At 46.0% G+C, this 57671-nt stretch carries 42 protein-coding genes; all 42 read right to left on the bottom strand.

Annotated features, from left to right (window positions below):
- Positions 1-261: 261 nt before the first annotated feature.
- The 42 genes from CVU62_14040 to CVU62_13835 all read right to left on the bottom strand — a co-directional run bounded on the left by CVU62_14040 (position 262) and on the right by CVU62_13835 (position 57292).
- Positions 262-462 (bottom strand): hypothetical protein, encoded by a 201-nt coding sequence (locus tag CVU62_14040; protein ID PKN36633.1) that lies wholly within the window; start codon positions 460-462, stop codon positions 262-264.
- Between the two features lie 147 nt (positions 463-609).
- Complete coding sequence (locus CVU62_14035; GenBank protein ID PKN36632.1) at positions 610-948, bottom strand: hypothetical protein; 339 nt, start codon at positions 946-948, stop codon at positions 610-612.
- 218 nt (positions 949-1166) lie between these two features.
- A complete protein-coding gene (locus CVU62_14030) occupies positions 1167-1349 on the bottom strand; it encodes a CsbD family protein (GenBank protein PKN36631.1) in 183 nt (60 codons plus the stop codon).
- A gap of 255 nt (positions 1350-1604) precedes the next feature.
- Positions 1605-3254, bottom strand: a complete 1650-nt coding sequence (locus CVU62_14025) for an NAD-dependent malic enzyme (protein ID PKN36630.1) — start codon at positions 3252-3254, stop codon at positions 1605-1607.
- A 35-nt stretch (positions 3255-3289) separates the two neighbouring features.
- Positions 3290-5644 (bottom strand): peptidylprolyl isomerase, encoded by a 2355-nt coding sequence (locus tag CVU62_14020; GenBank protein PKN36629.1) that lies wholly within the window; start codon positions 5642-5644, stop codon positions 3290-3292.
- Positions 5645-5797: 153 nt separating this feature from the next.
- A complete protein-coding gene (locus CVU62_14015) occupies positions 5798-6367 on the bottom strand; it encodes a hypothetical protein (GenBank protein PKN36628.1) in 570 nt (189 codons plus the stop codon).
- Positions 6368-6423: 56 nt separating this feature from the next.
- A complete protein-coding gene (locus CVU62_14010) occupies positions 6424-6762 on the bottom strand; it encodes a hypothetical protein (GenBank protein PKN36627.1) in 339 nt (112 codons plus the stop codon).
- A gap of 505 nt (positions 6763-7267) precedes the next feature.
- Entirely contained in the window at positions 7268-8353 is a 1086-nt protein-coding gene (locus CVU62_14005) for a hypothetical protein (GenBank protein ID PKN36626.1), read from the bottom strand.
- Positions 8354-8534: 181 nt separating this feature from the next.
- Positions 8535-10196 carry a hypothetical protein gene (locus CVU62_14000; GenBank protein ID PKN36625.1) on the bottom strand — a complete coding sequence of 554 codons (1662 nt, stop codon included), beginning with the start codon at positions 10194-10196 and terminating at the stop codon, positions 8535-8537.
- A 530-nt stretch (positions 10197-10726) separates the two neighbouring features.
- Positions 10727-11410: a hypothetical protein gene (locus tag CVU62_13995; protein ID PKN36624.1), complete on the bottom strand. Its 684-nt coding sequence runs from the start codon at positions 11408-11410 to the stop codon at positions 10727-10729.
- 192 nt (positions 11411-11602) lie between these two features.
- On the bottom strand, positions 11603-12175 hold the full coding sequence (locus CVU62_13990) for a hypothetical protein (protein ID PKN36623.1): 573 nt from the start codon (positions 12173-12175) through the stop codon (positions 11603-11605).
- A gap of 351 nt (positions 12176-12526) precedes the next feature.
- Positions 12527-13117 (bottom strand): hypothetical protein, encoded by a 591-nt coding sequence (locus tag CVU62_13985; protein PKN36622.1) that lies wholly within the window; start codon positions 13115-13117, stop codon positions 12527-12529.
- Between the two features lie 197 nt (positions 13118-13314).
- Positions 13315-14631 carry a hypothetical protein gene (locus tag CVU62_13980; GenBank protein PKN36621.1) on the bottom strand — a complete coding sequence of 439 codons (1317 nt, stop codon included), beginning with the start codon at positions 14629-14631 and terminating at the stop codon, positions 13315-13317.
- Between the two features lie 81 nt (positions 14632-14712).
- Positions 14713-14994: a hypothetical protein gene (locus tag CVU62_13975; protein ID PKN36620.1), complete on the bottom strand. Its 282-nt coding sequence runs from the start codon at positions 14992-14994 to the stop codon at positions 14713-14715.
- A gap of 275 nt (positions 14995-15269) precedes the next feature.
- Positions 15270-17264, bottom strand: coding sequence for a hypothetical protein (locus CVU62_13970; GenBank protein PKN36619.1), 1995 nt, complete (start codon positions 17262-17264; stop codon positions 15270-15272).
- Between the two features lie 180 nt (positions 17265-17444).
- Positions 17445-20186: a chemotaxis protein CheB gene (locus CVU62_13965; protein PKN36671.1), complete on the bottom strand. Its 2742-nt coding sequence runs from the start codon at positions 20184-20186 to the stop codon at positions 17445-17447.
- 45 nt (positions 20187-20231) lie between these two features.
- The gene (locus tag CVU62_13960; GenBank protein PKN36670.1) at positions 20232-21668 is read right to left on the bottom strand and encodes a Fis family transcriptional regulator; all 1437 of its coding nucleotides are present in this window, start codon (positions 21666-21668) and stop codon (positions 20232-20234) included.
- Positions 21669-21864: 196 nt separating this feature from the next.
- Entirely contained in the window at positions 21865-22209 is a 345-nt protein-coding gene (locus CVU62_13955) for a thiol-disulfide isomerase (protein PKN36618.1), read from the bottom strand.
- Positions 22210-22279: 70 nt separating this feature from the next.
- Positions 22280-22603, bottom strand: a complete 324-nt coding sequence (locus CVU62_13950) for a circadian clock protein KaiB (protein ID PKN36617.1) — start codon at positions 22601-22603, stop codon at positions 22280-22282.
- A gap of 2 nt (positions 22604-22605) precedes the next feature.
- A complete protein-coding gene (locus CVU62_13945; GenBank protein PKN36616.1) occupies positions 22606-24354 on the bottom strand; it encodes a KaiC 1 in 1749 nt (582 codons plus the stop codon).
- Between the two features lie 577 nt (positions 24355-24931).
- Positions 24932-25201 carry a hypothetical protein gene (locus CVU62_13940; protein ID PKN36615.1) on the bottom strand — a complete coding sequence of 90 codons (270 nt, stop codon included), beginning with the start codon at positions 25199-25201 and terminating at the stop codon, positions 24932-24934.
- A 13-nt stretch (positions 25202-25214) separates the two neighbouring features.
- A complete protein-coding gene (locus CVU62_13935; GenBank protein PKN36614.1) occupies positions 25215-25793 on the bottom strand; it encodes a hypothetical protein in 579 nt (192 codons plus the stop codon).
- Between the two features lie 9 nt (positions 25794-25802).
- On the bottom strand, positions 25803-26285 hold the full coding sequence (locus CVU62_13930) for a hypothetical protein (protein ID PKN36613.1): 483 nt from the start codon (positions 26283-26285) through the stop codon (positions 25803-25805).
- Positions 26282-26602, bottom strand: coding sequence for a hypothetical protein (locus CVU62_13925; GenBank protein PKN36612.1), 321 nt, complete (start codon positions 26600-26602; stop codon positions 26282-26284). The genes CVU62_13930 and CVU62_13925 overlap by 4 nt, the downstream gene beginning before the upstream one ends.
- 103 nt (positions 26603-26705) lie before the next feature.
- On the bottom strand, positions 26706-27770 hold the full coding sequence (locus CVU62_13920) for a hypothetical protein (protein ID PKN36611.1): 1065 nt from the start codon (positions 27768-27770) through the stop codon (positions 26706-26708).
- Positions 27771-27965: 195 nt separating this feature from the next.
- Entirely contained in the window at positions 27966-42821 is a 14856-nt protein-coding gene (locus CVU62_13915) for a hypothetical protein (GenBank protein PKN36610.1), read from the bottom strand.
- 16 nt (positions 42822-42837) lie between these two features.
- Positions 42838-44772, bottom strand: coding sequence for a hypothetical protein (locus CVU62_13910; protein ID PKN36609.1), 1935 nt, complete (start codon positions 44770-44772; stop codon positions 42838-42840).
- A 9-nt stretch (positions 44773-44781) separates the two neighbouring features.
- Positions 44782-44979, bottom strand: coding sequence for a hypothetical protein (locus CVU62_13905; GenBank protein PKN36608.1), 198 nt, complete (start codon positions 44977-44979; stop codon positions 44782-44784).
- 5 nt (positions 44980-44984) lie between these two features.
- Positions 44985-45518 carry a hypothetical protein gene (locus tag CVU62_13900; GenBank protein PKN36607.1) on the bottom strand — a complete coding sequence of 178 codons (534 nt, stop codon included), beginning with the start codon at positions 45516-45518 and terminating at the stop codon, positions 44985-44987.
- Between the two features lie 11 nt (positions 45519-45529).
- Positions 45530-46087: a hypothetical protein gene (locus tag CVU62_13895; GenBank protein ID PKN36606.1), complete on the bottom strand. Its 558-nt coding sequence runs from the start codon at positions 46085-46087 to the stop codon at positions 45530-45532.
- Positions 46088-46092: 5 nt separating this feature from the next.
- Positions 46093-46536 carry a hypothetical protein gene (locus CVU62_13890; protein ID PKN36605.1) on the bottom strand — a complete coding sequence of 148 codons (444 nt, stop codon included), beginning with the start codon at positions 46534-46536 and terminating at the stop codon, positions 46093-46095.
- Positions 46533-47222: a hypothetical protein gene (locus CVU62_13885; GenBank protein ID PKN36604.1), complete on the bottom strand. Its 690-nt coding sequence runs from the start codon at positions 47220-47222 to the stop codon at positions 46533-46535. Before CVU62_13885 ends, CVU62_13890 begins: the two co-directional genes overlap by 4 nt.
- An 8-nt stretch (positions 47223-47230) precedes the next feature.
- The gene (locus CVU62_13880) at positions 47231-47578 is read right to left on the bottom strand and encodes a hypothetical protein (protein PKN36603.1); all 348 of its coding nucleotides are present in this window, start codon (positions 47576-47578) and stop codon (positions 47231-47233) included.
- Positions 47575-47901: a hypothetical protein gene (locus CVU62_13875; protein ID PKN36602.1), complete on the bottom strand. Its 327-nt coding sequence runs from the start codon at positions 47899-47901 to the stop codon at positions 47575-47577. Before CVU62_13875 ends, CVU62_13880 begins: the two co-directional genes overlap by 4 nt.
- Positions 47898-48842, bottom strand: a complete 945-nt coding sequence (locus CVU62_13870; GenBank protein PKN36601.1) for a hypothetical protein — start codon at positions 48840-48842, stop codon at positions 47898-47900. The genes CVU62_13875 and CVU62_13870 overlap by 4 nt, the downstream gene beginning before the upstream one ends.
- Positions 48842-49813 (bottom strand): hypothetical protein, encoded by a 972-nt coding sequence (locus CVU62_13865; GenBank protein PKN36600.1) that lies wholly within the window; start codon positions 49811-49813, stop codon positions 48842-48844. The genes CVU62_13870 and CVU62_13865 overlap by 1 nt, the downstream gene beginning before the upstream one ends.
- A gap of 10 nt (positions 49814-49823) precedes the next feature.
- Entirely contained in the window at positions 49824-51362 is a 1539-nt protein-coding gene (locus tag CVU62_13860; protein ID PKN36599.1) for a hypothetical protein, read from the bottom strand.
- A complete protein-coding gene (locus CVU62_13855) occupies positions 51362-52117 on the bottom strand; it encodes a hypothetical protein (protein PKN36598.1) in 756 nt (251 codons plus the stop codon). Before CVU62_13855 ends, CVU62_13860 begins: the two co-directional genes overlap by 1 nt.
- Positions 52114-53424, bottom strand: coding sequence for a hypothetical protein (locus CVU62_13850; protein PKN36597.1), 1311 nt, complete (start codon positions 53422-53424; stop codon positions 52114-52116). Before CVU62_13850 ends, CVU62_13855 begins: the two co-directional genes overlap by 4 nt.
- A gap of 8 nt (positions 53425-53432) precedes the next feature.
- Entirely contained in the window at positions 53433-55832 is a 2400-nt protein-coding gene (locus CVU62_13845) for a hypothetical protein (protein ID PKN36596.1), read from the bottom strand.
- Between the two features lie 50 nt (positions 55833-55882).
- Positions 55883-56821 carry a hypothetical protein gene (locus CVU62_13840; GenBank protein PKN36595.1) on the bottom strand — a complete coding sequence of 313 codons (939 nt, stop codon included), beginning with the start codon at positions 56819-56821 and terminating at the stop codon, positions 55883-55885.
- Between the two features lie 3 nt (positions 56822-56824).
- Positions 56825-57292, bottom strand: coding sequence for a hypothetical protein (locus tag CVU62_13835; protein PKN36594.1), 468 nt, complete (start codon positions 57290-57292; stop codon positions 56825-56827).
- Positions 57293-57671 lie beyond the last annotated feature (379 nt).

The following is a 57671-nucleotide window of genomic DNA, read 5'->3' as shown; positions in this document are numbered from 1 at the left end:
TATCCCAGGAGCGAAGCGACGCGGGACTATTGTAGGAACCTCCGCAGCTTGCTTTGGGGTTTCCTACCCGTGATTTGATCTTTCATTTTGAATCAGACGACAATTACCGGGTCGATTAACAAAAAGTTCCCGAAGAATCTCTGTTTGTAAAAACAGCTCTGCACTACATACTACTTGTGCATCTTCTTTTTAAATTGTTCCGTCAATGCCGTGACAACATGGAACAAATTTGTCATGATGCCATCATTGGCTCTTATCGTCTTATCCCTGCCTCTGTAATTTTTTAAACGCGTTATCAGGGTAAAAGCAATATGGACACCCTTCCGATGTTTCATAACCATAATCTATATGTCCGCATGCCTCACAGCGCCATGCACCCGTGTCGAATATCTCTTCTTTAAAATTCTTTTCATTTTTTTCACTTACCTTGCCTTTTCTTACCGAAGAATCTCTATATTTCATTTTTGATCTCCTTTATATCCGTGATTTTAATTTTTGGCCGGCCGTGCCCGACTCATGTGCAAAGTTTTATGAGCGTCTTCTTCCCGAGGCCAGAATTTTTTGAATGCGCTGCCGGGGAAGAAGCAATACGGACACTCTTCCGGCGTTTCATTGCCATATGAATATGTCCGCATATCTTGCAGCGCCAGGCAGTTTTGCCGGACAGCTCCTTTTCAAAATCCTTCCCGCCAGTTTCACTCCGGAACGGACGGCAGCGATCTCTTCAGTAACGATAGCGCCTTCGATAGAACCATAACCCAGGCCGCCGTATTTTTTCGGCATGCCGCCGTTCATTAATCCCAGAGCGGAGGCTTTATTGATAATTTGCATCGGCATTTCATTTGCTTCATCATAAAACCATGCCAGCGGCAGTATTTCTTTCAAGGCGAATTCGCGTGCCTTTTTCTGCAATGAAAGCTGTTCCGTCGTTAATGTAAAATCTAACAGTAGTACTCATGGTAAATTCCTCCATTAACTTTGTTGAACATCTGTTTCATTTTCGAATTCTTCCTTTGACCGCTCCTTAGACTTTCTTGCGTTCATTCCTCTCGCTTGAACCTTTTGTTTCCGTCCATGTTGCCTACTGCTTGTTTGACCTTGCATTTGGTCTTGTCACTAATCTCGCGCATTGTTTTCCTTCATCGGTATAGGATACGTTTTTCTTACTACTGCCCCCAAACCTTCTTGACATGATCGACCTTTTCCTGAACCTGGCCGGTTATCTTTTCAACGGTCCCTTCATCTTCCAACTTTTGATTGTCGCTTATTTTCCCGGCGACTTCCTTGACCTTACCCTTCACTTCGTGAAACTTGCCTTCTGCATCGGCATGGAACGCACAGTGAAGCAATGATTTGTGACAATTCCATGCGCTTCTTAAGTAAGGACACTCATATTATGACCGACATCATATAGACAGTATTGCAACCAGCTTGCCAACAACTGGAAATAGTCAGAAATTTTAATTCATCTTTAATAGTATGTGGTTAGATCAATCACAGAAAATTATGGGAATTATGAAATGATTCTTTTGGCCTCAGTATTTGGCGGAGCCTCAGCATATTGAGGGATACTTTGAAGAATGGTGGATTAGATGCTGATCTCCTCAGATATAATCATGATAGGTCGGATCATACATCTTCGATTTGATAAGACCTGGCAGATCGGGAGGCTCCTGCATCGCAGTGAGTCCTCTCGCGAATGCGACCTTGGCGACTGCCAACGCTATATTGACCGACACCTCGCGAATGTTCGACAAGGAAGGATAAATCCCCCCCAGCCTAAAGTCCTCCTGAGAAACCTGTTCATCCAGAGCTTTGGCGGCTGCGGCGAACATTTCATCCGTAACGCGGGATGCCTCCGAGGAAAGAATGCCCAATCCGACGCCGGGGAAGATGTAGCTGTTATTCGCCTGACCCGGCACAAAGGTGTGACCGTCCATCACCACTGGCGCAAACGGGCTGCCGGAGGCGAAGATGGCGCGTTTATCCGTGAAGCGGTAGGCTTCTTCGGCGGTGCATTCCGATTGGGAAGTCGGGTTGGAAAGCGCAAATACTATTGGTCTTTCGTTGATCCGGGCCATCGCCTCCAACACTTGAGGGGTGAAGGTGCCCGGCCGGCCAGATGCCCCGATAATCGCCGTTGGTTTAACGGCTTCGATGACCGCAAGGAGATCCCGATGGAAAGGATAGTCCTGGGCAAAGCGGCGCTTGTGCTCAGACAGATCGGCTCGGCTGGTGACAACAAGTCCCTTGGAATCCACGAACCAGCAGCGGCGACGGGCGTCTTCAATGGAGAGACCTTCCCCGGCCATCGCGGAAATCATGAGGCTGCCGATACCGAGAGCGGCACCGCCTGCACCTAAAACCACAATCCGTTGTCCGGTAAGTTTGCCGCTGATCATACGCAGTGCTGAATGCAATCCGGCCAGCGTCATGCTGGCGGTTCCCTGAATGTCATCGTTGAACATGCAAAAGCGGTTCCGGTATCTTTCCAGCAGGCGGAAAGCATTTATGTTTCCAAAATCTTCGAACTGGATCATAGCGCGCGGAAATAGTTTACTGGTTGCCTCCATGAACTCATCGAGCAGAGCATCGTATTGATCGCCCCGCAAGCGCGCTTCCTGCAAGCCAATGTAACTCGGATCGTTCATGACTTCGTTGTTATTGGTTCCGACATCGATCATGATCGGCAGACATGTCTGCGGAGCAATGCCCGCGCAGGCCGTATAAAGCGATAATTTACCCACGGGAATTCCCATGCCATTCGCCCCGAGATCACCCAGGCCAAGAATTCTTTCACCGTCAGTGACAATGATTACACGAACATCCCGATGTGGCCAGTTTAGTAAAACCTCTTTAATATGGTTCCGATCGTACTTCGAGATGAACAGGCCATGCGGCCTGCGAAAAATCCTACTGTACTCCTGGCAGGCGAGCCCCACGGTCGGCGTATAAACGATAGGGCTGAGTTCCGCCATATTGTCGACAAGAACGCGATAGAAAAGCTTCTCGTTGCGATCCTGCAGACCGATCAGATAAAGATATTTTTCGAGGTTGCTTGTCTTGCGGCGGATATTGTTCATTACGTGTTGAGCGCGCTGGGCTTGCGAGAAGATGCGCGGTGGAAGCAATCCGTGCAACCCAAGCGCATCGCGTTCTGCCGCGGTAAAGGATGTTCCTTTATTTAGACTCGGATCGTGAAGTAGCTCAATGCCTTTTGGCAATTCTGTAATACTTGGCTCATGATTCGACATCTTTTCTCTCCACGATTATCTTAATAATTCTATGTTCATTTAGCGAGGTAGTAGTAACGATTCAAATCGAAAAGTCCCGAATTTACGGGCTCATCCTCATAAAATCGTTTTTGAAACCAGTCATACGTATCCCATAGCCGGTCTTCTGCGCGATTGACGCCGTATTTGGCCAGTCGATCAAAAGCTTTCGGGCTTTTATCAAAATGGGCCAGGATATCAAAAAAGTCGGGCAGGTCTTCTTCCCGGACGTCAAAAAAATAGTTGGGATAGGATCCGATGAGCCCGGAAATAAAATCGGCGCTGTCCTTTGATACATCGAGCTGGGCCTTTTCACCGAACAGATGGGTAACATTGCTGTGCCATTGATTGATCACGATGGAGATGGCCAGGTCTTTTCCATTTTTCAGGCGGATTCTCATATAGGCGATTTTGATATTGTAATCATTCATCAATAAGAAAAACGGCGTGCCGGGTTTGGATATGGCACGAAAAGCCTTGAGGTATTCATTGGTCGTTTCGTATTGATCAGGCAATCCGGGATAGGCAACATCGCCCCGCTCATAGTTCACGGCATCAAAGGCGATATTTGTTGCAGGCAAAATGTGCCGGTTCACAATGTATTCGATGAACTCACGGTTTGGTTCGTTCGTCACAAAGGAAATTTTTGCCGGCAGGGTGGAAGAATAGTAATCAATCTTTTTGAGATCAATGTCCTTATACCACGATTGCATGAATTCCTGCCGCCTGGACGCGGGCAGAAAATCCAGAAAGTAACTCTCGCCTTCAACGCGCAACTGATCCATGTAGAGCCGCAGTGCCAGTTGATGGCCGGCCGTGCCGTACACATCAAACCCGGCAACCAGTGCATAATAGATACGTTCCAGCAGAGGGTAGTCCACCACCCACATAGTTTGCGGCAGATTTCCCAGTACCCCTTTATGCACGGATGCGCTGTCAAAATGGCGATAGACCGTAAGCAGGGGCGCATCTGCGGCCATGTTTCCCTTCCATATAAATTCATAGCCAAGACCGGCGTAGTTATGCGTCGTGTAATAATCCTGCCTCGCTTTATAAAACTCAACGGCGTCCTTTTTATATTTGTCGGTCAACGCGTTAAAAACGCGCATGTCACTGCCGACTTCAATCGGCATGCGTAATTTGTCGCTGTGCATCTTCAGAAAGGCCGGATTCGCCGCGCTCAGATCGTGATCGGGATCAACGAACATGATCCAGAAATGATCATTGATCACATTGAGGGCAATCTGACCTTTACAGACCGGACCATGGATGAAAGTCATGATGATATAATGTACATTATCCAACAGGAACTGGTAGCGCGAACGCGGAGGAATCTGTTCAAACGCGACAAAAGGATTGGCGCTCATTTTCACGTCATATCCTATAGTATGCGGGGTTTGCAACCATTCAGGCTGGATAAAAAGCTCCTCGATGCGACGCATTTTGGCGTCATCAAGCTCAAATACCATATGGGTTTTTTCGACGATCGTGGAGTGAATCTTCCGGAAACGATAGTATATCCGCGGGACACCCGGGTCATCATAAGGGCGCACGGTGGCGACCAGATCAGCAGGCTCGCCGGGCGGAGTCTTCGAGCGGAAAAGCTCGTAGTATTCATTAGTCTGTGTTCCGAATTTAATGTGGGCCAGAAACAGATGCTCATAAAGATAGCGAGCGGTCATGGCATGCTTGGCGTCGTCGAGGTTAAGAAATGTTTCCCACTGTTTTATGGCCACAGCATCGCTTGCTTTCGGTGTGATTAACGCCTTCTGCTGGACGGCATCAGGACCCTTAGCGCCCTGCACCAGCCAGCCCGCAATGATAGCGAATTCTTCGGGCTTGAGCGCGGGAAATCCGAAGGGCATACCGTTGTTCGGATGTTTTTCCAGGTACCCTGCAAGTTCGTCGGTGTTTTCGGAACAGGTCAGATCGTTGGCTTCAGAGCGGTACTCTCCTACGCTTTTCGGGTTTTTTATCTTGTGGGAAAGGATCTCGATCATGATGGAATCATTCAACTCGCCTGATACTTTGCTATCGGTCACGCTGAAGAATTCTTTCTGACGCCACTCCTCAGTCGATTGAGCGTCCGTAAAAAGACGCGTTGGATCCATGGATCTCAGTCGTGAGCCATTGTAAACAGCTCTTTTCGATGCGCCGCGGTCGGTGCCTTCAAAAGAATCGAGCTTGAGCTGGCACGGGGAATTGTAACAGGAATGGCATACAGCACAGCGCTTGTCTAACAGCGGTTTTACCTCTGTCATATAATCTATATGTCTTGTCGGAATCTGGAAAACCACCGGCGGCAGTGTTTTCGTCGCACATGCGATAAAGATGCCTATCATCACTAAACTGAACGCTATTCTATATTTCATGGATTATTCTTCCTAAGTAAGCTAATAAGCCTGTCCACTTCCCGTGTTCTATTGCCGACATACCTTAGCCTTTTCCATACTATTTATTAAACGCAAGAGTCCGGATTGATGTAAAACATCTTTCCGGACTCTTAACCCGATAACCAGATGCTGCTATCGCACGACAATTTCAAAAAGAACTCTCATGTTTGACTTTGCTGCTTTCGAGTAAAGCTCTTTAGGCGCTGCTTCGTAACTTGCCGGATCTGACTCGCCATAGCCGATCATGGTAAGTCTGCCTTCTGAGATGAGGCCTTCGCTGACAAGATAATCCTCAACCGCTTTTGCTCTTCTTTCGCTTAACTTCTGGTTGTAGGCTTCAGTGCCGGAAGCAGAGGTATATCCTGCAATGCGGACATGAGCATTAGGATTATCTTTCAGAACCTGGATATTCCTTTTCAGGATCGTCCGCGCTTCCGGTTTAAGCGTCGACTTATCGAAATCGAAATGTATGTCCTCAAACGCAAGGACAATAACCTTCGGCTCGGCTGCGGCAGCCACAACCTTTTGCTCGACCCTTGGTTCAGAAGCAAGGATGACAACCTTTTCTGGCGCAGCCGCGGTAGAACATTTTACCGGACATCCATATTCATCCCGACACATATGGGCACACCCAAACATCAAACTCATGGAGAACACGGCAATTATGAACATGAGCACTCTCTTTGCTGTTATCACTTTCATTTTTAAACCTCCTGTTTAATTTTTTGTTTGCACATCCAGAATATTTCCTTAAGAAATCATGTTTCTCTACCTTCTTCCTCTTTCATGGTTTCCCTGTTGTTGTTGCTGTTGTGATCGCTTTCGGGCACCCCTCGAACTCTGGACACCCCAATTATTTTGTTTCTGCCAATGCCTATTTCGTTCCCATGTTCTCCAGTTCCGCTGAACTTGATCGTGGGGGACTCTTTGTTGATTCCATTCACGCCCTCTCCAGCGACTCTCTCTGTAGTCATTCCTCCAACCGGAGGGTACGCTGCGATGAAAAGATGGACGCCCACGATAATGGCGCCAGCCGGCGTCATAGCTCCGCGAACGATACCAGCGGCCTTCCCAAGGACGCCACCACCAACCACCATAGAAGAAGATGTCCGCGTCCACGTCAGGCACGGCATAAACATTCGTCTGAGGTATTACAACCAGATGGGGCGGCCCCGGAAATGCGATGGGCGGCAGAGAAATACCGACATTTACACGCACCTCTGCCATCGCCGGCGCAGGCAATACAATGACCAGCGCCAAAAATAATGTTCCAAAAAATAACTTTTTCATTTTTTTGTCTCCTTTACACATTAGAAGTTTTGTCTATCTTTAAGTCTTTTCTGCTTCTCGCAACCAGCAGCACAATGCCGTCCACCAGCGCGACTCCTTTCTTATAAAACATCTTTTTGGAACATTAACCCGCTACTCCTATTACACGAATATTTCAAAAAGAACTCTCATGTTTAACTTCGCGGCCCTTGAATAAAGCTTTTCAGGAGCTGCTTCGCATCACGCGTAATACTCTCTTTTTATTTCTCACTGAAGAACCCCGCAGTAAGCCTGGGGTTCTTCAGTATTGTTAAGTTATTAGAAAAAGAATATTTACTTCTTGATTGTATAATCAACAGCTGCTTCCACTCGACGGTTCTGAGCACGACCTTCTGCAGTGGCATTATCAGCAATAGGTTTTTCCTCTCCGAAACCTTCTGTTGCTATACGATTTGAATCAATACCGTTTTTCTCAACCATGTAATTCTTGACAGCGTCAGCTCGTTCCTGGGAAAGGTTTTTATTATAAGCCTTTGTACCGACACTATCCGTATGTCCTTCGATCACGACTTTAAGATCGGGATAATCTTTCATCACTCCAGACAGATTATCGATGTCGTTGTAATAACCCTCCTTAATGGTTGATTTATCAAAATTAAATTTTACATCCAGCGTCTGTCTGCCTTTTTCAATAATGACTGGCTTGGGAGGAGGAGGAGGAGGAGGAGGAGGAGGAGGAGGAGGAGGAGGAGGTTCAACCTTTTGTATGACTACGGGAGGAGGAGGTTCAGGTATGGGCTCGGGTACCGGTTCAGCCTTCGCCACAGGCTCAGGCTTTGCCGCGCCGCCGAACGCAAAAACTATTCCACCGGTAACTCCAATATTATGGTAGGTCTCCTGAAATATTTCGGTAACCATATAATCCTGAACATCGAATCTAAGAGCGATATTTTCCGTCAGCCAGATTTTCGCTCCTAAACCAACATTAAAGGCAGACATGTCTCCGCCATTTGATATCGATGGACTATAGTGGGCTCCTCCGAATCCGACAACGATAAAGGGATTGAATCTGCCATCGGGAATTAAGTGAAGGACGGCATTAATATTATACTTATAAAAATCCACTTTATCCATGGGATATCCGAACTGTCCTTCCGTGTTATCCAATTTTGCCTTATCATCAAGATTAGTTCGTATAAATTCCCCACCGACTTCAACACCAAAATACCTCGTGAAATTGTAGCCAAGCCGACCACCATATATTACCGCGTCTTTCAGATTCTGACTGTTTTGGAAGAAGTTGTATCCGATGAACGGATTCACTTCAAAACTTCCGGCCCTTATCTCGGAGCGAACAGATAAGGGTAATAAAAAAACAAAGACAGCTATTATCATTGCTGTACGATACATTGATTTCATTGTAGTCCTCCTTTATATTGTCGCGTTTAGCTGCTGCCCCTGCGGCTCTTCAAATAAGCCGCAGGAGACATCTTAGTGCTCAAAGAACGAAGCGTTGCAGCAAGGCAAAAGGAGAGCGGATGAATTATGATAAACAACCTGTCTTCCCTTTTGCCTGCTTTCATATCGAATACCTCATGCCTTACAGACCAGGTACGTTAACTGTACCGGCTCCGGCGCCCGAGAATGAAACCGCGGCACAGGTCGGCCCTGAAGTCAACAGTCTCCCATCTATGATTCCTGGGCCTGCGGAAGTCACCGAGATTGCTGTGGCAGCCAGTACGTTTCCGCTGAAGAGCGGTGCTCCAAGTGTGGCTGAACTGCCGACCACCCAAAAGACGTTTTTCGCCTGGGCATTGTTCAGGAGGATAATATTTCCAAGCGGCCCCGTGGTGGTCAAGGTGCTGCTAGGTGAATAGAAGATCCAGACCGCATTAGCGTCGCCCTGGGCATCGAGTGTAACAGGGGTACTGATCGCAATCGAAGACCCGGACGTATAGGCGCCGGCGTAGAAGACCCCGGGGTTACCGTCTCCGAACGCGGTTTCTGCGCCAAGATCGCTTGTTGGTATCACGGTACCCGATGCTCCCACGGTTTGTGCGGCCAGAAACGCGGTATACGCTTCGTTGACGGCAGTGGCCGATGTCGTATCGCCGGCAACCGGAAGGTCCGAAGCAAATATCGTCCCGTTCACGATTCCGGGTGTGGCAGGAGAGCCGCCGCCAACCCAATTGGTTACAGAAGTGCTCGTCAGTGTTGTCCCGATATTTCCGTTAACCGTGGTTCCGGTCCCCACTGTACTACCGCTGATCGCGGCGCAGGAAAGAGCTCCGAACGTCTCGACCGTCGCTCCAAGAGGTATCGTCGCTATACAAAGCCCTGTCGCTGGAGCTACGGTAAATGTCCATGTGTAGTCAGCTGCCAGTTGGTCGCCAGGAATAGCTGTGTCTTCAACCCCGGCAGGGGCGGCCCCGCTTTTAATTGTGACCGTATAAAGACCCGGAGTGAGAGGGGCGGCGGGCTTAAAGGTCGCAATGAGACCTGTGCTATCAACAGTCCGGCCATCGATTGCCGCTGCTGCGACGACTGGTCCACTCACCCCCGGTCCCGTCACGATGAAAGTTGCCGCAGTGACCGTTAGAGGGTTAATCTTTAGTAAAGGATCAGGCACGGTGAAGGTCGCGCTGATGCTCGAGCTGGGACATACAGACGGGGCAGTATCAACAGGGAAGACCGAAGCCACTGTTATATTTGCCGCCGGTATGGGAGCGTCTGCGGTGGTAAAGCTCCATATGTAGGCACTTGCCGCGGGCAAGGCGGCTTGATTGCCCGCAAGTTGATTGCCTATCACGTCGGTGGCCGCGGTGGTAATAGTGACAGTATAGGTCTTGCTGGCCTCAAGCAGTGTTGGTACCGGCGTTGGCGTGAAGACCATGGTTTTACTGCCTACTGCGTAGCTTACAGTGCCGGCGAGAGTGGCACCATTCACGCAAGACGGCGTACATGTCACCGTGACAGTACCGGCTGCCTGAATCGATGCCTGGTCCATTTCCTCAGTAAAAAGTGCCGTAATTAATGTGTTGGTCGGCACGCCAGTAGTTGGACCGGGAACTGTCGTGGCAGGAACGGTGGAAAACACTCTGGGTCTGGTGGTGTCTACCGGAATACCTGGTGTTGGTAACCAATGACCGGTTTGACCGTTACTTCCGCATCCTGTAATTAAAACACCCAGGATTAACATCATAAAGGCAAGACAAACTTGCAGAGCTTTAAATCTTTTCATATAACCCCCTTTCAAAGTCATTAATTTTACAATTGCTTTCTGTTAGCTTTCGAATACCTATCTCCTTCATTATTCCTCCCTCTGAAAATAATTTTGTATCTTTCGTTAAGTTATAATCTGCTTCCCCAAAAAATAAGAAGAACTCGCGCTTGGGGTAAAATTAAAAGTATAATGTGGTGAAAAGCAAATAGTCTGCCAATACATGCGAATGAATAATAATTATTGATTAATCATATAATACCAGTTGCTTAGATCAGTGGGACAGAACAGTGGAAAAGCATGATATGATTTGTTTGCCCTCAGTATTTGGTGGGACCTCAGTATATTGAGGGGTTCTTTGAAAGGAGGTAGACAGCCTGCTAATCTTGTTTGAATTGAGAAAATAAGAAAAACAATATAACAGAAATAAGTGCTTGTTGGGTTTGCTGCTACGCTTTAAAGAAGACAGCACAATAAATTAGCGATTACTGATGGAAATATGAGTAAAAAGAAGAACCCCGCAGTAAGCCACGGGGTTCTTTATTGTTGTTAATTCTTCAGAAGCGGAAAATTTACTTCTCGATTCTATAATCGACAGCCGCTTCTACGCGACGATTCTGAGCACGACCTTCACTGGTATCGTTTGAAGCAACAGGTTGTTTCTCACCAAAACCAATCGCCTTGATACGATTTGCATCAATACCGTTTTTCTCAACCATGTAATTCTTTACAGCGTCAGCTCTTTCCTGGGAAAGTTTTTCATTGTAAGCATCAGAACCAATGCTGTCGGTGTGTCCTTCGATTGCAACGTTAAGATCGGGATATTGTTTCATCACTCCAGCCAGATTATCGATGTCTTGATAGTAACCTTTCTTAATGGTTGATTTATCAAAATCGAATTCGACATTAAGTGTCTGCCTGCCTTTTTCAATAATAACTGGCTTGGGAGCTGGTGCCGGAGGAGGAACCACAACCGGAGCTGGTTCTGGAACTGGTTCCGGAACTGGTGCAGATGCGACTACTGGTTTAGCACAGTAGGAGGGATCTGTTTTACAGGTACAATTAGGGATCCTTTCATCCACAGTAATAGCGGGTAAAGCACCGGCTCTGGCTGGTGCCGTAGCTGGGGCGTTACCATCGCTAATCCTATCATCCACAACTAGAGCGGGCAACCCACCGGCCCTGACTTCTGCCTGCACGGCTGAGGTGAAAGTGATCAACATCATGACGACAACTAACATAAATATTTTTTTCATAAATTCCTCCTGTTTGTCTGGTTAATATTCTTTTATTTATGAGACTCAAATTTTAAAAGTGAAACGCATTAAAATTTGTAAGTCGAACAATCCCGCCAAAGGCGGGACAAATCTATTCAGGTTTATATTTAAACGATATTCTTAATTTCGCCCGATACTCCACAACTTTTCCTTTTTTCACGCCCTCATCCCTTAAATATCCGTCGTCTGAAATTCCCATCGATAGTTACAGCCAAGTGGGGTGTTATCTGATAATCTCTTGGCATACTTGGTAATAGTCACCGTAAACGTGGTACCTTTCGCGAGGACTGCTGTTGGCTTAAAGGTCGCTATTGTGTTTGTGACATCCATTTCGACGGTACCTTCTATGGGGATTCCGGGGTAGTCATTATCATAGAGGGTAAACGTCTCCACCTCTGGGCTTCCGGGAGTGGTCACTTCGATCGTCGTCGGATCCATCGCCTCACTGAAGGTAGCCGTAATCCATGTATCGATCGCCACATCCACGGCACCAGTAGCGGGATCTGCCGAATCCACCTTGGGTCCCGTTTCACCACATGTTCCGGGGAGGACCGAATCGAATGGGGCTGTTATCAGCGCGGCCTCATCACTACTTCCACATCCTGTAAATAAAAAAATACTCACTGCTAACATAATTAACGTAAAAAAAGCCTGCTGGGTCTTAAATCTTTTCATATTATCTCCTTTCAAAGTTATTAAATTGCAATTGCTGATTATTAATCTTCTGTTACTTATCTCCTTCATTATTTTGCTCCTAAAAAACTTTTAGTAGCCTTCGGTAATTTATAATCCTCTCCTAAAAAACAAACAGGAACTCGCTTGAAGGTTAAGATTAAAAAGTATCTTTATAGATGTATGAGCAAATAGCCTGCCAATGGCTCAAGAAGAATCATAATTTTGAATTAATCACTTAATAACAGGTGGATAGATTAACAAAGGAAAAGAGCGTGAAAGCATGAGATGATTCGTCTGGCCTCAGTATTTGGTAGAACCTCAGTATGCTGAGGGGAAAATTTAAGAAAGAATATAAAAGATAGAATACAGAATACAGGAGTCAGAATAAAAAATATTCTGCATTCTGACTTCTAGATCCCGCTACCAGATAAGCGGAACCGTAGCAATGATCGCACTTCCGGCTTCTTGAGCAGGCCCTAAAGGCTTAACGTCAATTTGATCCATGTTAATTAAGGGTCGTCCTCCCGGCGGGTCTCTGTAAGTGACAACATTATCAACAATTGTGATTAATCCCTTGAATTCCCATCCGCTATTTACGGTATGGCGCTTGAATGAAAACAGGTCCAACCAGAAATTACCTATTCGATTTACATATAATTTGCTGGGCGAAATCTGGTAGGCCGTACACCGGTCCTTACTCTCGATGCATTTTTGAATGCCAATATCCAAATCTTCCTTTTTAATAGAGGGATTGGGCAAGAATAGATTGATAACCTCCGTGACATTCATTATCTTGATATTTGGTGTTAAATAAGGATCGAACCCTAATCTTTTCAGATCACTCACCGTGGTTACTCCGGGATTAATTTTATCATAGGTCAATTTGGCACCATTGAAATCCTGCCAGGGTGATTCAGTCGTTATCGTGCTGTGCGGCAAAAGAGCGGCGCATCCGGTAAACATCAACAATAAAACGATCATGAATAGTGCATTGCAGTATGTTTTCATCATTTTCCACCTCCCTTCGCTTGCTCTTTATAATTGCAAATGGCTTGCCAATAGCAGAAGAAAAATAAAAATATTTAATTATTTATTTAATAACGGATGGTTAGATTAACAAAAGAGACCGGTTTAAAAGGATGGATTTATACGTTTGGCCTCATTATTTGGTGGAGCCTCAGCATGTTGAGGGATGCATTGAATTGTTCTTAACTCTGTAATTCAGAATAAATACTGTGGTTCCTTTTCTTCTTAGCCTGGTACATGAGTTGGTCTACGCGCTGAACGAACGCTTTCATCTCTTCATTCGGCATGTACTGAGCAAAACCGATACTCGCTGTTATATAAACATTTTGACCCGATATCGGGGAAAAGGCCTTTTCCATTAATTCCGTTTGTATTCTTTCCGCCATTATCGTTCCATCTTCGATTGTGGTCATCGGCAATATGATTGTAAATTCCTCGCCGCCATAACGATAGGCAGAATCGCTCTCGCGCAGGCATTTTTTCAACAGTTTGCCTATTTGAGACAACACACTGTCCCCTTCAATATGGCCGTATGAGTCGTTGAACTCCTTGAATTTGTCGATATCCATAAGTAGAATGGTCAGAGGATGTTTATAGCGGTTCGACCGCTCTGTTTCTATTTTGAGCTGAGCATAAAAATGCCTGGAATTATAAAGCTGCGTGAGGTCATCGATTATGCTCAGTTCCCTGTATCGTTTTTCGCTTTCCCGCAGCGCTTTCAACGCTTCTTTACGTTCGGTGATATCGCGAATATTGCACTGAATTACCCTGGTATTGCCCTCTGCATAGACATTACTGACGAATTCAACATTGGCAAGCCGTCCATCAATGGTTTCCAAAGGCAAATTATCATAACGGATATACTCCTGGCTCTGCAATTCCAGAAATTTGTTGCGATTGGGAATAATATCCTTAAATGGCCCCAGTTCCCACACAGCCTTCTCTATGAATTGCTCACGCGAATAACCCAGCAGCTCAATCAGAAATGGATTAACGTCAACAATTTTTCCCGTTTCGCAATCAAGGATAAGAATCCCATCTTTTGCTGACTCAAAAAGCCGCCTGTACCGGACTTCCGAAGCGTTCAGTAACTCTTGGGCCTGCTTATGCTTATTTTTAATTTCTGCCTCTTCCAGTGCTCTGGATATGGCCGGGCAAAGACGGACCAGATTGGATTTCATGATATAATCTTTGGCGCCGAAACGCATACACTCTATGGCCGTTTCTTCACCGATCGTTCCGGATACAACGATGAGAGGAATGTCAACATTTGCTTCCTTCAATACATGAATGGCTGAAGGAGCATTAAATCCGGGCATTATATAATCGCAAAGAATAATGTCCCATTTCTTCTCTTGAATGGCTTTTTTCATTGCGACAGCGTTGGCCACCCGGTCATACACCGGATTGTATCCGCCCTTTTTAAGTTCACGGATTAAAAGCAGCGCATCATCTTCCGAGTCTTCAACGATTAATACCCGGAGTTCTTTACCCTTCATTGGATTGCCCTCTTTGTGTTGGTATTGAAATGCTTTTTAAATTAATTGCTCCGGCCACCCTTTCTCTTCAACCTTCCCGTTCTATTTTTTTGCCAGTTGTCTTGCCCAAAATGTCAGCCAGATGACGACAAATATCATCATGACGACGCCAAGCTTATAGGCTACCATCGCCCACAACCAGATACTGCGGATTTCCTGCCAGGTAACACCTTCACCCCAAAAGCAAAGCATTCCTGCCGGCTGCCTGGGTATAATTAACAAATAAGCACCCCATTGAATCAGCAGGAGACAGTAGGCGATTAAAACAGTCCACCATCCAGCCAACGCGGCCGTCCGCACTTTTTTTATAAATATTTCATCCATGATTTGCTCCTGTGTTTTATTCTAATTGGTTCAGACATTTCATTAAAAGGACTAAATGAATATTAACAGCAAATAGTAGGCCAATGGCTTAAAGTGAATTAGAAATTTTATTCATCTATTAATAATACGTGGTTAGATTAATAACAGGGAATTATAGGGACGTATGAAATGATTTGTTCGGCCTCAATATGCGGTGGCGCCTCAATATTTTGAGGGGTGAATTTAAGAAAGAATGTAAAAGATAGAATTCAGAATTCTGTCTCCTGTATTTTCGATTATTTTGAATTTTTTGTTTTCGGCCGCACGATATCCAGCTTATGCAGTCTCGCTCTTAACGTACTCGGATGGATGCCCAGTATAGCTGCGGCCCCATCCTTTCCCTCGATGCGCCATTTTGTTTCCGTAAGAATTTTTAGAATTTGTCCTCGCTCCATATCTTCCAGAGTTCTTATAGCGGATGAAAGTGTTGGAGATGAAATCTCCAGTTTATCCGCCAGCTGCAGAACCGGCCCGGGACACAATATTACGGCCCGTTCAATGACGCTTTCCAGTTCCCGAACGTTACCGGGCCACGGGTAATTCTGCAATTCCTCTATTGTCTCCCGCTTGATCGTCTTAATCTCTTTGCCCATTTTTCTGGAATACCGTTCTACAAAGGCCTGAACCATCAGTGGAATGTCATCTTTGCGCAGCCTGAGTGGCGGAACAGTGATGGGGAAGACATTGAGCCGATAGTAAAGGTCCTGCCGAAACCGGCCATTGCGTACCTCTTCCTCAAGATTTCGATTGGTCGTCGCGATGATCCGCACATCTACTTTAACGGTCTGGGACGAGCCGAGGCGCTCAAACTCGCTATGCTGAATCACCCGGAGAAGCTTTGACTGCAAGTCCAGAGGCAGTTCTCCGATCTCGTCCAGGCAAATAGTGGAACCATTGGCAATCTCAAATCTACCAACCCGCCGGGAATCCGCCCCTGTAAAGGCTCCCTTCTCCCGACCGAACAATTCGCTCTCAATTAAATTACCCGGCAGAGCGGCGCAATTAACCGTGAATAAAGGCCTTTCCTTGCGGGGGCTCATATTATGGACGGCGGCAGCGATCAGTTCTTTTCCCGTGCCGGTTTCCCCGAGAATGAGGATGGTTGTGTTCGTCGGAGCAACTTGCTCGGCCCGATAGAGAACATACTTAAGACCATCACTTTGCCCGATAATATCCTCGAATTTATGTCTCATTTTATTTTCTTGACGGAAGTAGATATTCTCGGCCTCGAGCTGTTCCTTCATTGTTTTAATTTTAGACAGCGCTGATTGAAGATCGACGGTCCGTGCTTCCACCTTCTCTTCAAGCCCGTCATGGGCTTCTTTAAGAGCCTGTTCCGCTTTTTTGCGCTTGGTGATATCCCACGCATAGATACGCACGACTTTCAGCCGAGCAGGCGCAATGATGCTTTCGATAAACACTCTGCCGTTTATTTCCACCTCCACAAGTTCATATCGCCCCTCTTTTTCCTGTCCCAGCTTTTTTATGATGTCGGGCAGATTCCGCGGGAGAAGCAGGCGGCCATCTTCCGGGATGTTTAACTGCTTCGATACTTTAGCGGCTGCCGCGTTGCAGTAAATTATTTCTCCTTTCATATCTGTCTCAATGACCGGATTGGGATTGAGTTCGGGAAAGGAAGAAAGATGCTCTATCTTCTCGGCCGCCTTCTTGTGGCCGGTAATATCCATGATCATCGTCCGGATATCACCGGCTTTCTTTTCGGTATTTTCCTGCGCTATACTTTGAAGCTGCGCCCAGAAATTTGTGCCGTCTTTTTTCTTCAGCCGGATTTCACAGGTCTGTTCCCCCTCTTTTTGAAATACCGTTTGGCAATGTTTCAAAAAGTTTTCTTTGGAGTCTGCATCGGCAATAAAACCGGCAAAGGATTTATTTACCAGTCCCTGCCTCTCGACACCCATGAGTTTGGCGCCGGTAAGATTGACCTCCTTTATCCGTCCCTGGGCATCAAAGGTGAAATAACCGATAGGCGCAAAGTCATAGAGTTCAACATATTTATTGCGCGATAATTCGAGTTCCTCGCGGGCCTGCCTGAGCTCCGCATTCTGCATTTCCAACTCGATCTGGTGAACCTCAAGCTCGTGGACCAGTCTCTGGACATTTTCTTTGCTCTGAGGCAGCGGCAGTTGCGCCTTCTTCGCGCGCAACCGCTCTTCGGCCTGACGGCGAAGTCCGTCTACTGTTGACTTGCTTTTATCTTTGGTGGCGCCCATGACTGCTCCTTTTTTATCCTCCGCCGGCGGAGGTGTCCCGATGTGTCATCGGGACGGAGGTGGATAAAGGACTTTCAAGCTGTAACCGATAAACATTACAGCCACGTTAAAAAGTCCACCCCCTTAATCCCCCGCCAGCGGGGGACAGCTTTCTTTATTCTATTTCCTGTATTATGCATTCTATCTGCTATCTTCATTTTTTAACTTGCCAATCTCTTCCCTCAGTTCGGCTTCCAGCGACTTGGTCGCGGTAATATTCGAAAAGGTGATCACCACGCCGCCGATGACGTCATCCATGGTACGGTAGGGCATAATGCGCACTGAAAACCAGCGCCCGTCGGCCGTGGCAACCTGCTTTTCCGAAAAGACCAGCGTGCGCAGCACTTCCCGTGCTTCCTCGGTCATTTTGGGATAGAGCAGGTCGCTGACGATATCGGAGAGCGGCCGTCCCACGTCTCCCGGAATCAGTTTGAAGATTTTGTCCGCCCCGGGCGTAAAGCGCCGGACATGGAGGTCGTTGTCTAAAAACACAGTGACGATTTCCGTGCTGTTGAGGAGATTCCTCATATCGTCGTTTATTTTAAAGAGCTCTTCCATCTTGGATTGCTGCTCAGCGTTGACCGTCTGCAATTCTTCGTTCATGGATTGCATTTCTTCCCGGGAGGTGGTCAGCTCTTCATTGGTGGACTGCAACTCTTCGTTGGTGGATTGAAGTTCTTCATTGGCTGATTTGAGTTCTTCCTGCGAAGATTGCATTTCTTCGCGGGTTGTCTGAAGCTCTTCGCGCAGATGTCTCAGTTCCTGCTCCAGTTCCAGAACCCGGGCATGACCGGCAGGCGCGGTCTTTGCGCCAACCTTCGATTTCTTTGCCGGAGATGTTTCCACGTCGGTAAAAACGATCATGACCATTCCCCGCAGCGCCTCCGGCTCCTGAATAAACTTGACGGTGATATCGACTGTATGCGTGCCGCCGTTTTCATCCACCGTAAGATCCTTGGCGGTGACCGTTCCTTTTTGTCTGAGGGCCTTCTGGAAAGCGCTGCCGAGATCAAAACGGAGCCCTTCCCGGGCCATGGCAAAAATATTCCAGTTGGCCTTGCCGGCAGCCGGCTCCAGATATTTGCCTGTCCTTCCGCTGATATAAAGGATGTCCCCTTTCTCGTTCACCAGAACGGCGGGCGGGGAAAAGCGCTGCAGAAGTAATTGGTCGGCTAATGATTGCAGATTCGTTGCAGGTTTCAACATCGTTAACTCCTTGGAAACTCCCGACTTGGCGGGAGAAAATGAAACAGGGAATATCTGTGTTTCTGCCGGCAGGACTGATTCGAGTCTCCGGAAAATCCGTGTCTTGATGTTAAGAGGCGCAAATAGATGGGTGAAAGTGCTGATGGTCTCCGAACTTCCCAGAAACAGGATGCCGCCAGGGTTCAGGCTATAATGAAAAAGCTGCAGGAGCTTTTTTTGCAGCTCCGGCGTCAAATAAATTAAAAGGTTGCGGCAAACAAGGATATCCAGCTTGGTAAAGGGCGGGTCCATGACGATATTCTGAGTGGCGAAAGTCACCATTTCCCGAATCTCCTTCACGATCTGGTAGCCGCCTTCTACCTTGTTAAAAAAACGCTTCAGTCGCCCGGGGGTTATGTCCGCGACGATATTAGCCGGATAGAATCCCTGCCTTGCTTTGTCTATCGTTTCGCGATCGAGGTCGGTAGCAAAGATATGCAGTTTAAAATTTTGGGCCGGTTTAATCTGTTCGACGGCTTCTTTGAAGGCCATCGCCAGCGAATACGCTTCTTCTCCGGTCGAACAGCCCGCCGACCAGGCCCGCAGAGTTTGTCGGGCTTCGCGGGTTTTCAGCAGCGCCGGGATAACCTTCAGACGCAGATGTTCCCATGCCGCATCGTCACGAAAAAAGCTGGTCACGCCGATCAGAAGCTCCTTAAAGAGAAGCTCAACTTCCTGCGAATTCTCCTGCAGGTAGCGGACATAAGACGCGATCCGGTTGATCTTGTGAATGCTCATGCGCCGTTCGATCCGGCGGTAAACGGTGTTCTTTTTGTACATGGAAAAATCATGGCCGGTCTTGGAGCGAAGGAGAATGAAGACTTTCTCCAGAGCGCTTTGGTCCTTCTCCTCCATGGGCATTCCATTTTTGGCAATGAAGATAGTGTGGTTCAGATAGTCGATAATCTTTCCGGGCAAATCCGCCGCTGGAGCGATGATGTCGGCAAGACCTGCCGTAATGGCGCTGCGGGGCATGCTGTCGAACTTGGCCGAGGCAGGTTCCTGCACCAGCGTCACGCCCATCTTTTCTTTGATAGCGCGTAATCCCATCGTACCGTCCGAACCCATGCCGGAGAGGATGACGCCTATGCTGTGTTCCTGACAGTCATCGGCCAGGGAGCGCAAAAAGAAATCAATCGGGAGGCGCAGACCGCGTGGCGCCGTCGGCTGGAACAGATGCAGTACTCCGTGCAGAATGGACATGTCCTTGTTGGGGGGAATAACATAAACGCAGTTTGGCTTGACCCGCATTCCATCTTTGACCTGAAAAATCTCCATCGAGGTGGCGCGCTTAAGCAATTCGTGCATCATACCCTTGTGGGTCGGATCCAGATGCTGGACGATGATAAAAGCGACGCCGCTGTTTGCGGGAACATGCCGCAGGAACTGTTCGATGGCTTCCAGTCCGCCTGCGGACGCACCGATACCGGCTATGGGAAAAAGAAAATCTTTTTGGGGCCGCGCCAGTGTATCTTTTGGTAAGCCGGAAATTTTTTTCTGCGCTTTGTTACCTCTCAAGGGAATACTGAAAAGAGTAACGGAGGTTCCCTTCGTTAAGTTATCTGTACGGTTTATCCGGGTAAGGGGAGATTTATCCCTTTTATGATCTTTTTTTACTGTTTTTGCTTGTTTTTTCATGGTGATAGACATACCAGAATTTTCTTAAATATGCCAATCTGATTCTTATGTCTCCGGCCGCACTATTTCCAGCTTATGCAGTCTCGCTCTTAAAGTACTCGGATGGATGCCCAGGATAGCTGCGGCCCCGTCTTTTCCCTCGATGCGCCAGTTGGTTTCCGTGAGGATTTTTATAATTTGGCTTCGCTCCGTATCTTCCAGTGTTCGCATGGCAGATGAAAGTGTGGGAGATGAAATCTCCAGTTTATCCGCCAGCTGCAAAACCGGCCCGGGGCACAAGATCACAGCTCGTTCAATGATACTTTCCAGCTCCCGGACGTTACCGGGCCAAGGATAATCCTTCAGTGCTTTAATCGTTTCCTTCGGAATATTCGTTATCTGTTTGCCCAATTTTCTGGAATACCGTTCCATAAAGGCCTGGACCATCAGCGGAATGTCATCTTTGCGTAGCCGTAGTGGCGGGACCGTGATGGGGAAGACGTTGAGCCGATAGAAAAGATCCTGCCGAAACCGGCCCTGGCGAACTTCTTCTTCAAGGTTTCGATTGGTCGTTGCTATGATCCGCGCATCGACTTTGATGGTTTGGGAAGAACCCAGACGCTCAAACTCGCCATGCTGAATCACCCTCAGCAACTTTCCCTGCAACTCCAGCGGCAGCTCCCCGATCTCATCAAGACATATTGTAGAACCATTAGCAACTTCGAATCGCCCCATCCTCCGGGCATCTGCTCCGGTAAATGCTCCCTTCTCCCGACCGAACAATTCGCTCTCAATTAAATTACCCGGCAGGGCGGCACAGTTGACCGTGATCAATGGCCTTTCTTTTCGGGGACTCATGTTATGGATGGAGGCAGCGATCAGCTCTTTCCCCGTACCGGTCTCCCCGAGGATGAGGATCGTTGTGTTCCCTGGAGCAACTTGCTGTGCCCGATAGAGAACATACTTAAGACCATCACTCTGCCCGATAATATTCTCAAATTGATGTTTTGTTTTGTGCTCTTGACGGAAGTAGATATTCTCGGCCTCGAGCTTATCTTTCATTTCTTTGATTTCATGAAGAGCCGTCCGAAGTTTAACTGTTCGCTCTTCTACCTGCTGCTCAAGCTTGTCATGGGATTTTTGCAGCGCCCGCTCCTCTACCCGCATTTCTTCATTATGCTTTTGTTCCGTCAGGTCGGTAACTACCATGCACAATACACCGGGAATATCCGTGTGTTGAATAGCGTTAATAGAAAGTAAGACAGGCACGAATTTTTCACATCCGGTTTGTAGTTTGATTTCCGCCTTACTTTTCCCTTTCATGCCCCGTTCAATCAATGTCTTAAATAATGGAATATCTGTTGATGAAAGGTATTGATAGATTGGAGATCCCATTATTTTTTTCAGAGACGCTTTGACGATATTTGCAAAACGTTGATTACAGAAAAGGATCGTGCCGTCAGCGCCCATTGTGACGGCCCCTTCGTTCATGGTTTCGACCATGATCCGGTAAGGATGATCCGCACCCGATAGTGTAAAGACCCGATCGCCTTCCTCCGTTTTCACAACGAGACCATCCACTTCACCGTTCAGGATGGCGCGCAGAGTTTCATCGGATTCCTTCATCCGATCTTTGAGCTCCTGCAATTCGTCCAAAAGTTGCTGGCGTGTTTTATCCGTTTTGTTCATTTATTCGCTCTTATAATTTCTTGGATTTCAGATCGATGCCCACAAGAAACCTTTCCGTATCCGACATGTCGCCGATGACTTTCCTCAGCGGCAGGGGGAGTTTCTTGATAAGCGTCGGCGTGGCAATAATCTGTTCTCCCGCGGCCAGTTTGGGCTGCTGGTAGATGTCAATCACCTCGAGTTCATAGCAACCCTTCAGGTACTGTTCACAGAGTGTCTGGACATTGGTAATGGCCCTGGTTGATTTTGGGGTCATTCCTGTGACGTACAGCCGAAGAACATACTTTGCCCGGTCCTGCTTAGCTGCCACTTTTTCGAATTTCTCAGTGTTAGTTTTCACTTTTTTCATCTCCATCGCTGTTACTACAATAAGTTACGGCTCAGGCAGACTGAATCCTGATTCCTGACCTCTGATTGCTGACTTATCATCCTGAGACAGAACGAATGTCCAGTCCCACCAGGACACGTTCCGTGTTGGCCAGATCGCCGATAATCTTTTTAATCGGCTCGGGTAGTTTCCTAACCAGTGTCGGTATGGCAATAATCTGATCACCTTTGGCCAGCTGGGGATTCTTTAAAAGATCAATGACTTCAATTCGGTATTTTCCGGCAAGGTGCTCATCACAGATATTCTTTAAATTAGCAAAGGCCGTAATTGATTTCGGGGTCTGACCGGCGACATACAACCTGAGATTCCAGATTTCTTCTGTTGCATCGGTCTTTTTATTTCCTTTTACTGTTGCAGCCATTTTCAGCGCATGCTCCTTTCTCTCTTCTTTTTCGAATGCTTCGTCTGCGGAGCCGAAGTTTTCCCCTTGCGCAGATGCGCCATAACCAAGCGATCCTGGGCCAGCATAGCCTGTCTTTTTTGCTCTTCTTCCGCCATCAACTGCACCTCTTGTGTTTCCACATCAAACTCGGCACGCAGCGCGGCAATCTTTGTTTCCAGGGCATTTCTCTTGCGCTCCTGCTCGCGGAGCCTGCGTTCCGCCTCTCGCCGTGCTGCCAGTTCAGAGGCCTTTTCCCCGGCTTCCTGAGCTGCCCGGGCACTGCCGGTTAATACCTCGCCCGAACCGGTATAGATGTCGATCAGGTCAATGCCCTGATTCGTGAGCAGGAATTCCTGAATCTGGTTGGAGTGGGCCATGCCGCGGGACTTCAAAATATAGAGGCCCCGGTTACGCTCTCCATTGAGTTCGATATCTCTCAGTAGCAGCCATGTATCGATCAGAGAAGATATCTCTTCGCTGGTGTGCTCAAGACTGCTTCCAAAATGGTTGAGGTCCGTAAGGTAAGTTGTGATATTTTTCATCTTCAAATGGTCGATCAGGCGCGTTAAGATTGATTTGACCTCTGATGGTGTTCCCGCGGCGCTTAAGTTGCTGATCGGGTCAACGACAAAAACCTGGGGCTGGAACTCATCGATCACTTTGTGGAAGGTGACAAGATGCATCTCCAGACCGTAAAGCGAAGGCCTAGCGGAATGAAACTTGAGCAGCCCCTTCTTCACCCATCGTGTGAGATCGATGCCGATGGAGCCCATGTTCCGGATAATCTGGCTGGGCGATTCCTCAAAAGCAAAATACAGGCAGCGCTCACCACGCCGGCAGGCGGCGTCGGCAAAGGTGGCAGACATACTTGTTTTGCCGGTGCCCGCTGTACCCGAGACAAGAATGGTGCTGCCCCGATAGAACCCCTTCCCTTCGAACATGGCATCCAACTTGGGGATGCCCGTGGCGATGCGCTGGCGGGAAACAGGATAATCGAGTCCCAGAGAAGTGATGGGCAGGATAGAGATGCCGCTTTCGTCAATCAGGAAAGGGTATTCGTCGGCGCCATGAGATGATCCGCGGTACTTGACAATACGCAGACGGCGCGTGGAAATTTGTTCGTCAATGCGAAAATCGAGTAAGATCACGCAATCGGCCACGTATTCTTCAAGCCCGTAGCGTGTCAGCGTTTTGTCGCCGCTTTCTCCCGTAACGATGGCGGTTACACCGCGCTCTTTCAACCAGTGAAAAAGCCTTCTGAGTTCTGCGCGGATGATACCGGTATTAGACAGCCCGGAGAAAAGCGCTTCGATGGTATCCAGGACAACCCGTTTTGCTCCGATGGAATCAATGGCACTGCCCAGGCGGACGAACAATCCTTCCAGATCGTACTCACCTGTCTCTTCAATCTCACTGCGCTCGATATAAACATGATCAGTGGCGATGAGACCGCGTTTCACCATGTCATGAAGATCGAATCCGAGAGACATGAAGTTCTTCGCAAGATCTTCCGGCGTTTCCTCGAAGGTCATAAAGACCCCGGGCTCACCGTAATCCATGGCGCCCCGCATGAGAAATTCCATGGAGAAAAGTGTTTTGCCGCAACCCGCAGAGCCGCAGATCAGTGTTGGCCTGCCCTTCGGTAGCCCTCCCTTCGTGATTTCATCGAGCCCCTTGATGCCCGTCGGGCATTTTTTGAGAATAACATCATTATGTTTTTTCTTAACCATTGTCATCTCCCAAAACCTTACCTGATTAAAAAGTTGAACTCTTTCTAATCTTGTTAAAATAATTTGAAGTTAAGTAATTCCTATCAGAACAAAAAACTATGAAGACCGCGTGCTAACAGGCATCAAATCATCTTCAGAGAGGGCAAGTGAGGGCGAATGATGTCATTTCATCTATTGCTTTTGATTTGTACATATCAAAATATCCATTTTTTTGCCATAGAAAAAACCCACTATTTCTAACGGGTTCTTATACTTCTTTGGATTTTGTTGGATTCCCTAATGGTGGAGGCGGCGGGAGTCGAACCCGCAGCGCAACCCTTGATTTTATTACGTTTTTTATCACGCCTTTTTATAACTATCTAATTTCACTACTACCGCATTTCTACCGCAAAAACAGGGAGTCGAACTCCCGTCCGTTTTTGCGATAAAAAACTTTTGTGGAGGTAGTGAAATGAAAAAAATAGCAATCGCAATTAGGAAATTCTTCGTAGGAATCAAGGCAGATTTCCAACTATGGAAAAGTAGCAGAATGGAGAATATCAGAAAGAGAGTCGATCAGCAGTTGGATAAAGAGTAGCTACTGGCTATCTTTAATTACACTTGCGTCTTTGGGTTTTTCTCCCCAAATCTCCTGAGATACTTTACCCAGGACAAGTATAGATATTAAACCGATTGCAAATGTGGCTAGGCCCCATGGCACTTCCTGCATCAGTTTTAATTTTACGGACAGATAAGCCCAAACGCCTAAGATCGTAAAGACGATGAACACCACACAGATCAAAAAGACATAACGCATTACAGATATCGGTGTGTCCCTGCTGATCAGATTATTAAAAAATTCTTTCACGGTTAATTCCTCCTTAAAATTTATAACTTATTTCCAGTTGTCCTATGCCTTCGCCGCGACTATTTGCTTCGCCGTAAACTCCTAGATGAAAATTACCAACTCGCAAAAATTGCCAACGTCCAAAAACGGTTGATCGCATTTCAAACTCGTCTGTGGAATAACCGACGCGGACACCCAACTCTTTCTTATTTTCAAAGCCAAAGAAGGATAATGGCTCCTGCTTGGCGATAATCTCACTCATGCCGGTCGATGTATCCAATACCGAAATAACGCTCGTCTTGCCGTCGTATGGCTGAATCTCGGCAGTTGTTGTGATCTGTTTATTTTTATCCGATTTAACCGGATCGTTAATTTTTAGCTTTTTAACCGCTTCGTCTTTATCCAGAACATCGATCGGGGCATGGACGGTTATTTTTTTATGTTCTATTTTTATCGCCTTCTTAATCTCTTTGGCCGGGGCATACTCGCTTTGGGATATCGTCGGCTTATCAGCAAACCAACTATGAAACGCTGACGCCACAGCTAACAGCGCCACAATAAAAATGCCGGCTACGATTAACTTCATTGTTGTATTAAGCGTTTTCCAGGTCATAAAATCACCTTAAGCGTAAAACTCATGCGAACCTACCAAGGCGACCAGATTCATTGTATTTACCCACTTCGGGCAAGCCTTTGTTTTTCGCAATGCAGTTGTTAAATATTGTGTGGCGTGACTCTCAGCTATTCCCTTTGTCCGGGGAATTAGACCGGCCAACATATCACAGGCAATACGGTAGCATTCTCGAAGGTCCGTTGAATGAAGATATTTAGTTTCCCAATCCTGGGCGATTAATTTAAGTGCGGGATAATTAGGATCGGCCGGAAGATAACAGGAAAATTGATAAGGCATTAAGCATACTTCCTGAATAGTGTCGCCGTCCCAATCCCGATGATCAACACGCTCCAGGATAACTGAGCCAACGGCAATTTTACCTTCTTCACTTTCCCCTCTGGCCTCGCCATAAATAGTTAAGGCCATTAATTGTTTATCGTCCAAGTGGCCGAAGGTATTTAAAAGCAGTTCCTTGATGTCGATTGTTTTCATAGCCTGTCGCTCTCCCTTCTCTGCTGAGGCGGAGCTATGAAAATTTTCCCCGTTCTCGGTTTCGTACACGACTCGTTATTGCAAAGTATCTCATGTCCGTGATTATCAAACATAAAGAATATATCTTCTGTGGTCTTTTTAAGAGTGTCCGAAATGCCTTTAATAGATTTCTTAAGTTCGTTACGGTGGGATTCATCAAGAGCAGATTGCAGTTTCTCTTTCTTGTCCTCATTGCGATACTTTTGGGTTTGCTTATACCCGATATACAAGACAACAATCGCCATAACCACATTGATAATCTTAAAGAAAGTATCCATAATTGACGTTTCCCCTTTTATATGTTAGTGGCTTTCGGGGCTTAGACGGATTCCCTTTTGTCCGTATCCCTGCTAGCACAGGGTAAACTAAGCCCTGCCCTTTCTAATATCTGATAATGTAATTCACCGATAAATATGGGTTCATTACGCTTTGCGTCGCAGACAATGAGCTCGTAGTTGCGCCGTGATCATGTCCCTCTCCGCCGCCGACAATACTTGATGTTACCGTATAAGTAGTGGCCGTTGCAGTGGTTGTTCCTAATTGTCCGCCGACGACTTCGGCTTGTGTCTCACCAACCTTCAAAGTGGTTGTATGGGAATGCGCGGGTATCTCGTCACTGGTTAAAACATGGTCTGCCGTAGTATGGGTGTGGGATAGATCAACGGTTTCCGTTCCTGCCGTATAGCCTGCCGCGGTTGCCGCGGCTACTCTTCCTGCCGCGCCTCCGCCCATATTGTCGGGACCTATTACTGAGCGTCCGCGTAAATCAGGCACATTAAAAGTAGTCGTGCCGTTGCCCGCTCCGAAAGTAGTTCCAATAATGGCAAATAAATCTGAGTAAGTCGTTCTGGAAACTGCTTGTCCGTAACACATAAGCCAACCGGAAGGAGCGGTAGATCCGCCATAAGGGACAATAACGCCGGTTGCAATAAAGAATTTAGGTGGGACTGCTGAATTTACAGGGGAGAATATGCCTATGCTGACCGCTGATAGTCCTGAGTCCAAAGATCCGGAATCCCATGCCACCGTGACGGTCGTAACTGTCGGAGTTCCGCTTGCCGCTACCGTCGTTACCGTCCCGTAAATAGTACCGGCTGTAACAACGGCCTTTACTCTTATTCCAACGGGGTAAGAAGAAGTTACGTTTCCCGTTGTGCTGAATTGAGTGGCTGATATATAGGTAAATGTTGCATTTTGAGTTATCCATTCTTCTGAATATGTCGTAGGGTAATAATCCAGGCTAACCCAATGAGACGTACCGTTGCCGATTTTAAGGCGTCCCGTATCTGTTTCGTAGGCCGGTTCACCCTGAGATAAAACCGGATTAGCCGATGTCCATGTTGCTGCTGTCCCGCGCCTCAATTGAATGGTGTTATAAACTGTTGCAGAAAATGATGTGCTTGCAAGTAGCAAGATCATTAAGATAATACTGAATACCCTTTTCATGGTTCCTCCTTTTTAAACAAAAAGGCCGGCAAGGTATTTCTACCTGCCGACCTTCCTTGGCCATCCTAAACTTTGGTTAGTTGTTAAATTTTATTTCATGGTCTTGCCTCTTTTTTTCAAGTCTAATTTTTATAACTTTCAATTATTTAGTGGCTGTATTATAATATAAAGTTTTTATACATTGCAAGCCTTTTTTTAATCTCTCAGTATGGCCCTTTCGTTTTTTGACGGATGCGATAATTGTCGTCGCTGGCTTCTTAAGGAATCAGAGGTTATGCGCGGCACACCCCTCATATCTTTAGCGGCGGCGTTAAATTCCCTCGCATCTCTAATTATACTCTTATACTCGTCATTGTTTTTACGTCCCCCAATCATCCACGCGCGATATCTCTCGTAGATAGCACTACGTTTCTCGGCCATAGTTGCCTGTTCCCTGTGCCCTTCCCACGTCCTTTCAGATAAAATAGCCTGATCAGTAGATCGGAAACCTAAACCTCTGGTCACACTCGCGCCGATATCTGGCACAAAAGGTTTACCCTCTTCGTTCCATACGCGGCGATTATTGCGTGTCGTAACACCTTCTTTATTCTCTCTGAACGCCCTCACAATATTAGAAGCACCGGAAGGTAATAAATGTTCTGCCGCTTTCCCAAAATCTCCACGGCCCATATTCTCAATGGCTTCTTTCCCCTCTGTAAATACCCCGCCGATAGCTCCCGTAAGATCAATAAAGTTCTTCGGTATGCCTATTCCAATGCTTAATGATCCGGATATATCAATCCCGGCCGCTCCGGTCAGTCCATGGCGCCCTATTTTTTCAGCATCCGCGCCCAGGTGTTCTCTTATTATATCCCAAACCCACTTCTCCGGATCTTTATCTTCACCAAACAATGATCTTAATATTACTCCGGCGAAAGCGAAAAGAACGTCTTTAAAGGGAAGCGCTGCCGCTCCTGCTAGTATTAACGGAGAGAGGAAAGCAAACATAAGCGCTTTGATGTTATGTTTTTTGATGCCCAAATCATAGAGCATCTGTAAATAATTATGCCCGAATTTAGAATATACATAAGCCATCTGGCCTATTTTCGCTGCGGGGTTTGTCCCTTGCGCCCACATCGGCATAGTGCTCTTGCCGTAAACGCCGTGCGCTTTATCGGAAGAAGTCTTTGCTGCTTCTGCTGCCTCAACGTGGCCCATGCCCTTCTTCCGTGCAAGTCTATAGGCCGCCAAAATTGTAGTGCCGCGATTCCACTTTTCCGATTTACCGAACATCCACATCGAGCCGTCCATCATCGAAGACCAAATCCGTGAATGAGTCTTTGACAATTCGCCCAAAGCTTCTCTTGTATATTGCGCGTCGTCCCAACCCTTCTTATGAACATCGTCAATAAAGGCCTGCTCGTCGGCATTGTGTAATTTTCTACCGGCCATTACCATACCGTAGTCTTTACCTGCCCGGGCCAGTTCGTTCATTACTCTGGCCATTGAACCATTTCCGCCCATAGCGTATTGGTGGATTGCCGACGGCGCTGTGGTCATTATAGCGGTCATATTGACAGCCAGAGACCGGAGATTGAAACCCAGGAATTTAAAGGTTGCAATACTCTTTGCAAGGCCTATTATCCGGTCGGAAGAGTCGGCGTTTCTAAGTTGCTCCTGAATATAGTCTTGTGCGACGGCAAAGGCTTTCGGGTCCTTAACCGGATCGATGCCGCCGATCTGCTGGCCCATTACCTTATCGCCCAGGAGTTCTTGCATGGCCATACGCGCGGTACGGGCTTTGGAAATCCCACCGGAAAGGTTATTAATATACTGTAAATGCCTTTGAATCGGATCTTCAACAAATCCCCGGATAACTCCGCGCCCTCTGTGAATCATTGTGGACCGATAACCACGCGCTTTGATCGCGTTGGAAACTTCCCTTAGTATTTCTTCATTGAACTGAGCGGTCATATTATTTTTCAGTTCGCTCTTCTTACTCAGTTTTTCAAGGGCCGTATCAATCAATTTTGCCGTGGCCATGGCGTTTACGTCCTGATAAATCGTCTCAGGGATTCGCTCAATTTCTCCGACGTTAAATATCTTCCATCCCTCACGTTCTAACTTCTTGGAAAGTCTTTGCGCGGCCAGTTCTGAATTGCGGTGCTCCCTGTACCATTCCCTGTTTTCCTTCATGGGCCCATGCTCTTTATAGGCCTGAACCTTCCAGTTTCCCATTTCCCTGAGACGTGGAGCGTAGAAGCCTCTCCATTCTTCCATCATAGCAAGAGCGCCTTTGAGGGATTGCTTCATTTCGGAAAGGTCCGGCGTCTCGCCTTTGAAATGAGCTTCTTCGATTATCTCCGCAATCATGTTTCTTAGTTGTCTGGTCTGCAGGTCAAGGGCTTTATCGTAAGATTCTCTATAAAGTTTCCATACCCTGATAGTGTCGTCAGTGGCGCCCTCTTTCCGGATATGAGCCTCGAAGTCCGCTATCTGTTTTTCCAGAGGTTCTTTCAGGTTTCGTTTCCATGAGGTATCTCCCTCGTCAATGATATCCTGTAGGCGCTGATATTCCTTTGAAACTTTGCCGGTCATTCTCTCGGTTAGAGACAAACCTTTATTCTTAAGGGCTTTGGCCGCTTCCGTGACTGTGCTTTCCGGAGAGTCAACGTCGTCGGTCATATTCAGGTCGTTGAATGTTTCGTGATAGATTTCGTTCCGGTCGCGCATGAAGAGTTTGACGATATTACCTATTTGCGGATGGTCAAACCATTCGGGAGATTTCAGCATGGTCTCTAGCCATGTCATATTTTTAGGCTTGAGTTTGTTAACTATGGTTTGAACAATAGCATCCGTCTCGTCTTTCAGGTAAAGATTGAGAACCTTCGGATCATTGGAGACGGGCGGATCGGTTTGGTTACGGAGCGCATACATCGGTTGCCCTTGATAAAGGACATCACGTTTCATAGTGGGAGTGATATCAAGGGAATGGACAATCGTTTCATCCTTGCTTGGATTATTTTTATCGTACCATTCTTCTGCCTCCCGTAAACTATTAAATGGTTCGTGAACACCTTCCATTGTTCTTGAATCTCGTACAACAACTTCTTGTTCTTCATTTTCGTCAGCCGCTACGTTTTCAGCATCAATGATCCATGCCGCTTCTTGATCATTTCTAGGGACTGTTTCTATTTTAATTTCCCCAACCTTCGCGCCCCATTTCTTCGCGTACTTATTCAGGAATGAGGGAATGATGGAATCATAGAAGCCTTTCATCCCTTCGCCGCCGACTTTGAGGTCGAGGCCGGAAAGCTTTGTAAATTTACCATCACTTTCCATTATTTTTTGTGCAATCTCTTTGCCTACAACTTCGTCGAGTTGCTTGCCTTGAAACATTCCTTCGCTTTTAATGTTGCCGGTAGTAATATCTACATCGAATGACGGTTCGCCATGATTTTTAGTAACTACTTCTACGTGTCTAATATCATCGGGCGCATTTTTTTCCTTACTGTAATTAATTAAAAAAACTTCTCTACTTAAATCATATCTCTCAGCCTGCTGTTCTCCCGTTGTCCAGGCTAGTTTATCGTAACCGTTTTCCGCAGCGTACCTGAGCATACGTTTCATTACCAGTTCCGGCCAGGTCTTTGAGAAGGGGGCGGTGGGAATACCAGTCACTTGATTTTTTGCTACATATTGTATTGCTTCTTGTGACGTTTTAGCGGCAGACAATGGTGCGTATCCTATCCTATCGAGATGTTCATTTACAACTGCCCATTCTCCTTGGAAAGATGGATTGATAGTTGCTTTCCATTTTGATGTATCAATTCCATATCCTTTCTTCCTACCTTCTTGGTGCCAATCGCTCTGCACTTCTTCCAGAAACAGTACCTTATTTCCCTCGGCATCAACACGGTCATTCATTCGGATGTGAGCGAGAACGTTGGGTTCTTCCCAATGGGGGGATTTGTAAGCGTCGCCTAATTTGTCTCTGTTCCCGGCAACGGCAAGGATAGCATCACGTTCAGTTTTTGCTTCTTGGTCAACCTGCATGGGATTACCTTCTTCGTCAAAAACATCCCATGTACCATCTTCGTTCTTTTCCGCTTCCCATCCTTCTGGTATTTCAACTTTGCCCGGCAGCGTCAGCAACAACTCTCTGTAATTCTCTCCGCCGGGGAGTTGGTATGAAGAAAATTTTACATCTTCTATTGCTTCCCCATCATTAATTTCGGAATATCTGATCCCCATATCGTACAATTCAGGAGCTTCTTCTCTAACGGTTTCAGGTTCAACGAGTTCTCCGTTTCGGTCTGTTACCTCAATATCGCCGCCCATTTCCCTGCCGATTTCCCATCCTACCGATTGGAACGCTGCTTCTATTCTTATCTTTTCGGCAAGAATATCTTGACCATTTTTCGTTATCTCTTGAATCTGTACCTGATTCTGTGCCAGATAATCAACAACGTCCTTCTTACTGATTTTTCCGGTCTGCCCGTCTAACCATTCATTGAGCCCTGACCATTTCAGTTCATCGGTTTTGAATTCACCTTTATTCGCCCAAGCGGTGATCATGTTGCGGAATTGCTCAGGAGTTCCGGCGTTCGGCAGTTTTACCTCTACGACCTTTGATAGTTGAGAAAAGAAGGTATCTGCTATTGGTGGATTGACGTTATACCGCCCCGTCTCTACTCCCGGCTCGTCGTATATATCCCTTAAAGCTCCACTGATTGTCGGCTTCTCGTTATAGATTTCTCCGCTCTTAATATCCCGGATAACCCCTCTTGTGGTTCTACTAAAGAGATTCACCAGTTTATCAATGAAGTCCTGAATTCTGTTTATTATGCGTCGGATTGGTCCCACTGGTGGAGAAGTTAAAGCGTCCGCAATAAAGTTAGCTCTATCTTCCGAGCCGCCTATATCGTCTTTGTTCTGAGTCTGAAACTTCCCTTCTCTTACGAGTCTCTTAATATGGCCTCTTAAAGCGGCAACGTCCAGAGGGCGGAGAATACCCAAATCTTCCATGAAATGAACTGATTCGTGGTAAAGTGTTTGTTTATCGGCCTGTCCTCGGACAAGTCTTATCTGCCCTTCGTTTCCTACTTTCAGGTATGCGCCTGCTATTTTCTCTGTAGGTTTAAGAGAAGAACGACTATAACCTATATTCATTGTAATTTTATCAGGTTCAATATGATCAACATTCAGAATGGTAAGATATTTGCCGCCTGCTGTTTTAATCCATATCTTACCATCAGAAGTTTGAGTTACTTCCTGGCCTTTAAAAACGTCCTGAACTTCGGAAAGTGTGGGAAGTTGGAACGTGCCAGTTTCTCGAACAGCATACTGCTGGCCATTGAATAAGCGCCCCTGCCCGGACCGGATACTGTTAATAACTTTTTGTGCGAGTTTTATTTCCTGCGGATAGGCCTCGCCTTCGTGCCATTCGTTCCAAATGTCTTGCGCCATATCAAGTTTATCCTGGGCATTCTCAATATGTGCTTCGTCTTCCTGTGAAAGAATGGCCTCGTATCGTGCGAATTCTGCATATTTGAAGGCGATTGTATCTTGGACCTGAACGGTTTCACTATCGGTTAATCGCTCATATCCTTTATTGAATAATTGTTGTGCTACTTCATTTGGATCATTGCCCTCTTCATCAAACAAATCATGCTTGATCGCGTCTCGTTTGGCCTTTATCGTTTCAATGTCTTCGTCGATATCCACTTCCGGCGATTCGACGGTTTCATTGCGATGTTTTTTTGATACCCAAACACCATCCGGGAATCTCGGACGATCCTTACTAATATATTTATTTCCGGTTGACGCCCGGCGCGCTCCTATTTCTTCCTCCGCTTTTTGAACCTCAGTTAATACTTCCCGATAGCGGGTTTTCATCTTCTGTAATTTTTCTTCATCTTTGAATTGAAGAGACTTAAGAGTGTGTCTTGATATCTCGTCGGATTGGTCCATGCGAGCAATATAGTTTGCGGCAAAATCGCGATGTTCTGCCATTTTATTACTTACATATTCAACATTCAAAAGATTCCATATATCTCTTTCATCAAAAGATTTATCATGGTCAAGGCGTCTTAAAAACATTCCGTCAGCAGTAATCACATAATCCCATAACTGCACGGGGTTTTCTGCTTTTTTATCCGTCCATCCGCTTTCAAGTTTTTTAATCTCAATCTCTGTATTTCCTAGTTGATATGTAAAGGATTCTCCTTCATCGAGTGCGTTAATTTCCTCCACTATTTTCAGACCTGCCGCTATAACACCGGATTTATCGCTCTTGGCCAACTTGCTAGAATGGAAGTGTTTATTCGTTGGTTTCTTAATACCTTTGATGGCATCAGCAACTATCTTAGTATTTTTCTCGTCTCCCCAAAATTTACTATACTCAACTTGCGCGGCATTATATTCATTAACGCTCATTTTACCAGAATGATAATCAGATTGGCTAGGCCTTTCAGGGGGAGTCAAGCCTTCTTTTTTAAATGCTTCTGCCGTTGCCGCATCGATTTCCGTATTATATTTTTTATTAACCAGTGCATTATACGCGGCAATCTCGTCGGCCTCTTTCTCAACAAGGGCTTTGGCATTATCTTTATATTTCTTCCCTTCAAAGGTAAATGTTGACTGGCCCCTAAGATCATCGATTACTTTATCGCGCTTTTCTATTTCCTTCTGCGCCTCTATCCGGGCGTCTTTATTATAATCAAGGCTCTGCTGTGACGAACGCAACCGCGTGGCCGTCCTGTTCTTAATCGCCTCCAGTGTTTGAATATCGTTCTCTAACTGGAATTTTTCTTTAAATGCCGGGTTGCCGGTAGTCTCCGCCATAAACTCGGAATAACTGGCCGAATCGGTATTGACTTCTTCGACACTGCGCCGGCCGCTTCTGAAATCATCGAGCATACCGCCTTTTCTGGCGAGTATCTGCCACATAACCGCGTCGAATGTGTTGGCCGTGGAATAAGCAATTATCTCAACTTTAAATCCTGTAGGATCGATATAATAAAGTTTATTTCCCTGGCGGACGAGACGGCCTTCTCTCTGCTCAACATCCGACGGCCTCCATGGAGCGTCCATGTGATGAAGGGCGACAAGTCTCTCCTGAACATTCATCCCTGCGCCCATCTTCTGAGACGATCCGAGCAATACGCGAACCTGGCCAGAATTGACCATTGCAAACAAATCTTCCTTTTGCTGTTCGGTATTGGCACTATGGATGAATTTGATTTCGCCCTCTGGAATTCCCATCATGATCAGTTTAGATTTCATTTCATCATAAACTGAAAATCCCGTGTCGGCGGTAGTTAAGTCTGCGGTGACATCATCCGTAACCTTTTCAAGATATTCTTCGATTTCTTCACGGCGTTTCATATATTGATCAGTTTCGGCCTGTGAATGATCGGTAATCGCTTCTATCTCCGCTTCAAGTCTGTTCCTGAGATATCCCCATTTTTCCTGATAAGTAGATAAGGAATCCAATATTGCCTTGGTTCGTGCATCATTTTCCAAATGCGCTTTATTTAATGCTTCTCTGATAAATACAGCGGCGTTTTTCTGTGCCGTACCTGCAGGAGTGGACAAATCGCAAAAAACTAACTGAGCGCCCCTGTCCTTTGCCGTTCTGTCGTAAATGTCTTTTATCTTTTTTGTTGCCCGGTTAATTTTATTGTTCGGGTTTTCTTTTGCCGTGGGATCAACCAGCCGAACATCAAGCGCCATCTTCCGGGCGTCGCTCATAATCCATAAGTGATTATCGATTTTTGGATCGTTCTTCCGGCCGAGTTCTTCCAGGCGTTCCGCTCTGGCGACAAGGTAATCAACATATTCAATCTGTTCCTGAGAAGGTTCTGCCACATCGAGGACGCGGCCACCGTCTTTGACTTTCGGTATCGGAAATTCTTCGCTTTCGTTTCCGCCGGTCCGGGCGTTTCTCTCTCTGATCTGCTCGGCGTAAATGCGTTTCAAATCCGGCATGGTCACGATATCGGCGAATTCCTCATATAATTGCAGGAGCTCAGGCAGGTTATTGAATGTCGCCATAACTGTCCGCTGCTTTAATTTCTGCGAGGCTGTATATTCAATTCTCGGTTCTATGCTGGCATAGGTATTCGCCCATGAGTCAAAGGCATCAATGCCTCTGGCGTAAAGGGCATCTCTGTTCATGTAGCGGAGAAGCGCATACATTTCGACGAGGGAATTGCTGATCGGCGTTCCAGTGGCAAAATTAAGCGCATAGTCCTTTTGGGCTGTAAGCCAGCGGATTTTTGCGTACATATCAAAGGCTCTCTTGGAGCCCATGGGATTACCCATGCCGGTAATGTTCTGCATGGCGCTCGAGTATTCAAGGTTCTTGAACTCGTGCGATTCATCAACGACTAAGTGATCAATCCCCATGCCTTCAAAGGTCGTGACATTATCCTTGGGCCGTCCGAGCAATTCAGTTATCTTCTCACGTTTTTTGGCGATTCTATTTGCCAATGTCTTAACCAGCCTCTTGTTGCCGTCGGCTTTCGCCTGCGCCTCGGCCTGTTCTAACTGCGCGATTTCTTCCATCATCAAATTGGTAATGGCTTCCGGCTCGAGCGGAATAAAGCCGAAAGAAGAATGCCCGACGATAACCGCGTCATATTTGCCTGTGGCGATTCGCGCGAAGAGCCGGCGGCGGTTTGGCTTTGAGAAGTCTTTCTTGGTTGCCGCGAGTATTCTCGCGCCAGGATAAAGGCGCACATAATCAGCCGCCCACTGGCCGACAAGATGATTCGGCACGGCGATCATAGCCTTGCGTGTCAATCCCATGCGTACCCGTTCCTGAACGCCGGTTATAATCGTATAGGTTTTACCGGCGCCTACGCAGTGATCAAGCAATACCCTTTTCGATTGAATGATCCTCCAAGCGGCGTCTCTTTGGGTATTACGTAAAATAACAGCCGGAGAAGCGCCTACGGTATGAAGGAGCTTACCGTCGTTTTTCCTTTTCGCGTGAGTATTCTGCGTATCATTGTAAATCTTGTTTAATTCTTTTGCTCTTGTGTCGTCAGCGAATATCCAATCAAAGAATGTGCTTCTCACGTTCTTGACGATGGTCGCCAGTTCCGCGGTCTGTTCTTTGTTCTGGATGCGCTCGTCTCCCGTACCGTCCCAGGCGATCAGTACCTTATTGTTGGCGACGGCGCTGAAAATATCGGAAAGAGCGTAATATTTGTTCTGCCAGGCGACGTTAATATCATTCTGCTTTTCACCGGACGAGCGCATGACAAAGTGGCCGTTGTTTCTGTAAATGGAGACGCTCGGGTTTGTTACCCCGATAAAATGGCCGAATTGCTCATAGACCTTTTCCGGAATCCATGTCGCTCCGGGATTGGCGAATATGCTTTCCGTTGGAACATCGGCGGGGAAGACTGCTTTTAAGGCCTTTGCGTTTTTCTCAAATCCCTCTTTCCCCTCAACCTTTTTATATTTCCCCTTAACATTCCCGGAGAGATATTCATCCTCCTGAATCCATTCTTTTGTATCAGGATCTTGATAGATCAAACCATCCTTAGCGAGATCGGCGATAACACTTTCTTTCGGTGTTCCCGTCAGTTTAGCAATATAATCAATGTCCAGTTTACCCTTTTGAGATAATGAAATATTATAACCGTCTGCGGAATCTTTAGCGTAAAGGATTTCTTTCTCAGGGTAAAACATTCTTTCATTAAGGATAGTTGATTTTACCGCGCTGGCCGGAGACGGCTTAATCCCTAATGTTTTGGCTTTGGCTTTGGTTATTTCCTTTTTAAAGTCTATTTCCAGGCCGAATTCTATTTTTACATCGTCAGACATTAAAGAGAAGTTGGAACTTTCATTTATAAATCCGTGCTGTTTTACAAAATTATCATATAGGAAATTGAGTTGTTTCCTTAACTGTTCAATATTGCTAAGATCAAAACGCTCTGCATTGACAAGTTCATAAGCCTTTGCCCTGATTTCCAACATTCCCTTAATACGCATATAGCGGGTTTCGCCGAGTAATTGCTTCTCTGTCCATTTTGTTTTAGGACTCAGGCGCGCGTAGGTCGGATTGCCGTATTCGTCGTTATCCTCCCGCATATAAATCCGGTCTTTGTCCATGAAGAAGCCGCCGACGGCAACATCTTCTTTATTGGGTACAAGAGAAAGAGCGGCGGCATCCAGTTTGTCATTATTGCTTTTAGCGACATCTTTAAATTCTGCCAATATTGAGTTTTCAAGTAAATTATCAATCAGGCTTTCAATATCTTCGCCCTCTCGTTTGTTGAGGGTAAACTCACCCTTGCCGCCTTCTTTCCAGGCGCCGCCGTACATCGTGCCTTTCATGGAGGGCTCGCCTAACATTAAGTCCTGATTCTTTGCAAAATACTTATTCAGCGTGATTTCTTCGCCGCCCTTGTTGGTCATGGTCGCGCCGGTCGTCAGCCACTTAGCGGATAGATTCGGTTCTTCGCCAGGCATTAATCTCTGGAAAAATACAAGGTCGGTCGTGACTTCCGTTCCTGCGTTTTTGGCAAAGGCGTCATTAGGCAAACGGATTGCCGCGAGTAATTTGAATTGTTTTGCCAGGAATTCTCTCGCTTCGGGATCTGCCGTGTCAAGAAAACGGGTAGTGATAACCATACCCATTACTCCGCCCGGCTTTAAGTGCATACCGGTTTTGGATATGACGTAATTGTGTATCTTCATCCGGCTGATTTCCGCCCTGTCTTTCCGCGTGTCGGATATCCTTACGTCGCCAAAAGGAGGATTGCCGACGGCCGCATCGAATTTACCGTAAGGGAATTCTGCCGTCTGAAATCCGGAATGAATAAGCTGAGACTCGGGATAGAGGTATTGCCCTATTTTGGCCGTGATCGGATCGAGTTCTGAGCCGTACCACTTGGAAGAAGCGGCCATATCTTCCGGCATGAGGCCGATAAAATTGCCTGATCCATAGGTAGGTTCAATGATATTACCGCCCGTAAACCCGAAATGACGCATTATTTTGTATATGGAACGTATAACCTGGGGGCTTGTGTAATGTGCGTTTAAAACGGATTGACGCGCCTCAAAGAATTCTTCTTTTGTCAGTAATTCTTTAAGGTCGGAATAAGCTCTCTGGTCCTGAGGTTTGTTACTGGTCTCGTCAAAGACGTTCTTTATCCCGCCCCATCCGACATATTTGGCGAGTACGGCTTGTTCTTCTTTGGTGGGATAACGGTGTTCCTGATCCAGTTTCTTGATAAGACGAATCGCCGCAATATTGCGGTCAATCTTCTGGCCGCGGGTTCCACTGCCAATATCATCTTCTTCTGTTATTCGGTAATTTCCGGGATTGACACCGGATAATTGAATGGTGCGCGGCTCACTGGCCGGCTCTTCTACTGCCGATGGTCCGGACGGTAAGACTTCGCTATCTGTTCCGCTGTCTTGAAGATGAACAGGTGACGACTGTCCTGCCACGCTTCCGCTTCCGTCGAGCCCCCCTGCATCAAGGTCTGCATTTCCCTCATTGTCAGTTTCGCCGCCGCTTCGCTCTCCCCTTCGAGTGCCTTGTCCTCTACCATCTGCTGATAGACTTCCGGATTCGTCACTTTCCAGTGTTCCCGTGCCTGTGCTGCCATTTGCGGGATGTTCATTTTTCTCACCTTCCTTGGTTATATTATAATCCTTTTTTGTGTTTTTGTCAATAGTTTCGGTCTTTGCCTTTGGCGTTTCTGCAAACCTTAAAAACTTTTCTATCGAATCCGTATGCCTATCGCGGCCAGTTCTCCATGTTATTTGATCGCCATTTATGCTTTCGACGTATGCGGTCAAGCCGCTTGTTAAAACAAAATCTGTATTGGGTTTTACCCATTCAGGAACTTTTGCGGCTAACCTCTCATAATGTTCATCATCGAGTTCATCGGCATATTTTCGCGCCGCTGCCTCATATACCTTTTTCGCCTTTCCTTCCGGCATGGAATCAACCGCACCGAATAGATAAGCTCTTACGTCAAGGGCTTTCGCTTTCGCACGGTTTACAATCTCAGCAAGGTAAGGCTTTAATTTCTGATAAAGAGTTTCGTCAAGTTCTTTGGTGGAAATAGAGCCGCGTTCTCCAATATGCTCATTGATAATATCGAACATATCTTTAACCAGATCGCCAGTTGACTTCGTGGAAAGGTCTTCTTCTTTTTTAACCACCGTTGCCGGTTCTTCCGTTCTTCCTATTTCCTCTTCCGTCTTCCACTGATCCCGGCGGTTATCAGGATTAATCTCGGGTTGCACCCCGCCGCGTGTCATAGCCATTGTAACGGGTTCGGTTACTCTTATACGTCCATCAGTGAAATATCGGACACCATCACCACGTTCATAAAGATTATGTCCGTCTGGATTCTTGCCAATCAACCTGCCGCCTTTATCAGCGTTGGCAGTATATTTAACTTCGGGTTTTGGTTCCGCTTTCTTCCTGTATTTCTCCGGCACCTTATCGGCTTCCGTCCATCCGCCGGGAGGGGCTTTCTCCATGATGTTCTTCTTTGGTTTCTTCTTCAGCACGGTCTCGGTTTTCTTCTTAGGGGTGGCCTCCTTTGTAATTTCTTGATTAAGTTTTTTTGCCTCTTCCAATTCCTCTGGTGATAATATTTTTTTCTGTGCTTTATTTTCGAGGCTTCTTAGTCTTGCTGTTTTTTTCGCTTTTTCAACAGCCGCGGCATCGTTTTCGTCAACAATATTCCCGCGGTGAAGTCCTGTATCGTCAAGAGGGCGTTCTCCATTAGAATTATATCTTTTTAGGATTTTTCTATCGGTCGTTAATTCGTTTGTGTCAATATAATGGTATCTGCCGTAAACATCGATCACTCTTTTAAGATCCGGTTTTTGGGTTGCGGATTCCTTCTTCTGCAGATCAGGATAATCCTTTAAGACTTCCGGGGGAACTAGTTTACCTTCGGAAAGGGCTTTCACGATAAAATATTTATGTGTGTTGTTTATAGATATTCCAGTATCACTTTCTAATTTATCAACCTGTTCCGGTGTCGGTTTTATTTCCTTTAATAAAGATTGCCGCTCTTTTGCCTGCTTTTTATCATGGGCTACCGCTTCTTGGCGTGACTTAAAATCTTTCTTGTCTGATTTTCCTATTGAGAATAAATAATCAGAAAATTCTTCCCTCGTCATTTCCCATGGCTCTTTAGGTGCTTCCAACTGATTGCCTGTAAACTTATCCTGAATAGGCGTGATTTCGCCTGTGGTAAGGGGTTCTTTTGTTTGCGTCTTAATCCCGAACATGGCTTTCACATTAGAAACCTGTTTTTCATCAGGAGCGAAAGGAATCAGTTCATCCTTTGTAAATTTGGCAGGAGATAACAACCCTCCTTTATGGATATATGCGCCGTCAATCTTGCCGGCTTCATCAATGCCTTTTATAATTATCGAATTAGCCTTTGGTTTACCTTTCTGCCTGTAAAGACCACCCAATTCAAACTTATCCGTTCCCGGACGCATAGCTTCAAGCATTTGATCATCGGTTATCTCAGGTGGCAAAACTTCCGCATTTGCCGCAGGTTCAACGATCTCCGCGCCCTTTACTTCCGGTGTCTCAATAGTAGAAGTCTCAGCAGGGGTTAAAGCGTCGATTCTCTCCTGTATTTTTTTGCGTCTTGCGACTGCCGCCTTTCCTTCGCCCTTTACTTTGCTCAACTGCTTATTGAGATTGTCCACTTTACGGGCGTTATCTTCTGGTTCATTAATCGGCACATCTACTTTTTCTTGCACTTCTCCGGAGATACTGTTTGTTTCTGTGGTTTCCCCGACTCCACCAGTTCCCTTATGTTCGCTGATATCACCCTCTGGCTCTTTTTCCGTGGCATTTTGTGCCTCCTTAAATAATTTATTGGTATCTGCTTCAACGATAATACTATTTATAGCGTCCTCTGCCTCTGGCATGGTTTTTAATATATTCTTTCTATGCGCCAGGGCTTCATCTTTAGTAAGGTTTCCGGAAAGTAGTTTTTGCTTGAATGTCTCAATCTCTACTTCCGGTTGCTCGATCATTGTCTTTTGTGGGGACTGAGGGGTTTCCGTTTGCTTGTCGGTTTTCTTTGTTTCGTCTTTTCCTTTTTTCATTCCCCTGTAAGCCATACCGCCACCGGTCATAAATCCAGATAACAGCAGTACGCTTGGCAATACTTCTCCCGCGGATTTCAACCAATCGTCGGGACTTGTCCACTGGCGAAGAGGTTCATTAGACTGACCGGCTTTAACCTCGGCATTCTGCTGTCCCATCTGAGTAACTGTTTCCGTTGCCTCTTCCGTTCCAACAATACCGGCCGCACGAGCGCCACCTTTTACAATCTTTCCGAGAACACCCTTGGGAATCATGCTTGCTATACGACCGGGCAAAGTTCCTTTCCCTGCCATCAATGCCAGCTCCAGAACATTACCGACGGCTTCCGGCCCTGCTTCCCATAAACCTGATTCAGTGGCGAGAGTGTCAAATTTACGCTTAAATACTGCTTCTTCTTCCGGTGTGATCGGTCGTCCAAAGTTTTTAATGCTTTCTTCGTTTACTTTGGTCAACCAGTCATTCATGGCCTGATAACTCTGCATACGATAAGCCGTTGCGCCACCTGCTGCCATGCTAGTTGCAATATTAACTCCCGGTACGGGAACAAGAGCGCCAGCGGCACTGGCTCCCATGGAAACGCCCGAGAAGGAAAGATTCTGCCCTAGTCCGGCCACATCTTCGTTGGATATAATTCCGGGGATAAGGTCTCCAGTGTCTTTATACTCTTCAGAAAGTTCTCTATTGCGTTTATTCACAAATTGGACAAACTTATCGCCGACATCAGGGTTAGCCACGGATGGACCCGATTTCCCTTGCGCTGCCGTAATAGCGGAAGCAAGAAGGTTTTCCGGTACGCGCGTAAGTGTTCTTACAAATGCTCCGGCTGAGGATCGCTCTTTCTTTTTGGGTATCTGGTCGGTAACGTCTACGAAACCGTCAGGAAGAGAACTCTCTTGTGATTGAATTTGATCGGTTACATCAATAAACCCGTTATCGAGTTTGGGCTCGGCCATATCAGGCCTCCTTTAATTAAGATTTTTTCCAAATAACCTCAGTCTTGCCATTAGGATATTTAGCGCGAATTTCTCCGGTATCTGGATTTTGGAGTATTCTCGCGCCAAGTTTTATAGCGTTGTTTGATTTATTAGATATATCCTTCACCTTATCTTCAGGAATACCTTTAACATCGAAAGCACCTTTTTTACTGGTGTTCCCAAAGTCATTAGCGAATTGCGTTGTTTTCTGAAGTGCCTCAGCCGGAGGTACGCCGTCTCTTACCAGCCCTTCATAATACTGCTGCATGGTGTTGTGTAATTGCTGTAGCGTGATGGGCTTGCCGTTTTTATCAAACTTATCCTTAACCTCAGAAGTCCCTAGTTTTGATAAGATGGTATTCTTATCAGGAGCTTTTACATTCCCTTCAAGGTCTTTTTCTGTTGGTAACTGTCCGCCGTATGTTTGGACAAAGAGATCATCGAAGGTTTTCATTTTTGCCTTAATCTTCTCGCCATTCTCGGTCAAATCCCTTTCCTTTGGCGACCACCTTGGACCCCACGTTACGCCGCCATCTTTAGAAATCATATCAACGCCCTTAACCGTTTTATACATCTCTTCGCTCTTCTTCTCTTTTTCCGGAATAAAGGTTTTCGCTAATTCGACTTGCTCTTTTATCGGCATAGTTTCGGGAAGTTTCTGCATGAAGAGAGAACGCAAATCATTTATATTTGTTCCTGCGGGTGCGGCCTCGACCGCTTTCAGGGCATCTTTGACAACTTTATTATTGGCCACGGTCTCCCGTATCTTTTGCTTTCTCTCCGAGAATGCTGTTCCCCCGAGTTTTGCTTCCAACTGTTCAACCATATCAGCAAGGTCTTTTTGCATACTGAATTTACTGGCTGCTAATTGCGCGGGAAATATCGTCAAGGGCGCATCAGGATCGCCGCCGGTATGCTTCAACATATCTTTACTAACCGATTGCCCGTAATATTCTTTGTCCTTTTTCCATATTTCGCTATTATGTAACTCCTGGGCGTACTCGTTGGCAGAAGGAATATCATTAAAGACGCCCAAATTATTTCCGTAGGGTTTTTCAGCGGTCTTTGATTCATTCCACTGTTTAAGGGCTTCTTCCCTTGTCAGGATTCTGCCGTCGTCGCTTACAAGCGGAATTAAAACTTCCTTTCCGTTTTGTTCAAATGACGACGATAAAACTGTTGAGATTGAACCATCTTGATTTTTAACCACTGGACGGGCATTAAGATTAATGTTGCCCTTTTCAATCATGTTCTTCGGGTTGCTGTCTGGAGCGACATAGACTTCCTGCTTGTCGCCAATATGTTTATAGGGTTTGCCGGGTAGTGTCGGCGGGATTTCCCGCTCAACAATCAGTCCCATTTCCATATTCGGAGACGTGCCGTCAACTACGGCGCTCTTGATCTTACCTGTCAGTATATTACCGTGATCGTCCATGTTTAAACGGTCGGGAGTAAACCCTAAAGCCGTGGTTATGGTATTGCTTATCCGATCATCAAGAGGCACCTGGCCTTTTTTCCCCTGAACCTGTGGCGCCACATTCTGCATAAACTTCAATACATTCCCGTAATCTGCGCCATTGACGCTCCCCATGTGATCGTGGAAATATATCATGGCGTCCTGTTCGGATTTTGAAAGACTGGTAACGTCAAAGGGCTCGCCTTTTGTTTTTGCCGCCTGAGCTTTCGACATGACGATTTCCAGAAGGTTCAAATTCTCCTGTCCGTGTTTCTGTTCGTCCTCTTCGCCCCATTTCTTTTTCTGGCGCTCAAATATTTCGCCCTCGCGTTCGGTTTTTATTTTGCGATCAGCGGCTTCCTGTGTCAAAAGCTCACGCCTTTGTTTGGATTCTTCCAATTGATTAAACGTACCCATCAACTTTGAGAAGGTGTTAACTCCCGCATCAATCGGATTGGATAATGTTGATCTCATAAGTTCCCCCTATAAAGCGGCGATCATCAGCGCAATACTCGCTGCAGCACCTATGCCTGAAGCCGCCAATGATACTGTTTGGTTTTGTTCTTGAGCCGCTAAATCTTTATTTTGCTGGTTTATTCTTTGTTCGTCCGCAGATTCCCTGATAAAACCGGACAAAGCCTTATTCTTATAAGCCTCTCCCGTACTTAATAAACCTTCCATGATTATTACCTCACTATATTGGGATTGGGCGTTGTGCCCAAAAGTATCTGCTCATCCATGGCCCGGACACCTGCCCGGGTTCTGTTCTTCGCACTTGCCGTAGCTGCGGCCTCGTTTATATTTATAAGTCTCTTGTTCGTGGCTTCCTGCTGGCGCGTTGGAACAATCCCGAGCCCTCTATTCTGACGTTCCAATACTCCGCCCATGACGCCATAAGAATCGGAAACAGTCTTCCTTGCCTCGTCTAAAGCAGTCGGCAATACGGAAGAATTATTAAAAGACAACTGGTTTAATGCCTCCAGTTCGATAGGCATATAGGTATTCTGCCAGTCCTCAAATTGTGCCTGTAAAAGCTTCCCTGTTTTAAGGGCGACTTCGTTTACTATTGGTTTTGCTTCGGGAAAAAGCATTTGCCCTATCCCTTGGATGGCCCCGGAAGCACCGCCTGTCAAGGTAGAGGCGATAGTCTGATTAGTGCTCCCTGTCCCTATTCCACCGGCAAAATTTTCTAACAAAAGATCATTTGTGCTTTGTGCCATAATATTACTCCTTACGGTAAAGTAATCTCTGGTTTTTTCTTCGGTATCTTCATTGATCCGTACATCCCGGCAGCGGCCAATGTCCCAATCGTTGAGCCGATTGCATTTTCTTCTGTTGCTATAACTTCTTCCTCCCGCGCTTTATCTCTGATCGCGTCCTCAACGGACATACTGGCCAATTCATCCAGTCCGGCCATGGTCTTAGTGGTCTGTCCTCTGCCGATATTAATTATATTCTGCTTTTCTGCTATTTTCTTTGAATCAACCGCGGTTTTCCCTCCCACTTGCGCGTCAGCGCCGACATCAGCGAGGGCAAGCATATTCTTTGTATTTACCACGGCATTAGTAGCAGATTGTGGTTTGGCGGCCTTCATAACGTCCGCGTTTATCTGCCCGGCCATTTTATTCTTCTCAATTGCCGTAGTGCCCTTATCTGTTCTCGAAGCGATATACTTACTGATTACAGGTTTGTAGTTTGTCTGGTAATAATCCCACATCTTGTCGTTGATATCGGCCTGCACCTGTTGATCGTAAGTCGGTCCTTGCTGTTGTGATCCGCCCATACACATAATAATCACGCTCCTTTCTTCTCGTACTTATCAATAAATCCATCAGTCTCAATAAGGTTAAAACCCATTGTATTGAACCAGTCGGATTCATTCTCGCCAATCGTAAACAGTTCGATTATTCCTTTCCCCTCGGTATAATCATTAACTATAAAGTCACTCGCCTTTTTGAAAAACTTCGTTAACGAGATCCATATCGATTTAAACCCTTCCTCGGTAGCCGCGAACTGTGTCCGCCATTTCATTTCACCCACGGGCTCCATAATAAAGACAGCGCAACATACTCCGGCTTTATGAAAGGCAGTCGCCCAGGGCTTACCGGCCATACTCTTGAATTTACGTTTCGCTTCCTCAACTGACGATCCCATAATAATCAATTCTTCGTGGCCGCGAGACCAGAGGTTATCAAAAATACTGTCAACATCTTCTTTTGTTAAATTCTCTACGTTCATACACTGACGACCTTTTCATGTTTTATCCGTACTTCAGGATCGACGTATATTTTGAATCCTTTTTCTTTTATCCGGAAACAGAAGCCGGCATCGTCGGTCATTACATCCGCCATCTTCGTGCCGTTCTCTTCCCATTCATACGTCCAACCGGTAAACCACGGATAAGTAAGGGCTTCAAAAACCCCCTTCTTAATAACCATCAAACCCATTCCGGCATAATCAACTTCAAGCAATCCCTTTTCGTTACGTGGCATATTCGCCATTTCGTTCACTAAGTACGGACGTGAATCACTTCTGCCATTCTCTAATTTCCAAAGACCGCAAGCTGTTTTATTGGTATCGTCCAACTGACCATCTGAATACTGGCGATACCATGCGGCGACGATATCAACGTCATGCGCGATAAGTTTATTGATCGCCTTCGGATTGATTATATTGTCCGAATCAACCCAAATAATACGGTCGTAATCCTCGTAAACTCCTTCAAATGGTTTCTGGTCTATCCGGCTATTCGCCTCTTCTTTTAAGCAACCGTTTCTAACTACGTAAATATTACAGCTCTTCGCCTGCTTTATTCCCACTGCTTTGCCCTGATTCATTAAATCAATCATGGCCACATTCACATTTACCGCCTGTTTTCCGCTTGACGGATTGCCGGGCAAACAAAATATATAATCAACTTTCATCCCGTCTCCTACGTATCAACATTAATTCCGTTATCGTCTATTGTTAAAGTGGCCTTTGGCGCCAACGTCCGTCTGCAAATTGTGCATGACGTTGTTCCCTCGGCTATAACGACACTTACTTCAGCGGCAACGGTATCTTTATTATAGATAAAGACGGTCTTAACCATCCGAAGAATCAGCGACGGGACGCCTACTATCGTTATCTCCGTCGATCCGGACAATGTTCCCTTGTCGCTTCCGGGCAAATCATCATCGGCAAGCACATCGATAAAGTGAGTGGAGAACTCCGGTTGATTCGTAGTTATTGATGAAGTCAAAACCGCCGCCAATGTTTCTCCAGCATTCAAAACAATCATATTCCAAACCACCTTTGATATCTGTGTCTGTGTCGTGATATTCTGAGCCAGACACTCGCTACCTGTCGATAAAGCACATCATTTGTTATGTCGTAATACAGATCATAATTATTCCTCAGCGCCGTCGGTTGGCCTGCGCCGGCATATACGGAAACACCACTGACCGCCGTTACAGTCGGCGTAGTGACCTGGGAGCCAACGGTTGTTGTGGCCGGAGAAGAAGCCGCAACCAAGGTCTTAAAATATCCCCTGATATTTTCAAGTGTCCGCTGAACGTCTTTAAACGATCTTATTTGTCCGATTACAGGGACATCATTACTCATATCGGTAATTCCTCCATTGTGGACGCCAGATATACCGCCGTCACCCCTTCAAGCGGATTAACTCTCACTTCAACCGCTTCCATTAAGAATCCCTTTACGCGAACAGGTTTCTTACTCGTTACCTCAGTGGTTATAGTATAAGGTATATCGGGAAAGACCAGATCGACCGTTACCGGATATTTTGTCGCCAATACCTGCATTACGCCTATGCTGTTCGGATTGAATTCATATCTTTTAGATAGATAGGTCGCGTCCCTGTACGTATTTGCGGTAGCAAAAGAGACTATTCCAAATAATCTTGTGGCTACTTCCGCGACAACGACCGCTCCCACGGTTAATGTGGTATTCCCTGAAATGCCTCCGTATGTTGCTGTAATGGTTGTTTGACCGTCGGCTAAAGACACCGCGAATCCCGAACTGTCTATTGTGGCAACCGTTGTATTTGAAGAAGCCCACGTGCAGGAAGCCGCCGCAAGTGCAACCTCGGAAGCGTCACTGTAAACTCCCGTGGCTGAATATTGTTGAGTATCACCCTCGGTAATAGTTGTATTGCTTGGTGTCAGATAGACGGATTCAAGAGTAATTACATCAAGAGTCGCGGTACCGGATACACCTCCATAGGTTGCTGTGATCGTTACTTCCCCATCATCTACAGCCGTGGCCAATCCGCCGCTGGCTATCGTGGCAACATCCGTATCGGAAGAAGTGAACGTGCAAACGGAAGTGAGATCCTGTGTTGTGCTGTTATTATAAGTTCCGGTAGCAGTATATTGTTGAGTTTCGCCGGCCTTTAATGTTTTGGTGTTTGGCGTCACGGCAATGGAAACGAGTTGGACCGTATCTAAAACAACGTAACCGACCACCTTGGATATATTTACGCCTTTCGGCGGGGATAATACCCCATAACCAATGATTTTAGATATATTTATACCTGATCCCATTAGGTAGCAGACCTCACGTTTAGTTGAAGTGCGTTCATTTCGGATTGCAACCAGGCATTGCCAGTTACGGGATTTGTATTATTAAGAGATTCATAGGTGGCCCATGCGGTCGTAAGAGTTTGGTCTGCTCCGACGGCTACAGTACCGCCCGAATTATAACCCAAGGCAAGTTTTCCGATTGAGGCATCCACTGTTTTACAGGCTCGGCAAGCAATCTTCACGGCTTTGATAGCGAATGTTCCCGCTGGTAAATCGCTCACATTAAATTGCTGATCTTTTCCAGCAGTGTCGGTATAATTTCCATCTGCGTCATTTATTGTTGTTTCATCAACGGCACTATAATCGCCCACCATGTCGGTTGTCGTGCCATCACTGGTAGGAACAAGTTTTGCTAACCTCATTGTACGTGTATCTTCGTCTGCTACGATAATTTCAGATATAACAGGATTCATATTTGTTGTTCCATATGCCCCAAGCATGATGCAATCAAAACCTGAAACGCCAGTTACCGATAAGTTTCCCGTATAGGTAACCACAAGAACCCCGTTAGCATAGACATTAATTGTTCCTGTTGCACCGTAATCAATAAGTTGGAGATCAATAAATATTCCACTCACAAAATGGTTTCCGCTTTCTTCTGCTAATTTAGTCCATGATGTTACATATTTCCAAATGGCGAATTTTGAGTCTGACGTTCCGCTTCCAACCCATAATCCTTTGTATGCTGTACCAAAAGAACCAAGACCCAAAAATTTATTATTGTTAAATCCTTGATTACCCTGATAATAACGTAACCAACAAGAAGTAACAGCACCACTAGGAAATTGAGTTGACGTTGCCGCCCCACCATCTCCAATAGATATTCCCGCCCTTGCATACGATGCATCAAAAGTTCCAGCGGTTGTATTCACGAAACAACCAGTAAAAGTCGGGAAATCTATATCTTCTCCACCAAACCATAAAATTGCCATAATGCCTCCGTTACTCCAAAACCAAGAATAATACTCCGGTGCCGGGATCACGATATCCCGCCGCAGCATAAAAAGTTAAATCCGTAAGGTCTTTGCTTTTAATATCGAACATAAACCCCGATTTGACGCCGTTGTTCTCATAAAATCCAATGTATTTACCTTCCCAATAATAGCCGTTGATAGTCTCGGGATTGTATAAATCCTGCCAGTCCTTCCTCGTCATTACGCCCTCTGTAATGACTTCTCTTATCCCTGAACCGATTGCCACCAATCCTTCAGGAGAAGGATAAACAATAACGTCGCCAGCCTGAACAGTGCCCTTTTTCGACATACAGGAATGGCCTAAGTCCATTGTTTCCATAACTACATTGGAAGGATCGTTGCCGACTGCCAGATAGGGAACTCCGGAAGTAAGAACGCCTACGGTAGTTCCAAAGGCACCGAGCGCGACAATCGCGTGATCCGTTGATTTTTGATAACTTGCCGGCCATGCGTGAGGATATCCGGGCACGGAATAGCAAAGCAGATTTCCGACAAATCCGACCAGTGAACCATTCGGAAGCGCTATTATTCCCTGAATTCCCACAGGCGGAGCGTCCCATTCCGTTGTTGCCAGGACTTCGCCTAACGCGGAATCAAGAACAGTGTCGCTATAACCCGTGTCCGTAATGTCCACTTCTGCTACAAACTGATATTGCGCTCCGGTTGAACTTTGATTCAGCCGGTAGATTCTTTTCTTAGTGATATTGTATTTCTGCGTAGCGGTATCTGGCGATAAAGCCATTGCCGATATAGTGGCGGTATTCCCGTCGAAAATGTCAATCAGTGTTGAAACCGGAGAAGGTGGGCCTTCTGCTCCGTACCCATTAACAAAAGTATAAACATATCCTCTTGTCTCCATCAGGGTTTGATCTTGAACGCCGGTTGCTATTACCGCTCCGTCTCCGGTTTGAGTGGAAACTGCGGGGTTTGATGTATAAACGCCGCCGGTAGCAAGATTGACTGCGGTTATAAGATTGCTTGCTATTGTATATGTGCCGGTCGCTCCTGAACCGCCGCCGCCGGAAAAAATTAAATTATAAGTCCCGTCTGCTTCAATACAATTTGAATCGGTTATTGTAAGAGCCGTTACCGCTGTTAATATGCTCTCTGCTACAACGGTCGGCGCAGTGGTTGGCGCCGGGGGGCATGGATTATAAGATTCCATCGGGTAGGCGTTGCCACCCTCTTTGTATTTATTTTTATCAGTAACTTTAAATTCGCCATTCTCAGTATAATAAACCCTTCCATAAACATCAGCCGGATCGGGCGCGGCGCAAACATCAACATCCGACAACCATGTGAAGAAATTACCGTCAGAGTAACGATAGATAGTCAATAAGGTACCTACCTTTACCTGATCGGCCATTGGCAAATCATTTCTCAGGGCAGTCACACCGCCACGGTCAAAGCGGCAGTTTGCGGCCTCTTGTGACCGATTCTCCGGAAGAACTGCAGGATCGAGAATTTGCGGAACACGACCGCCAAATTTGTCAACTCTAATAAGCATTACTGTTTAGCTCCTATCTTTTTTTCAGTAGCGGCCATAACGCCCAAATCCTGTAAATACTTATTGTAATATGACGATGCTTTCGCTTGCGCGTTGGGAACAGTCGTCTCTTCGGCCAAACAACGATAAATTAAATAGTCCACCGCTGCCGGCTTAAATGAATCATCAAAAGGAATATCCGTTGATCCCGAAGTTATTTCCGCAGGCATTTCGCTCAGGAGAAGTTTAACCCTGCCGGTTCCCGTCGCCGGTTGAGGCGGGAATGTATAAAATACTTTCGGGTTCTGTTCGTCCTTGACTATATGAGCAACTGTCGCATTCCCTGTCGCTACCGGCCATCCCGGATATATAAGATCAAGGGTTTTCTTGGGAATTATGGTTACAGCCACGCCAACCACTTCCGTAGTACCCGACAAAGTAATATTATAAAGACTGTCCAGCAAAGCAATTCCCACAGTCGGCAAAGTCTGTCTTGCTCCGGAAACCAGTGTTATTGTTGCTTCAACCGGATAGGCTTCTGGTTTTAGATTAACAGTCTCCTGCACAAACAAATTAATGTAAGGAAGCATTTTTGACGGTGGCCAATTTATCCCGAATTCATCTTTTAATTGTTCGGAAACGAGTAAAAATAAATCGCCCAGGTCTCCGGAAGGAGAAACTTCCCCACCTGCGGGAGTTCCACCGTCAATGTTTGTGCTGATTTCGCCTTCTGCTCCCTCACCTGTTACAAGGGTCCCTGTCACTTCCCAACTCATGAGTGAATTACCTCCGTAGTAGGATTAACAAAATTGACTCCTGACTTGAATTTCCACAAATAAACAGTGGTTCCGGCCGGTAGATTCGGATAAAAAGTAACCTGCCCTAGTTCATCTGTGGTGCCTTTATGAATAGGATTTGCCATTGCGGAGTCGGTTGACATTATAACCAGACAATCGGCGCAATATACCCCGCCGGTCGTCGTTACCGTGTATAGATGTGCAACGGGAGCAGTACCAACACCGATAGCGGCAATAGTGCTTACAATTGAGGTGAGAGAAGCGGGAAGCGTTGTTCCGGTATCTTCAAGAATAGAAGCAATCGAACCACCTGCCGCTTCGATAGCGGTCTTAACATCCGCCGCGCTGTGGCTTGATCTGGTTGAAATCTTCGCGTCAATATTTGCGAGTTCCACTGCCAGATTTGTCCTGACTGCGGCAGCAATGGCTAATAAAGTTAAACCTGAGAGGTCTGGATTAACAGACGCAATCTTATTTGTTATCGCTATGAGAACTTTCTCGCTATCTGTTTCGTCAATGATTTCCGCTTCAACCTTATTAGCGACTGCCAGTAACGCCGTCGCATTGGGAGCGTCAATCAAATCCATCTTATCGCCTGCTTTAGCGGGTGCATAAGCCGCCTGTGTCCCTGCCAATGTTACAACTGGTTCGCCGTTAATTGCGGGAGTTGCTATATTCTGGCCACCCCATTGAGCGACATTAACAGCTTGATTAGCAGTTATTGTTTGGGCCGTGCCGGGTTTAGATACTGTGGAATCTTTGGCCATATCGTCATATACTTTAGCCAGTCCCTTTGAAGCATTGGCGAGAATTACATTATTATCGGCTCCCTGATTGACACACGCGGTTGTAAATACAGGAGCAGCTACATCGAGGAATTTCTTAAGTGCCGCCGCTAAATATCCTGCACCTGTTTCCGTAAGAGTAGTTCCGAGGATCTTCACAAGGTCGACTTCATTAAATCTATTCTCAATCGAAAAATGAGCTAATACGGTACCCACAACACTTATAGAGTTAACTGTGCCCGTGGTTATGACTACCTGATAATCGTTGGCTATGGCGTAGAAAGCATCTGCGGAAAGGTCTATAAGGACATTGTTAAGTCCTGTAACGCCGTCAAAATCAGCCGTCAAAGTTATTCCCGCTGTCGATTGTGTCGTACTGTTTGCTTTATAGACTGATATTGCACCGTCGGTTAAGGCAATAGGCGTCCCATCTGCTTTATGGGTAGAAAATTTAAAATTGAGTGTTGCGTAATCTTCTGTATAATTTCCAAGATATTGCATATTGACTCCTAATTAATTAAACATCCCTGACCGCACAAAATATTTCCGCCAACTAAAGGGTTTGCACCGACCAAAAGACCGCCTCCGGTTGCCGGCGGTTCTTCTCCCACCGTTTCCTCCGCACTCCAGGAACCGCTCCACGCAGGTTCGGGTTCTACGTATTGTCTAATACAACTCCAATCAGCACTTACACCACTTGATTCTCCAACCGTTTTGAGCATTACTGCCAGATCAACGGTTGGAACATTGTTAGTTGTGCCTGTCCCATTTTGAACTCCATCGGTAAACGTCCTTACCATGTCTACGTTCTCTGCATTTTTAAAACGCATGATTTCGTAGATGTGGTATGAGCCAAAACCAATAGCATCCTGTGCGAATGTAGTATTTGCGCCAGCTTTGAATGTTTGGTGGCGTGAATGATTAGTTGCGGCTGAATCGTGATATATTCCAACCATGTCAGTAGCATCAGAGGGATTCTCGGATAAAAATAGTTGAGAATAATTGGCATCCAATAACTTGGCTTTTATTCTCAACGCAATGTTACCGGAATATGAGTTAGCGCTATAAAGATATTTAGGTGTGCTTGCTCCTGCGAGCGTACAGATTCCATCAGTTATTGATGCTGAACCAGTATCACCCGTCCAATTCGATAAATCGCCAGAAAAGTCCTCAAAGGAACGAAATGTGTTTGCCCCGTTACTGTAAGCAGAAGCACCGGCATTCCCATAATATACATAGTAAGTGGCATCTGAAGTCCCGATAGAATCACATTCTACAAAAACTGTTGCAACTTGATTAGGTGTTGTGCCGGAAATTGACTCAATACGATAATCTAAAAGAGTTTCACCGTCCGAAGTAGTGAACCGCAAATCATTAAAATTTGATAAACAATGTCCTTCGCAATGAAAATCACAAGCACCAGATCCTGAGCTTTCACCGACCAGCAATTTCATTTGGTAGTTAGTGACTGCGCCTGATGCACGACCTAACGGTCTATACTTTCGATATGTCCAACCTGGTAGAGCTGTTCTTGTCCCGTTATCCGCTGTGCTTGCGTCGCTTAGTCCGTCGATGTTGATAGCTTTTATGGTGTAGGCATAAACCTGATATGCTGTCCCTGTCGTATCATCAAAAGTTGCTGTTCCATGAGCAACGACGCCGGATATATCCACTCCGTCGCGGTAAACTCTATGACCGTCTGTTTCGCCTACCCCTGCTGTCCATGTGATTGTAACTTTATCGGTTAGATTATCGGTAGCGGAAACATCTGTGGGAGCACTTGGTAAACTCGCGACATACCCACTATTAATTAAATAATTATTATAACGACAGGTTATATTAGGATTGCTATTCCAACGATGTATGAATAAGAAAGGATTTAATACATTTCCATCACTTCCTACTGTGATTATTCCTCCTAAAGAAGTCCATGAACCTGTCCCGTCTTTAAAACAAGCGATAAATGAATTATCAATCCTTATTATTTTTAAAGAACCATAAGAATTGGTTCGACTGGCCGTTGCGTATGTAGCACTTCCTCCATTTTGATAACCCCTTACAAACATTTTAGAACTATCATACGATGCTGATATAAAAAACCAGTGTGTGGAATCTATATAAACATTTAATTGAGATTCGTAACTATTTGTGGCGGGCGGACTTTGAAAAGCAAAATCTACCTGACAATTAAAATTGCCTGATGGTAAATATTTTGATGTGATTTGTTCTCCAGAAATTAGTTCAGCAGCATTCCCTTGAATATCTGGAGTACCGATATTAATTAACCATTTACTCGTATCTATTGCCGAACTATCAGCACCTGTAAAGGTATCATCGTAAGGTGTAGCAATAGGATAACCATCAATAAATGCAAAATTATCATAACGCACTGTTACATCGGGATTAGTATCCCAACGGGCGGTATATAACTGTACCGATACAGTATTTCCGGCACTTCCGACGGTTACACCTGTATCCAGTTCGGTCCATGTCCCCGTCGCGTCACGGTAAAAACATTTAAACGAGGTGCCTAATCTCATCAGGGCTAATTTCCCGGAACTGTTTGTCCGGGACACCTGATTATATGTCCAAGATCCGCCATTTATGTAACCGCGCTGAAAATAATTCCCGCCGCCATGTCGTGAAGCAGAAATATATATTTTATGAGTACCGTCGATTATGGCGGTTAATTGTGCAGCATAACTATTAGCAGCAGCAGGGCTTTGGAATGCAAAACCTACTATGACAAAAAAATCGCCGGTAAATGTAAGAAGGGACGTTACACTTTCAGTAGCAATACATTCAAGCGTATTGTTCTGAATATCAGGCGATCCTGCCTTTGACCATTTAGCAGCGTCTGGTGCATCTCCGTTATTCCCGGTAAAAGTATCATCGTAAGGTGTCGTCATTACTTATTCGCCATCCCTTGATTTTTATTTGCCCTTAATAAACCGGACGCCTACAGATAATTGCCTGCTTTTAATCGTCCGTTTCTCGGAATAATACTTGCCCGGGATATAACCACCGTGGAGAATTCCCTATTGAAGAAAGTCATAAAATCCACGTCGGTATCGGGAATAGAAATACCCTTCGTAATAATGCGCACAACACCCTCTGTAAATATCTCGTCAAACTTCCCTTCCCATGGGATTGTCTGAGTGGCTAATGTCAACACCGTCGGAATTGCGTTGTATTTACCTTTGACTAATATATCGACAGCCGGAGTAGGCCGGAGATAGAATGTTGAACCGATTATCTTATAAACGTCCGGTTTATAATTATCGGTCAGACTGGAATAAGAATACCAATCCCACCAACTTACATCATGGTCGTCGGCGTCGTCGTTTAGATAATTAGGCTGTAAAGGTTTGACATATCCCGTCCAACCCTCGTCCGAATTCTCAGTAGAAATAATGACGTATTGGCCCGTAGTAAGAGAAAGACCTGTTTGAGTGGTAAGGCTCTTCGTCCCCGTACCGCAGACAACACTTGTTGTTGAAGTTCCCAGGGTTGCCGCTGGCGTTCCCGGAGTAGCACCAACGGCTATATTCCATGTCGCAAGGGTATCGGTTCCACTGGCTGAGGTTACATTTACAACCAATGCGCCGGTTGCGGAATTATAAGACGTAACTGTTCCGGCCATCCAATTAGTAATGAGTTCTTCATAGCGCGGCCTCTCAGCAAGAGAAATGAAATTACTTGGCAGTGTGGCGTAATATCCGAATGCTGCAATCGATAAATTGAGATCACCGGTCGCCTGTAAATCAGATTTCTTGTCCAGTAAATTTTTATAGATAAGAGACTGAATCGAAGTAGCCGCCTGAAATACCGTTATCCCGCTAACTGGAGCTCTCCCTAGTCGCGGCAACACCGCCAATATGAGTTCACTCATTAACATAATTTAGGCCTTTTTCTTGGTTAGTTGTCCTACCTCATCTTCGACTTTGCTTTCCTCTGGAAGCTGCACGGCTTCCTGCAGGAAAGTGTATGCTTCCATTTCCGACTTGAAAGGCACTACTGCCGTGCCTTTTGTCACCCATTCGCCATTTTCTCCGGCAATCTTAATGGGTTTCTTGCGCCTATCAACGGCGACATATCCCGCCTCTGAATACTTCTCGATTGAAAAACCCTTCATCAAATCCGGTTTTTTAGCTTCTAACGCTCGCTCTGCCTCAACTTTTTCCTGATCGTATTCTTCATACATCGACAACTTCAAAAGATGGTCAATGTGACTCTGCTTACTGACCTCACACACCGAGGTTGTCATTTCGCCCTTCTTCGATCCCGGTATCGGCATAAAGAGATATTTCGTGTTTTCCAATGTTACCGTCGTCGGGCCTTCTCGTTTAATCAAACAATGAATAAGCATCGTGCTCCTCCTGATTTTAAAAGAAAGGGCGAGGCGATCCCCGCCCTTTTGGTTAATTAATTACCGGCATTAATCCTGATCGATTAACATACCGATACCGATTGTTCCCGCTTTACCCGTGGTCGCCTTGGTCGTGATATCAATGGCGATAATCCTGTCATGGAGTTTATCGACACCGACATTGACCATCTGCGCCAGAGTTAAGGCATCTATTCTTCCGCCTGCCTGCCCGAGTGTTGAACCGGTGAGTATATTGCCATATACAATTACGGTTCCATCGGCCAGAGTGACCGATCCACTTGTGGCGGGGCGTGATAGCGCGATGGCAAAATGCGCGATAAATCACTTCCCAAATTCATTTGATTGTATCAAGGTTCAT

It is taken from the genome of Deltaproteobacteria bacterium HGW-Deltaproteobacteria-2 (genome assembly GCA_002840505.1).
In the GTDB taxonomy this organism is placed as follows: domain Bacteria; phylum Desulfobacterota; class Syntrophia; order Syntrophales; family Smithellaceae; genus Smithella.
The sequence above is the reverse complement of the archived record's forward strand: the minus strand, read 5'-3'. Positions and strand labels throughout refer to the sequence as shown.

What these genes read in the sequence shown, in the direction of transcription:
- CVU62_14040 (PKN36633.1), bottom strand. Translation starts at nt 462, where the DNA reads ATGAAATATAGAGATTCTTCGGTAAGAAAAGGCAAGGTAAGTGAAAAA.
- CVU62_14025 (PKN36630.1), bottom strand. Translation starts at nt 3,254, where the DNA reads ATGTCGAATCATGAGCCAAGTATTACAGAATTGCCAAAAGGCATTGAG.
- CVU62_14020 (PKN36629.1), bottom strand. Translation starts at nt 5,644, where the DNA reads ATGAAATATAGAATAGCGTTCAGTTTAGTGATGATAGGCATCTTTATC.
- CVU62_14015 (PKN36628.1), bottom strand. Translation starts at nt 6,367, where the DNA reads ATGAAAGTGATAACAGCAAAGAGAGTGCTCATGTTCATAATTGCCGTG.
- CVU62_14010 (PKN36627.1), bottom strand. Translation starts at nt 6,762, where the DNA reads ATGGTGGTTGGTGGTGGCGTCCTTGGGAAGGCCGCTGGTATCGTTCGC.
- CVU62_14005 (PKN36626.1), bottom strand. Translation starts at nt 8,353, where the DNA reads ATGAAATCAATGTATCGTACAGCAATGATAATAGCTGTCTTTGTTTTT.
- CVU62_14000 (PKN36625.1), bottom strand. Translation starts at nt 10,196, where the DNA reads ATGACTTTGAAAGGGGGTTATATGAAAAGATTTAAAGCTCTGCAAGTT.
- CVU62_13995 (PKN36624.1), bottom strand. Translation starts at nt 11,410, where the DNA reads ATGAAAAAAATATTTATGTTAGTTGTCGTCATGATGTTGATCACTTTC.
- CVU62_13990 (PKN36623.1), bottom strand. Translation starts at nt 12,175, where the DNA reads ATGAAGGAGATAAGTAACAGAAGATTAATAATCAGCAATTGCAATTTA.
- CVU62_13985 (PKN36622.1), bottom strand. Translation starts at nt 13,117, where the DNA reads ATGATGAAAACATACTGCAATGCACTATTCATGATCGTTTTATTGTTG.
- CVU62_13980 (PKN36621.1), bottom strand. Translation starts at nt 14,631, where the DNA reads ATGAAGGGTAAAGAACTCCGGGTATTAATCGTTGAAGACTCGGAAGAT.
- CVU62_13975 (PKN36620.1), bottom strand. Translation starts at nt 14,994, where the DNA reads ATGGATGAAATATTTATAAAAAAAGTGCGGACGGCCGCGTTGGCTGGA.
- CVU62_13970 (PKN36619.1), bottom strand. Translation starts at nt 17,264, where the DNA reads ATGGGCGCCACCAAAGATAAAAGCAAGTCAACAGTAGACGGACTTCGC.
- CVU62_13965 (PKN36671.1), bottom strand. Translation starts at nt 20,186, where the DNA reads ATGAAAAAACAAGCAAAAACAGTAAAAAAAGATCATAAAAGGGATAAA.
- CVU62_13960 (PKN36670.1), bottom strand. Translation starts at nt 21,668, where the DNA reads ATGGTCGAAACCATGAACGAAGGGGCCGTCACAATGGGCGCTGACGGC.
- CVU62_13955 (PKN36618.1), bottom strand. Translation starts at nt 22,209, where the DNA reads ATGGAGATGAAAAAAGTGAAAACTAACACTGAGAAATTCGAAAAAGTG.
- CVU62_13950 (PKN36617.1), bottom strand. Translation starts at nt 22,603, where the DNA reads ATGGCTGCAACAGTAAAAGGAAATAAAAAGACCGATGCAACAGAAGAA.
- CVU62_13945 (PKN36616.1), bottom strand. Translation starts at nt 24,354, where the DNA reads ATGGTTAAGAAAAAACATAATGATGTTATTCTCAAAAAATGCCCGACG.
- CVU62_13935 (PKN36614.1), bottom strand. Translation starts at nt 25,793, where the DNA reads ATGACCTGGAAAACGCTTAATACAACAATGAAGTTAATCGTAGCCGGC.
- CVU62_13930 (PKN36613.1), bottom strand. Translation starts at nt 26,285, where the DNA reads ATGAAAACAATCGACATCAAGGAACTGCTTTTAAATACCTTCGGCCAC.
- CVU62_13925 (PKN36612.1), bottom strand. Translation starts at nt 26,602, where the DNA reads ATGGATACTTTCTTTAAGATTATCAATGTGGTTATGGCGATTGTTGTC.
- CVU62_13920 (PKN36611.1), bottom strand. Translation starts at nt 27,770, where the DNA reads ATGAAAAGGGTATTCAGTATTATCTTAATGATCTTGCTACTTGCAAGC.
- CVU62_13915 (PKN36610.1), bottom strand. Translation starts at nt 42,821, where the DNA reads ATGGCCGAGCCCAAACTCGATAACGGGTTTATTGATGTAACCGATCAA.
- CVU62_13910 (PKN36609.1), bottom strand. Translation starts at nt 44,772, where the DNA reads ATGAGATCAACATTATCCAATCCGATTGATGCGGGAGTTAACACCTTC.
- CVU62_13905 (PKN36608.1), bottom strand. Translation starts at nt 44,979, where the DNA reads ATGGAAGGTTTATTAAGTACGGGAGAGGCTTATAAGAATAAGGCTTTG.
- CVU62_13900 (PKN36607.1), bottom strand. Translation starts at nt 45,518, where the DNA reads ATGGCACAAAGCACAAATGATCTTTTGTTAGAAAATTTTGCCGGTGGA.
- CVU62_13895 (PKN36606.1), bottom strand. Translation starts at nt 46,087, where the DNA reads ATGTGTATGGGCGGATCACAACAGCAAGGACCGACTTACGATCAACAG.
- CVU62_13890 (PKN36605.1), bottom strand. Translation starts at nt 46,536, where the DNA reads ATGAACGTAGAGAATTTAACAAAAGAAGATGTTGACAGTATTTTTGAT.
- CVU62_13885 (PKN36604.1), bottom strand. Translation starts at nt 47,222, where the DNA reads ATGAAAGTTGATTATATATTTTGTTTGCCCGGCAATCCGTCAAGCGGA.
- CVU62_13880 (PKN36603.1), bottom strand. Translation starts at nt 47,578, where the DNA reads ATGATTGTTTTGAATGCTGGAGAAACATTGGCGGCGGTTTTGACTTCA.
- CVU62_13875 (PKN36602.1), bottom strand. Translation starts at nt 47,901, where the DNA reads ATGAGTAATGATGTCCCTGTAATCGGACAAATAAGATCGTTTAAAGAC.
- CVU62_13870 (PKN36601.1), bottom strand. Translation starts at nt 48,842, where the DNA reads ATGGGATCAGGTATAAATATATCTAAAATCATTGGTTATGGGGTATTA.
- CVU62_13865 (PKN36600.1), bottom strand. Translation starts at nt 49,813, where the DNA reads ATGGCAATTTTATGGTTTGGTGGAGAAGATATAGATTTCCCGACTTTT.
- CVU62_13860 (PKN36599.1), bottom strand. Translation starts at nt 51,362, where the DNA reads ATGCTTATTAGAGTTGACAAATTTGGCGGTCGTGTTCCGCAAATTCTC.
- CVU62_13855 (PKN36598.1), bottom strand. Translation starts at nt 52,117, where the DNA reads ATGAGTTGGGAAGTGACAGGGACCCTTGTAACAGGTGAGGGAGCAGAA.
- CVU62_13850 (PKN36597.1), bottom strand. Translation starts at nt 53,424, where the DNA reads ATGCAATATCTTGGAAATTATACAGAAGATTACGCAACACTCAATTTT.
- CVU62_13845 (PKN36596.1), bottom strand. Translation starts at nt 55,832, where the DNA reads ATGACGACACCTTACGATGATACTTTTACCGGGAATAACGGAGATGCA.
- CVU62_13840 (PKN36595.1), bottom strand. Translation starts at nt 56,821, where the DNA reads ATGTTAATGAGTGAACTCATATTGGCGGTGTTGCCGCGACTAGGGAGA.
- CVU62_13835 (PKN36594.1), bottom strand. Translation starts at nt 57,292, where the DNA reads ATGCTTATTCATTGTTTGATTAAACGAGAAGGCCCGACGACGGTAACA.